This window comes from Paenibacillus sp. JT22N15 (assembly GCF_059383755.1).
The window spans coordinates 1-57671 of record NZ_JBXENV010000005.1; the positions used below are offsets into that span (position 1 = coordinate 1).

A 57671-nucleotide genomic window follows, 5' to 3' on the forward strand; every position below is an offset into this window, starting at 1 on the left:
GGGCGACACCTTCCGTTCGTATAAGTTACCCTTATTATACCATAGTAACGCGGTGCCGTGTTAAACTAATTACTTATAAAGATGGCTGTCGAGACTTTCTCGACAGCCTGACCATCCTCATATGGATGGTGTTTGTGGTGGTAGGGGCAAATTGTGGATGTACAAAACCACAATTATTATATCCGGCATTCAGACCAATCGTCGATTTTGGTGATAATGCCTATTCTTCTGATTCATGGAGTAGAATGAGCAAGGGAGTTGCCCCTTAGCTAAGCTATCTAATGCTCAATCATTGTCAAAAGCTCTGCCAAAGGCGTACGAGGCTTCGGCGCAGGCTGCGCTTCCGAGTTAAAATAGCCCAGATGCAGCGTACCGACGATTTTCTCCGCCGCTGTTACTCCGACTGCCGCCTGAAAATCGGCATGCTCATTGTAAGGACTTGTTTTCCATACACATCCGATCTCCTTTTCCCAAGCGAGCAGTTGAATGTTTTGAATGAGCGCGGATGTGGCTGCGAAAGCTTCTTCCCATGCCTTCTGAGGCAAGTCTGCCTTCATCACGACAATGAGATGAACAGGCGTCTGGCTGCAATAGGCCTCGCGTATTTGCTCTCCATACTTTACAACGAACTCCGGCGGCCTTGTATGAAGGACAGCCTCTGCAAATCCGCGTCTTCCCTCACCGATAAAAAGAATGAACCGCCAAGGCTCTTTCTTCGAATGGAACGGTGCCCATACAGCGTCCTCCAGAAGCGTATATATTACTTCCTTTGGAATCGGCACACCATTAAAATCCTGAATCGTCCTTCGTTCTCGAATGATATTTGCAATATTATTCATTACTTTCATACCCCAATCGCCATTAGGAATTCAACGAAAAAGCAGTCGTAATTTCGTCGATTATTTTGTTAAGCCCAATCGGACCGTAGCCTGCAAACCACAAGTTTGCATCTCCGATATAGACGCGATTATTTTTAACAGCGTTTAAGTTCGACCAGATGGAGGTGCTCATAATGGTATCCAGCGCTACCTTGTTGACATCGCCAGGACGAAGAATGATGAACATGCGATCCGGATTCAGCTCAGGGAGCACCTCTGCCGAAATCGGGACATTCCATGAATCTTTAAAATCGACAGCTTCTACCGATGCTGGTGTTAAGCCTAGTGCACCGAACATGACGAAGTTATCGCTAGGCTGAATCAGCTGTAATTGCTTGTCCTGTACCCTCATAAAAGCAACCGTTTCATTCGGGGCTGCGGCAGCCAGCTTGTCATGTGCATCAGCGACTTTCTTGTCATACTCCGCTTGAATGCGCTCTGCTTCAGCTTCCATGCCAAACACAGCAGCGGTTTCATGGAATCTTTCCCAGTCTCCTTCATTCTCATTGTCAAAAAGAATGGTTGGCGCGATTTTGGACAGCTGGTCATAATTGGAATCGCTGAGTGTTTTCGACGCGAGGATAAGATCTGGCGCTGCTTCAAGCAGTGCTTCGTAATTTGGCGCTTCGCCTGAGCCAATCTCAATCGTATTCTTCATTTGGTCAGCCATGTAGTCAGGAAAACCAAGATCGTTATAAGTAACCATAGCATGGGGCTCGATGCCAAGCGCAAGCAGATGGTCGGCGAAAACATACAGCATGCCGGCTATCTTTTTCGGATGAGCAGGTACGACAACATCGCCTTTAACCGTAGAAATAGTCCGGGTTTCTGTATCAGATTCCATTGGCGAAGCTGATGGGGACTCTGCGCTTGAAGACTCCGTGCCTGACGACTCCGCCGACGCAGAAGGCGATCCGCTTGCTGTATTTCCAGTGCTGCTGCTTTGGCCGCAGGCGGCTAACAATCCGATAAGAAGCAGGAGCGAGAGAAGAAGAGTCCCCCGCTTCATCATTTGAGAGAACACACTTATTTTAAACAAAACTTGCCACACGCCTTCCTTTATGATTTTGATAATCATTATCGTTATTTATTATAGGCAGACGTATGTTTGAAAGCCATGGACGATCCTGCTCTGTGCATGGACGTTTGGCTCATGAATAATTCGGTTGCGCGGCGCAGAAACAAGTCATGGGATAGAGAGGTGTAGCAGGAATAGCTGCGGGAAGCTCCGAGATCATAAATATGTCCGCTGCGCGCCGCTTTAAGTTCACGCCAAGCTGCATTTGATTCGATCGAATGCTTGAATGCCTCCCGTTTCCGATGCTCCTCTCCGGTGAACAAAATCAAATGATCGATATGATAGACGGCTAGCTCCTCAATCGTAAGCATTTGGGAATGGGAGACATTCGCGAGTTCTCTCGGCATTGCAAACCCTAGATCGCGATACAGAACCGTACCCAGATTTCGGCTTCCAAACAGCTGGAATCGACCATTTTCAAATTGGGCAACGGCAACGGTCTGATCTTCGATTTGGTGTTGGATAGCGTTACGCGAGCGTTCAGCCGATGTTTCATACTGCTCCAGCCATAGATCAGCCGCCTCGGTCCGATTTACTGCCCGTCCAATCATGCGCAGATGGTCGCGCCACTCCCCATGGAAGGGCACCGTACAGGTAGGGGCAATATGCCGAAAGAGATCGGCCTTGTCTGGCTCCTCATAATCTGTACGCTCAAATCCAATGATCAGTTCGGGTCTGGCCTGCAAGAGCCTGTCCAGATCAGGCTGATCATTGCCGACCTCCAGAGTGTCTCGCAGCTCGGCAAGGGGCTCTTGCGAAGGGTTGACCATTGCGGCATAAGGCTGCATGCCGAGTGCCAGCAAATGGCTCGTGTAAGGGATGGCTACAGAAGCGACCCGCGCCGAATTTCGATATTTATTAATGAAAACCGTTGGCGAAGCACCCGTGGCAGCTTTAAATTTGCGGCTGAAATAAAACTCGTCCTGGTAACCGACCCTATGTGCCGTCTCGCGGATTGTATGTTCAGAACCGATCAGCAGATTGCTCGCTTGTGAAAGGCGGACTTCATTTAAATATTCCATAGGCCCACGTCCAAATTCCCTTTTGAAAAGCCTGGAGTAATGCGCCACGCTCATACCTGCTTTTGCCGCCAATACTTCACGGGTGAGGCTGTGGTGAAAAGCAGCATCGATATGAGCTTTAGATCGCTGCATCAGCTCACGGACATGGTTATGCAGCAGCTCAGGCTCCGCCTCGGCATGCCTAAGCACTAGCAAGAGCAGCTCTTGAAAGCGAATGTTGGCTTCCATGCGCTCCCATCTGTTGCCTGCTCTCCATGCTGTGCTTATTTCCTTAGCCAACTGCGGTACTTCTGGTATTGATACAGCTTGTTGGAGGCTCGGTTCTGTCATCTGGCGGTGAAGTGTGCTATCAGAGCCTTCTATATAGACATCAAACGAAATTCGTTCATATTCAAATGGCGCCAGGCCCCGACCTCTTAACGTCCAGCTCATTTTCGGTGAAAGCAGAAGGGCATGTGAAGGGGGCAAAATAAACGGCTGCCCGTTCCAATCCCCTTCCCCTATGCCTTTCGTAGTAATGAGAAGGGTGCAGTGGTCTGAATGGTGAAGTACTAGTTCATTCGGGACAGAGCTAACGCTGTGAGCATCAATGAGCCTATATATTCTGTCGATTTCCTTCATTTGGGGTAGTTTGCTCCTTCCGCTGCGAGTACGATATATAGCCATAATTACTCCTATCTTACACCTATTTGCAAAGGGAGTTCCATGGATTGTTGTTTGTAATCATGCAAAAAGCCGACCTGCTATGGTCGGCTTCTTAGTCGAAAAAACCAATCCTATTTCAGCCTCAAACCGGCTGACCACTCTTAACCTTCGCGAAAAAAGCACTAATCGCATAATAAGCGGCGCCGCGGACGGCGGACTGATCCTGCAATTCGGCGAACAAAATTTGCAGCTTTTCCCGGTGATAGCTGAGGGTGCGGCGGGCAATAGAGGCATGGATGGCTTCCTCCAGCCAAGCTTGTGCGCGGCTCATGCGGTTGCCGATGATGACGACGTTCGGATTAAACACATTCACAATGTTGGAAATGCCTACGCCCAAATATTCGCCAATGGCATAAAATAACGCCTGCACCTCGCTGTTTCCTGCTTCTGCGGCAGCAATCAGCTCCTCAAGTGTCTCAAACCCGAGCGGCTCAGCCTGCTCCAACAGCGCATTCTCCGAAGCATAAAGCTCCCAACATCCCTGATTGCCGCAGCGGCACGGCTTGCCGCCATACTCAATCGACAAATGTCCCAGCTCGCCGGAAAAACCAGAAGCCCCTTTATACAGCTCCTTGTTTAAAATAATGCCCGTCCCGATGCCGATGCCGACACTGACGTAAATTTGGTTGGCGATGCCGCGCCCCGCGCCGTATTTCTGCTCTCCCTGCGCGCCGGCATTCGCTTCATTGTCGATGGTCACAGGCAGCTGAAAGCGCGCTTCCAGCATCTGCTGCAGCTCAACCTGCTGCCATTCGAGGTTAGGCGCGAACAAAATTGCGCCTTTGTCATCGACGATGCCCGGCGCGCCAACTCCGATGCCGATCAGGCCGTAATGGCTGCTCGGAGCTTGCGACGCCAGCTCCTCAATAAAGGCGATGAGCTGGTTCAGGGCAAAATCCTGCTCGCGTTTTTTGAAGCTAAGCTGCCGTTCGCTAATGACAGTCCCTTGCAGATCGGTTAACACGCCCCGCATATAGTTGACGCCAAGGTCAATGCCGATGGCATGTCCGGCTTGTCCATTAAACAGCAGCATGACGGGCTTGCGTCCGCCGCTGGACTCGCCGGGGCCATTTTCAAAAACGAGATGATTGTCAATCAGATCCTGCACAAGGCTGGAAACGGTCGCTTTATTAAGTCCGGTCCGTTCGGATATTTGAGCGCGAGAGAGGGGGGCATGCTTAATAACAGCCTCCAGCACAATCGCGGTATTCATTTTTTTGATAAGCGCCAAGTCGCCGGTCGTCTTCAGTTTCAACAGATTGCCTCCGTCCATCTAAAAATCCATGTAGTGTATTGTATCACAGGCGTAAACGATATGACCGTCCAGCAGGCGAAAAAGCTCGTGTCCTATTGAAATGCAAGCGGAATCATTAGTAAGGGTTAATAGGACTATTTTAGCACAAAAAAACTTAGTTTAGTCAATAGACAAACTAAGTTTGATCATGTTATGCTGTTGGGGAGCGTTTACATCATCAGATTTGAAACTAAGCATTTATCCCATACCATAATCAGGAGGTTTTATAAAAATGAGCTATTTTTCTAACATTGGCAAAATTCAATTTGAGGGCAAAGGTTCGGACAATCCGTTTGCATTCAAACACTATAACCCGGAGCAAGTCATTCTTGGAAAAACAATGGAAGAGCACCTGCGCTTCGCGGTTGCTTACTGGCATACTTTTAACGCTAACGGCACAGATCCTTTCGGTTCGGCAACGATGTTCCGCGAGTGGGATAAGCTTGACGGTCTTGACCGTGCGAAAGCACGCGTAGAAGCTAACTTTGAATTCATGGATAAGCTGAACATTCCGTTCTACTGCTTCCATGATGTAGACATCGCTCCAGAAGGCGCTACGCTGCAAGAAACGAACAAAAACCTTGATGTTATCGTAGGCCTGTTGAAAGAAAATATGAAAACTTCCGGCAAAAAATTGCTTTGGAACACCGTTAACATGTTCTCGCACCCGCGTTTCGTTCATGGCGCAGGCACAACTTGCAACGCTGACGTTTATGCCTATGCTGGCGCACAGCTGAAAAAAGGCCTTGAAGTCGGTAAAGAGCTTGGCGCTGAAAACTATGTTTTCTGGGGCGGCCGCGAAGGCTACGAAACGTTGCTGAACACAGATATGGGCTTCGAGCTGGATAACCTGGCACGCCTGTACGAAATGGCGCTTGCTTATGCGAAAGAAATCGGCTTCGACGCGCAATTCCTGATCGAGCCTAAACCGAAAGAGCCAACGAAGCACCAATATGACTTTGATGCAGCAACAACGATCTCGTTCCTGCGCAAATACAACCTGCACAACGATTTCAAGCTGAACCTTGAAGCGAACCATGCGACACTTGCAGGCCACACGTTCGAGCACGAAATCCGTACAGCAGCTATCAACGGCATGCTCGGCTCCCTTGATGCGAACCAAGGCGATTTGCTGCTGGGCTGGGATACAGATGAATTCCCGACTGATCTTTATTCCACTACACTGACCATGTTTGAAGTGCTGAAAGCTGGCGGCATCGGCCGTGGCGGCGTTAACTTTGATGCGAAGGTTCGTCGTGCATCTTTCGAAGCGGACGATCTGTTCCTCGGTCACATTGCGGGTATGGACAGCTTTGCATGGGGTCTGAAAGCAGCTGCGAAGCTAACAGAAGAGAAAATTCTGGATGGCATCGTAGACAACCGTTACCGTACGTTCAAAGAAGGCATCGGCGCTGACATCGTTTCCGGCAAAGCGACTTTGGCTTCGCTTGAGCAATACGCGCTGCAAAACAACCCGATCCGTCTGGAGTCCGGTCGTCAAGAGCGCATTAGACTGCAACTGAGCGAAGTTATTTTCAGCGTTTAAGTCGGGAGGACTTCGGCTATGAGCTATGTCATTGGAATAGATTTAGGAACGAGCGCCGTCAAGGCGCTCCTCATTAATAAAGAAGGCACGGTTGCGGGCGAGGCTTCCCGCAGCTACCCGCTTTATCATGAGCATACGGGCTGGAGCGAGCAGAAGCCTGATGATTGGGTCGATGCAACGCTTGAAGCGCTTGGCGATCTGGCTGCTGCGATTGGACCAGAAGCAAGCGCGCAAATTGAGGGCATCAGCTTCTCCGGTCAAATGCATGGTCTTGTGCTGCTGAACGGTGCAGGCAATCCGGTGCGCAATGCCATTCTCTGGAATGACACGCGCACAACGGCGCAATGCCGTGAAATCGAGCGTACGCTTGGCGACAAGCTGCTCGGCATTACGCGCAATCCTGCGCTGGAAGGCTTTACACTGCCGAAAATCCTCTGGGTGCGCGAGCATGAGCCTGCTGCTTTTGAACAGGCGGAGCTGTTCCTGCTGCCTAAGGATTATGTGCGCTATCGCCTGACAGGCGAGCAGCACATGGATTATTCCGATGCAGCGGGCACGTTGCTGCTGGATGTAGCAGCGAAGCGCTGGAGTGAAGAGGTGCTGGCCGCATTTGAGCTGCCGGCAAGCTTCTGTCCGCCGCTCGCCGAGTCACATGGCCAGACGGGTACGCTGCTTGCTGAATTGGCACAGCGCACAGGACTGCCAGCTACAGTAAAAGTGTTCGCAGGCGGAGCCGACAATGCTTGCGGCGCAATCGGCGCAGGTATTTTGAGCGAAGGCTTGACGTTATGCAGCATCGGCACGTCCGGCGTTATTTTGTCCTATGAAAATGACAAAAATAAGGATTTTGCCGGCAAGGTGCATTTCTTCAATCACGGCAAGGAAGATGCTTTCTACGCGATGGGGGTGACGCTGGCGGCAGGCTACAGCCTGAGCTGGTTCAAGAAGACGTTTGCGCCGAGCGAATCCTTTGATGAGCTGCTTGCAGGCATCGGGGAAGTGAAGCCGGGAGCAGGCGGTCTATTGTTTACGCCTTATCTCGTAGGCGAGCGTACACCGCATCCGGATTCCCTTATTCGCGCCAGCTTTATCGGCGTTGATGGCTCGCATGAGCGGGTTCATTTTGCCCGTGCAGTGATGGAGGGCATTACGTTCTCACTGCACGAATCAGTCGATATGTTCCGTGCGGCTGGTAAAACGGTCAATACGATTGTATCGATTGGCGGAGGCGCGCAAAATCCGGTTTGGCTGCAAATGCAGGCGGACATTTTTGATGCGAAGGTAGTAGCGCTCGAAAACGAGCAGGGGCCTGGCCTCGGCGCAGCTATGCTTGCTGCTTATGGCAGCGGCTGGTTTGAGAGCCTGGAGGCTTGTGCAGCAAAATTCGTGAAGCATGCCGAGCAATATTTGCCGCAGCCTGAAGCTGTAGAAGCGTATAAAGGGCTGTTCCGCATCTATCAGCAGGTTTACACGCAAACTCGCAGTTTGAACGAAGCGTTAGCCGCTTACCGCAGCTAGCGAGGTTACCCGCAAGAACACATATGGCTGCCGCTTCTTCTGTCGTTCAGGAGAAGCGGCTTTTTTTGTGGAATGAACATAGTGAAGAAGTGAGAAGTGTCAGAAGAAAATAAAGTTCTAGACAGAGAAATTAAGGTATTAGACTGATGAAGCTTCATTAAGCTAACAGGCAGTTTAACTCAATAAAAAAACAAGAAAGCAGACGGTCCTTGTTATGGCTTTTCTTATTTAAACAAATGGCGTAAAAGCGCTAGCTGGCATATTTTATGAGTTATGGTCTAGCAACAATAAACCACAACTGCATTGAAATAGTCACACCGTGGTTCTAGTAAATTCGCTAATATAATGCCATGATTATGGTGAAGGGTTACAGTTGCCGATAGTTATTTATTCATATCAAAACCAAATTATGATTTATGTCGAGCGACACCCTATAAAGTGTGAGATGAGTGGAGATGAAATTTATGATTAGAGTTGCAAAATTGGAGGATAGGAAAGATATAGCCAAACTATTGGCACAGTTAGGCTACCCGGATACCGAATTTTTTATTAAAAAGAACATGGAAAGACTTCTAACTGACCCCAACGAAGAATTAATGGTTTATGAAGATGAAGGACACGTTATTGCCTGTATTTCCCTTCATTATATCCCACAATTAGGTATTAGAGGAGATATTGCATCAATTAGTTATCTTGTTGTAGACTCCTCAATTAGAAGTAAAGGAATTGGAAAGGAATTAGAGGAATTTGCCTCTGCCTCTGCCAGAAAAAGGGGATGTGACAGTATCCAAGTTCATTGTCATTCCAGAAGAATAGACGCTCATAAATTTTATGAGAGACAAGGTTTTAAGGAGGCTCCTAAGTACTTTTCAAAAATGTTAGACAAATGACGGACTAAATTCTCACTAGCCTTTATTCAATCGACAGCAAAGTTTTAATAGGGAGGTAATGATTTATTCAGCAAATTAATATTTAATTAACGGGTAACGTCTGTTTAATGGCAACAGCGGCAGTCTAAGACTTTATTTCTCAAGTCTAGGCCGCCGCTGCTTATTTTAATAGGCCAGTCTAATCCTTTATATTCTCTGAACAATAAGCTTACACCACCTGCTCACCTGCCCAATCACTGTTTGAAGCTGCTCCATATCGCTTCCGGCTTTACCCCCAGCTCTCCGGCGATCAGCTCGGCTGTGAGCCGCTGGGGCTTTTTTATTTTGCCATTGCGGATTTTAGAAATGGTCGTCAAGGAAATGAGCGTGGAGCGGGCAAGCGATGTAGCGGAAATATTTTTGTTCAGCATCAGCATTCTCAGCTTGTAGGAAGGGTCCTCCTCCGGCGCCTGCTGGTTAAGCTCGGTGAGCATGATCAAGTAGCTGTTAAACGCCCTGTTGCCCGAATAAAATGGCTTAATCAATGCTTTTGCCGTGTTTTTGTCTTCTCCGATATGCATATGCAGCTCCAAATGCTCGATTTTGCCGATGCTTCTGGCCCGTTCCATGATGCGGCGCAGCGGCGCGCGGTGCTCCTCGGCAACCAGATCAAAGATGCTGCGATTCAAGAAACTAGCTGAGCCTTGGGCAAGCGGAGCGAAATAACGCTTCAGCGAAAAAATGCGGAATTGTTCAGAGATGCCGATAGCCATCATAATTTTATGATCGACAGCGAATTCATCGCCCCAGCGCTCGGCAGAAACATCCTTGCAGACGAGCATGTAATACGTTTGCTCCTCCATTTGAAATTTGCGGCAGCTCAGCCGAACGGTCGCCGTCATCGTAGAGCGCGTCGTCAGCTCGCAATCGAACGTCAGTTGATCATCTTCAATAAGCCTTGCCATCAGCTGCCCGAAGGGCTGCGAATCCTTTACAAAATCCTCCGGGTTGACCTCTAGAAGCTCATGCTTTCGATAGCCGGACAGCCCGGTAAAGGCTTTGTTAATATCGCGAATATACCAGCGGTTAAAATCATATTCCACAATCATCATCGGGTCGGCTAGCTGGTAAAAGATCGTATGCATGCTAATAATGCCTCCTTCAATCAGTGGTATATCTCAAGGTTATGTTTGATTACATTAAGAGTTATTAAACGTGACATATCTCGTATTTTAAATTATGCAGAAAAAAACTCGAAATGACAACACCCTTTAGTCATACTTCGTTAACAAATTGGGGCAGACTACAAATAGAGTCAACGCCCGAAAGGAGAAATAACCGATGAATTCGGCATTATTGTTTGATTTCGCAGATATTACGAGCGCTGGAATGGCCTTTGATACGCTGGAGCAGCTTGGCTATGATCCGGTTCTGCATGAAGGAGGCAGGCTGCATATTCATATGGAGGGCAATGATCTCATCTCTGCTCTCGAAATTATGCAGGTGCATGGCGGGCGGCTTATTCAGGAAGCTGCCATTGATGCGAACGCTTACACAGATACCGCTTATTCGCTTGACGGCATCACCATCCCCGCGCATATTGTGAATGAGGATTGGAACGAGGAGCTGTAGCCAGCATTTTCGGCAAAAGAAAAAGCGCGGTCTCCTAGCTGTCTGAGACAGCCAGTGCCGCGCTTTTTCCTGCGTTATAGCCTGTTGAGAAGGCCGCAGTAATGTTATAGCCACCTGTGTAGCCATGAATATCGAGAACTTCGCCGCAAAAATAAAGGCCAGCGCTTTGCTTGGAGCCCATCGTCTTCGGATCGATTTCCTTCAGATGGACTCCGCCGCCGGTGACGAAAGCTTCCTCAATGGACAGCGTGCCGTTCACTTTTACGGGGAAAGCTTTGATTTGCTTGGCGAGCGCAAGAAACGGCCCCTTGGGAAGATTGTCATACGTAATATCGCCGCTGATGCCATTTTGCTGAAGCAGAAAATCCAGCAGCCGCTCCTGCAAATAGCCCCGAAGCACATTTTTAATCGCTTTTTTCGACTCCAGCTTCGCCATTTGCATCATTTCCTGATAAACCTCAGCCTCGGAGCGTCCCGGCAGCAGGTCGATTGTGAGGAGCACAGTTGCAGCCTCCCTTGCGCCGCTTCCTGAATGCTCTATCGATTCTAAAGCGCCTGCGTCACCTATACTGCCATTTGCTGCGCTGGAACCTTCAACGGTGCCAGAAGCGTTCTTCTCTTTGCTAGCCGCCTGTTTGAGCGCTTTGACGACGAACTGGCTGCATCTAAGGGCGGTTGGGCCAGATAAGCCGAAGTGGGTGAAGATCATATCGCCTTCATGGGTAATCAATTTTTTTCCTTTCGCATTCCATACCGTAAGCTCTACCTCGCGCAGTGAAATGCCTTGCAGTGTTTTGCTGCGTATCCAAGGCTCGGAGGATGTGAGAGGCACTTCTGTCGGATACAGCTCCGTAATCGTGTGCCCGCCGCTGATCGCCCAAGGGTAGCCGTCTCCAGTTGAGCCGGTATGGGGGACGGATTTGCCTCCCGTAGCGATGATGACGGCTTTCGCTGCGAGCTTTTCACCATTTTGCAGCAGCAGCCCTTTTACCGCACCGTCCTTATATAGAACTTCTCGTACTGGCGTATTCGTCCGAATGTCGACCCCTTGCTCGCGGACTTTGCGAATGAGCGCATCGACGACCGTTTTGGCCTTGTCCGATACCGGGAACATCCGGCCGCGGTCCTCCTCCTTCAAGGCGATGCCCATCCCTTCGAAAAAGGCGATAATATCGCGATTGCCGAACGCATTTAGCGCACTGAATAAAAACTTCCCGTTTCCGGGTATATGTTGGATGAGCTGATCCATCTCTTTTGCGTTCGTTACATTACAGCGTCCGCCTCCGGAAATGCCGAGCTTGCGCCCCAGCTTGTCTCCTTTGTCAACGAGAAGAACAGAGGCTCCGTGCGCGCTTGCAGCTACTGCTGCCATTAAGCCGGAAGGGCCTCCGCCAACAATTATAATATCGTACATGATTCACTCAGCCTTTCTTTCTACAATCTTGTTCATTGTACCATTCTTTCGACAAAATATTGAGTTATAATAGAACATAATTCATCAGCTGGAGGTGCCTTGGATGATTCGTAAGGAATGGACGTTTCAAGGTTGTGGGGATACCGAACTATACGTAAGGGAGTGGAAGCCTGAGAAGGAGCGTCCAAAAGGCGTTTTATGTCTAATACATGGCATGGGCGAGCATGGTGAACGTTATAGCTCCTACGCGGCGAAGCTCGTTGCGGCTCAATATGTTGTAATTGCTCTCGATCAGCAAGGTCACGGCCGTTCATCCGGCCCCAGAGGGCATCTGCCTTCTGTAGATGATGCGGCAGCCCATGCCGCCATGCTGGTGGAGCAGGCCGCGCAGCGCCATCCAGAGCTGCCAATCTTTCTTTATGGGCACAGCATGGGCGGCAATATCGCGATGAATTGCGCGCTGCGGCTCCAGCCTGCAGTGAAGGCGCTCGTGCTGTCCAGTCCATGGCTAAGGCTGGCCTTTACACCACCCCGTGCCCAGCTTTGGCTGGGGAAGCGGCTGGCTGCCTTTTGGCCAGGGCTGCCGCAATCGACGGGATTGGGAAGTGGGAAGCTGTATCGGCGAGGCTATGAGGAGGCCGTCCATATTGAAGGAGATCCGCTGTGCCATTCCCGTATTACGGTTAAAACCTTCCTGAGTCTCCATGATTCAGGCGAATGGGCGATAGCCAATTGCGGCCAGCTGCATGTGCCGCTGCTGCTCATTCACGGCGCAGCTGACAAAATCACCTCTCATCATGCGAGCGAGCAGGTGGCGCAGCGGCTTGGCGAGGCATGCACCTTTGTTTCTTGGCCTGACGGCTATCATGAACTGCATAATGATCTTGAAGCACAACGTTTTATTGAAGTGGTGACGAACTGGCTGGATATGCATACAGATGAAAATAAGGATCACGCAATTTAATCTAGTAAGCGATTAGGGGGGGAGACCTGTCGTTCGTGTTGAAAGAATTGCTGTTACAATTCGTTATTTCACTTATTCCTGTATTTTCCTTTCAGCTCTGGCATTATAAGCAGCGCAAGGAAAACCATATTCGAGTGTTTATAACGGCTGCAAGCGCTATCGCAATGGTTGCGTGCATGTCGGTTTCGATGGATTTTAATGGATATGAGCTGAATTTCCGCTTCGTTCCGTTTATTTTGGGCTCTTTATACGGAGGGGTGTATGGCGCGCTCGTTCTTGATCTGCTTTATATTTTCCTTAGAGTGCCAGCGCTTGACACCGATGCGGAGAAAATGGTTTTTGTCTTTTTTATGTTTGTTCATGTGCCTATTATATTGCTCTATGCCAAGCGATTCAGCAAAAAGCCTCTGCATCGAAAGCGGCTCATAGGCGTGAAATCGATAACGCCGATCTCCGTCTACATATCATTTATGTTTGTCATGTTTATGATGAATGAGGACTTTTACTGGTCGACTGAGCTGGTGGCGGTATTTATTTTACTTATGATTGGTTCGATCATTGCCATTTGGTTATCTATTTTTATTGTGGAAAAATTTGTTGAAAATTCGCGGCTGCAGCTGGAGCTCAAAAATGTTTCGTCCAGCTATCGGCTCGAAGTAGAAAAACAGCAGCAGTTCATAGATGAAATGCTGCTGGCGATTTTGTTCACAGATGAGCACGGCGTCATCACGCATTTGAATGCGAAGGGCAAGGAGCTGTTCCAGCGGCAGTTTGAGGCAAGCGGAGATTTATTTTCCGAAAATGTACGTATGGACACCTTTTTTGCTGCAAAAGAGGACGGTGCTTATATAAAACTGCTTGAGGATGCGCTCGCTGGAGCCAAGAGCAGTACAGGACCGCACACCTATGATGGCAAAACGCTGCTTAAGACAGCATTCGCCATCCGTAGGCAGGAGGATCAATCCATTGCGGGAGCCGCCCTTATTGTCCAAGATGTAACGGAGCTTACGCTGCTGCGCGATGAGCTGGGAAGAATGGAGCGCCTTAGTCTAATTGGTCAAATGGCTGCAAGCATTACGCATGAGATCCGCAATCCGATGGCGGTAATAAGGGGCTTTATGCAGCTGATGCGGGAGCGCAGCCGGCTGAATGAGCAGCAGTATTATCAGATCGTTATGGAGGAGCTGGATCGGGCGAATACGATTATTAGCGACTTTTTGTCATTGGCGCAAAATCGTTCGGTCCCGATGCAGAAACATTCCTTACAAACGATTATTCAGGAAATATTGCCACTTCTTGAGGCAGACGCGAATCTTAGAGGTCAGGTTGTGCAGACGGAGCTTGCCGAGGATTTGCCCTCCTTTCTTATGTCAGACAAGGAAATGAAGCAGCTGCTTATTAATCTTGTGCGCAACGGCATGGAAGCAATGGGGGAGAAGGGCGTTCTGCACATATTTACTTGCTATATCCCTCTGGAAAATAAAGTGGTGCTTCGCATTCGTGATAATGGTGTAGGTATTCCAGCAGATCAGATGAGTGAGCTTTTTAAGCCATTTTATACGACGAAGTCCAAAGGAACGGGACTCGGGCTGCCGCTTTGCCTCAGCATTGCCGAAAGGCATAATGGCAAGCTGGAGGTGGAGTCTGAGGAAGGCGAGGGGACGACTTTTATTTTAACCTTTATGCTAGGGGAAACGGATGCCTTGTCTGCGCGCTATTAACATAATGGAAACTAAACCTGCACATACTACCTTTGCCTGTCAGTCATCATAAGACGGATGAAGGAGGAGAACATATGGAGCGCAATCAAGCGAAGTCTGAACAATCCCTGCAGCAGGAGCAGCAAAATGCTGAAAATGCCAAGAAGCGCAAAGGGACGTCCGAAACAGAAGCTGGTTTCGACAAGAAGCTGGACGGCCCGAATCGTCCGTCTATTTAATGAGGCGAGCGATGAGCGCTGCCTGCTTGCAGCTTGCAGGAGGAGTGCGGAAACATAGAGCAGCAGTTGCGACATGGACGGCTGTTGCTTTATTTTCCTGCCCGGCGTTATAATAGTAACTAAATTTAGGTTATCAAAAAGGAGTGTATTTCAGTGTCCATGTCATTTGAGAGATACATGTTGGATATGGTTCAACCGATGCGTGATGATTTGACGCGTCTTGGCATTCAAGAGCTTCGCACACCGGAGGATGTGGAACAAAATCTTCCCGATGCAAAAGGAACGGCGCTTGTAGTCGTAAACTCCGTATGCGGCTGTGCAGCTGGCCAGTGCCGCCCGGGTGTAGCGGAAGCGCTGCAGCATGATATTACACCAGATCATTTGTTTACTGTATTTGCTGGACAGGATAAAGAAGCAACGGCTAAAGCGCGCGAGTTTTTCGCACCGTACCCGCCATCTTCCCCATCCATCGCGCTAATGAAGGACGGAGAGCTTGTTCATTTCATTGAGCGTCACCAAATCGAGAACCGTTCCGCGTCGGATATTGCAGCCGATCTGGCTGATGCGTTCGATCGGTTCTGCCGCTAAGGGCAGGAGGAACTATGAGCTTACAAGCAGATATTATTAAAAGGCTTGGCGTTAAGCCGGTCATTGATGTAGATCAGGAAATCCGCACCCGCGTTGATTTTCTCAAAAAATATGTATTGGACTCCCATACGACGGGTCTGTTGATCGCCATCAGTGGCGGCATCGACAGCGCTGTCGCAGCGGGCCTCTGCAAAAAAGCGACCGATGAGCTGACAGCTGAAACCGGCCGTGACTATATGACGCTTGGCGTGTACCAGCCGTACAGCGAGCAGTCGGATATTTCCGACAGCTACGCGGTATCGGAGGCATTCGGTATTACGAAGACTGTGGAAACGAACATTGGCGAAGCAGTAGACGAAATCGCCATTGAAACGGAGCATGGTTTGAAAGGTATCGGCATCCATCGTCATCTTAGCCGCGGCGGCAAAGGCAATGTGAAGGCGAGAACGCGCATGGTTGTCCAATATGCGCTCGCCTTTGACCTCAATTTGCTCGTTGTTGGTACGGATCATGCATCTGAAGCGATTACAGGCTTTTATACAAAATGGGGCGACGGAGCGGTTGATATTACGCCGCTCAGCTCGCTGAACAAACGCCAGGTACGCCAGCTTGCTTCGCATCTTGGCGTGCCGAAGAGCATTTTGGATAAAGCGCCATCCGCTGGTTTATGGGATGGGCAGACCGATGAGGATGAGCTTGGCATTACCTACAATGACAACAGCGATTATTTGGAAGGCAAGGAAATTGGCGCAGAGGCGAAGGAAAAGCTGGAGAAGCAATACCTGAAAACCGAGCACAAGCGCTCGCCTATTCCTGGCATATAGTTAAAAACGTATTTTTAGAAGCTTGTCCGCTGCAAAAGCGGGCAAGCTTCTGTTATTATGGAGCAAATACGTCATATGGGGGAATAGGGCATGGGATATGCGTTAGTGACCGGAGCGGATCGCGGTCTGGGCCTCGGCTTTGTCAGGCAGCTGCTGTTGAAGGGATTTACCGTATTTGCCGGGCGTTATGCCTCGGATTGGCAAGGCTTGTCTGAGCTAAAGCAGCAGTACGGCGAGCGGCTTCATATGATTGAATTAAACGTTGCGGAGGATGCTTCCGTTAAGGAAGCATCGCGGCTTGTAGCTATACATACCGATAAGCTGGATATCGTTATCAACAATGCGGCCATACTTGGCGATATTGAGGCCAGCGTGGTGGATGAGCTCGATTGAAGCGGGCAGCATCGAAGACAGCACGCGTACGAGCTGGTTTGGCTACTGTATGTCGAAGGCAGCATTAAATATGCAATCCAAACTCGTTTACAACCGTATTAAAGAGGGCGGAGGCCATGTGCTCGTGCTTCATCCCGGCCGGGTTCAAACCTATATGCAGGGCAAGCTTGATGCAGAAGGTGATTTTACGCCGGATCGTTCGGCGATTGCGCTTATTGAAATTATGGAGCGCCAGCTTGTCGAAGTGAAGTCAGGGGCAAGACCGGAGCTTATGCTTTTGAATCCAGATGGCTCGCAGCGGCCTTGGTAGCACTTGCAGGCGGGATAGCGATAGGACACAGGAGTCAGGCAGAGCACAGAGCGAGTAATCATTGAAGGCAGGCGAAGCAATGATAGTAGGAATTGGCCATGATATAACGGATATGAACAGAATGCAGGGGATACTTGCCGGCAGCTCGGCGAGGAGATTTTTGCAGCGAATTTTGACAGAGCAGGAGCTTAAACTCGGAGAGGGTTATGAAGGGAAGCGAAAAGTTCAATTTGCGTCGGGCCGTTTTGCGGCGAAGGAGGCGGTAGTCAAAGCGTTTGGCTGTGGCATTGGCGGCATTATTGGCTTTGGCGATATTAATATTTTACGTTCGGAAGCCGGGAAGCCGGAGTGTGTATTGTCCGAAGGGGCGTGGCAAAGGCTGGGTTTATCTGCTGCCGCAATACGCGTTCATATTACGATTACGCATGACCGGGAGCTGGCATCTGCCGTAGCCATTGTCGAACGGCTTGCCTAAACGAGCTGCTTATTGTAGCAAAATAGTTGGTTATACAAAATTATGCTACGAATTGTAATGTTGATGTCAACTTTGTCATTATCAGGGGGCTTGCTGCCGATAAAGATAAGGAGACTGAATTCAAGCATCTTAGCTGCCGCTATCATTCGGCACGTTATATTATACAGCATGTGTTGGCAGCAGGCTTGCTCGCCGCCTATTCCGATGGCGGCGGACAAGCCTGCTCGTCTATTTCTTGCCAGCAAGCCAAGCGGCTAGTCCAGCGATTTCCTCACTTGTGAGACGATCCTTGAAGGGAGGCATGGAGCCTTTGCCATTTTGGAGCTGCTTCACAATGTCTGCCTCGCTCATCCGGGCTCCAACCTGCTGCAGATTGGTCTCAGTACCCATGCGGCCCTGCAGGTCTGTGCCGTGGCAGCTGATGCAATTGGATTTATAGACAGAGGCGGTGCCGTCAGGCGCATCCATATGCGGCGTTGCTTTCGTTCCTGGCTGTGAAGTGCCTCCGCAGGCAGCAAGCAAAACGGTAGTCAGGACTGCAAGCAGCAGCATTTTGCCCCAGACTGATAGAGAAATGCGTAACATAAGGGTTCCTCCCAAGTTATCAATTTTAGGAAATCATAGACTCAGTATAGCGGATTGCTTGCTGCAACTTCCATAGGATTTTGCCAAGGGGGGCGCTATAATAGAAAAGGCTAACAAGAAAATACGACAAGAGATCGGTAGGCATGGAAGGAATATGGAAATAACTGGCGAACATATGCTCAACCAACAGTTTAAGCAGCTAAAGGCTGATGTGATGGTGGCATCCTATTCGAAAAGCCCAGCAGGCTGGATAATGAGGCGCGCTGAGCCTGACTATTTCTGCTTATGCTACGTCGATAAAGGTGAAGGTTGGCTGGAAATGAACGAGACCCAATATAAGGTCAGCGCCGGGCGGCTGTATTTGCTGCGTCCAGGCTGGGCACGAAGGTATGGCTCGCTGGGCGATAATCATTTTATCCATTATTGGTGCCATTTCCGCGCGGAGATGGCTGCCGAATCCTATATCCATTTGGCTCATTTGCCGTTAGAGGTTGAAGTAAAGGATGCGCAGATCGTGAAGCAGCTGTTTACGAAGATGCTCGCGGCGCAGGAAGAGAGCGACCTCACGGGAGAATTGCGGACGAAGGCTGTGCTTTTCGAGCTGATTGCGCTTTTCATGGAGGACAGCCGGACGCAAAACACAACTTTGCTGCAGCTGTCCGAGCATGAGCACTGGAATGATGTGCTTGTCTATGATGAAGTGCTTAATTTTATTGAAGAAAATTTGAAATATCAAATTCCAATTGGTGTGCTGGCCAGACTGGCAGACCTGTCGGCTGAAGGATTTCATGCTGCGTTTAAAAATAAAGTCGGCTGCTCGCTCGTTCAATACATCACGCAGCGGAGAATAGCGACCGCCAAGAAGCTGCTGCGCACGACGAATTTGCCGATTGCCGCAATTGCGGCGGAGGTCGGCATGCTCAATCATTATTTGTCACGGCTGTTCAAGCAGCAGACGGGCATTACGCCTTCGGAATACCGCCGAATTATATGCAGCAGCGCTTGGCAGGAGGCGGGGCAAACAGATCGAGAGGAGTACAGAAATACATGACAGCGGAAGCAAAACAACATTTCAGCAGAGAACTGCTGCATTGGTACCGGAGAGGCAATCGCGATTTGCCATGGCGTAAAAGCCGCGATCCTTACCGGATATGGGTATCGGAAATTATGCTTCAACAAACGAGAGTCGATACCGTTATTCCTTATTATGAACGATTTATGGACAAATTCCCCTCGGTTCAGGCGCTTGCCGAAGCTCCCGAGCCTGAGGTGCTTAAGTGCTGGGAGGGGCTTGGCTATTACTCGCGGGCGCGGAATTTGCAAGCGGGAGCGCGCCAAGTGATGGAGCTGCATCAAGGGCAGGTGCCGGATGATAAAACAGCCGTCGCCGCATTGAAAGGCGTTGGGCCTTATACGAGCGGGGCGATTATGAGCATCGCCTTTAATCGGCCTGAGCCAGCTGTAGATGGCAACGTCATGCGCGTGCTTTCCCGTTATTTTGCGCTGGAGGATGATATTGCGAAGCCAGCCACGCGGGTGAAAATCGAAAAGCTCGCCGCCGAGCTCATTCCTGAAGGCGCAGCAGGCGATTTCAATCAAGCACTAATGGAGCTGGGAGCGCTCGTCTGTACGCCAAAGTCGCCTAGCTGCCTGCCATGTCCGGTTATGGAGCATTGCGAGGCAAGAATCGAAGGCCGCGAGACGGTGCTTCCTATTAAATCGAAGGCGAAGCCGCCGCGGCCGGAAGCGCGCATTGGCGTCATAATCGAAGGCTCAGGTGAGCATAAAGGCAAGGTGCTTGTCCGGCAGCGTCCGGCAACCGGGCTGCTTGCCCAAATGTGGGAGCTGCCGCATTTGCTCGTGCCGAAGGAGCTGGAACCGCTGCTGCGTTTCGGGGAAGAGCAGCTGACAGAGCAAGCACCGCTTGGCGGTCTGCTGACCGAGGCCGTCGCAGGCGATACGGGCTTGCTCATTCGTCCTCAGCGCCAGCTGATGGATGCCGATCATATTTTCAGCCATATCCATTGGAAAATGAGAGTTTATAAGGCGGATCTAGGTACGATGAATGCAGGGCCTACGGTGCCAATGGCGCAAATGGCTGCTGAAGCTGCGGCTGTCTATACAGCTGCTGGAAAGCAGCTTGCAGAGCAGGTTGAGCAAGCAGGGCAGGCAGAGCGAACAGAGCAGGCGGAACAGCAGGGAGAGCCCCGCGAGCCGTATCGATGGATTGGACCGGAGCATATGGATGAGCTGGCCTTTCCGAATTTATTTTTGAAAATTTTACGAGATTATTGGAATCAGGATTTGTAAAGCCGAAGGGGGAGCTTTGGAATGAGCGAAACGTTGAAGCAGCTGCTTGAGCACAAAATCGTTGCAATTCTTAGAGGAATTGAGGATCGCCATGCTGATGCGGCAGGACAAGCATTAATAGACGGCGGAATCCGCCTAATGGAAATTACGCTGAATACGCAAGGCGCTACAACGATGATCCATCGCTGGCGAAACAAGTTTGACGGTCAGGCTATTGTCGGCGCAGGTACGGTGCTGGACCTTAAGATGGCGCAGGAGGCATTAGCGGCAGGGGCACAGTTTATTATTTCGCCGAATCTCGACGAGGAGGTTATTGCTTACGGCGCGGAGCATGGCGTATCTGTGTGGCCTGGCGTCATGACCCCTACCGAAATCGTCAAAGCTTGGAAGGCTGGAGCGGAAGCGGTCAAGCTGTTCCCGATGGGAACGCTGGGCACAAAATATTTGGCTGAAATTCGCGGCCCGCTGGACCATATTCCGATTATGGCGACAGGCGGAGCGGATTTGCATAACCTCGGCGAATATTTCGGCGCTGGCGCAAATGCCGTCGGTCTGGGCAGCAAGCTCGTTAACCTTGAATGGGTACGCGAAGGCAAGCTTGAACTTGTTACGGAGCGGGCGCGGCAGTTCGTTGATGCGGTGAGCAAGCTGTAATTCGGGCTCATCCATCGTTACCCCAAACTAGCAATTGTATATTATGAGTTTTCTATCATCCAATGGGGGTAATGAATAAACAAAAGGGCCTGCGGCAACAAGGCCGCAGGCTGCAAGAGAGAATATATAATAAAGGGGGGTCATAAAGCTAGTATAATTGGATAAGATGAATATAACCTGAGCGATATATTACAGTTTTATTACAAGAAGGAAATCGGTTACAAAAAAGGTGGGTGAGTATGATGCGTTTTTCCATTTGGAAACCGGCAGTTATTGCGGTGGCGGTGTTAGGCACGCTTTATTTTACAATGAAGCCGGAGTGGCTGCCTGTATTTGCAGCATCGGAGCAGCAGGGCCAAGGCAGCGGAACGATCAGTCAATTGGAGCAGGAATTGGCCGCACATTTTAAAAATAGAGAAGAGCATTTTACGCTTCAATATAACGGGGATAGCAGCAAGCTGTCGGCGGAGCTTAAATCTATTATTGACCGCGCGATGGCGAAGGATGATTATACGGCGTATATTTTGGAGTCGTATGTGTATACGACGCGCAGTCTCGGTACTCGTTCAACGATCAAGATGGAGGCGAGCTACCGGGAATCGAAGGAGCAGACGGCCGAGGTTGACCGCGTAGTCGCGCAGCAGCTTAGGAAGCTTATAACCTCAGGCATGAATGACCATTTGAAGGTGAAGGCTATTCATGACTGGATTGCGGGCAAGCTGAGATATGACCAGTCGCTGAGCAATTATACCGCTTATGAAGCGATTACGACTGGAAGCGCGGTATGCCAGGGCTATGCGCTGCTTGCCTACAAAATGCTGAGTGAAGCGGGCATTACGACGAAAATTGCCGAGGGTACAGTTGATACGGGCGATCATGCGTGGAATATGGTGAAGCTGGATGGGCATTGGTACCATCTCGATGTGACATGGGATGATCCGGTAGCGACCGATCCCGCAGCGCCAGCCGATACGATCCAGTACAGCTATTATTTAAAAACGGACAAGGAAATGCGTCATGACCATCAATGGAAAAAAAGCTATCCAGCCGCGACTACTTCGTATTCCGCAGAGCTAGACAAGCTTGAGAAGAAAGGCGGCTCCGCCGCAGCTTCTTACAAAAAGCTTGGGCAGCAGCTTGGCTTTCAGTGGCTGAAGCCGGAAAACATCGTCGCTGATCGCGCGGCGCTGACAGAAAAAATCCGCGCTGGCGTAAAACGCGGAGCGACCAGCCTGGAGTTTCGCTATTTGAAAGGCGATACGTTTTCTGCTGATCTCAAAAGCGCCGTAGCTGCGCTGCAAGTGCCGATTGGCTATTCAGCGCGCTATGAGCCCTATTTGCATGATGGCTCGCAGCTGGTGAAATTGCAGCTGACCTATTGAATATTGTACGAGCCGCACAGTTAAGCATAAGCTTTACAGCGAAAAAATGATCCCAATAGCAAAGCGATTCAAATAGCAAAAAACCTCCTGTCTCCCTTCAACTTACTGAAGGTGAGCCAGGAGGTCTTTTGTTTATAGCGGCAAAAGAAAAGGTAATCTTTAAGTAAGAGCGCAAAGCATATGCAGCTCGAGCTTTATTTGCTCTGCTGGCGGGCGGCCGTCATTTGCTGCCAGACGGAGCCTGCCGCTTCCTCGCCACGCTCGATGCGCTCCAAGGCGATTTGCGCTTGCAGCTGAATCTCGAACTCGCTGTCCTGTGCTGCAATGCGCAGGGCAGGAATAGCCGATTCGTCGCCAACTTCATACAGGAAACGGGCGGCCCGCCAGCGCACAAGCTTGTTCGTGTCGCTGAGCGATTCGATCATCGGCGCAGTAGCGGCAGGATCGCCCCAATCGGAAAGGGTATCCCCAGCTGTTCTGCGAACCGATACCGATTTGTCGCGAAGCGCCTGGAATAAATAAGGCATCGCCTCATCTGTGCGAAGGTCGCCCAAATAGACAACGGCGAGCCGTCTGATCGACACCGTGTCGTCGGTCAGCGCCTTGGCAAGCAGCGGCAGCAGCGCAGGCTCGGGCGTCAGGCGGTCAAGCGCGGCATAACGAATGCGCCAGTCCGGCGATTCCAGCCGCTCGGCAATTTCGCCCGCGGTTAGCGGAGCCGGCCGTGCCGGAGCGGGTGCGGCATCGCCGTCCGCTGCGCCTTGCGCCTTGGCGGCGGCGATTAGCTCTACTAGCCGCTCCGCCGTATAGGCGGCTTCCAGCTCGCGGACGACATCGGCGGCGATTTCTTCAAGCTCGCCATAGCGGATGCCGAACTCCTCCAGCTTGCGTTCGCGGATCATCGAGGAGCCGGCCGCCTCGCTGACGGCGTTCGTGAACTGCTCGGGCAGCGCGGAGCGGGCTTCGCGCTCGCCATTTTTCACTCGTACCTGCATCGGAATGCCCCGATACATCTGTACGAGCACATGCGCCTCGCCGTAGCTGTTCTCGGTCAAGGCTGCTTGCCCAGCTCCGCTGTCGTCGCCGTGCAGCAGCGTTCTTGCTTCGGCGAGAATGAACGCCCAATCCGCACTCGATACGCGGTCCAGGGCAATAAAATCAGCGGTGCGGAAAATGCTGCGCACCCCTTCTATAGCAAGGAGGCTTTTCAGTGGCTCCGGTGCGCTTTCTGCTTCTTTTTTCGAAAAAGTTTGTCTTACGCCGCGCGGCAGCGATTCATCCATATTCAGTTTCATGGAGTTCGGGCTGGGCGTCGGTTCAATGGATAAAAGCTTCACATTTATCATCCTCCGTTCATACAATTCAAAGGTTATGGGTTTAGTTTACATGAATTTGCAGGAGGATGCGAATACAAGGTGCATTAGAAGTGTCAGGAAAGTTGCTTCGATCACTCTTAGTTGGTATCTTAAAGCTATACTCTATTTTCGTAACGCGTAGGAGGAAGCCAGGATGAAACCCAGAAGATTTGAGAATCAGCAGCAGGTTGAACAGCATAACTCCTTTAAACAGTTTCAAAGATGGCGCTCAGAACGATCAAACAAGATGAAAATCAAAGATTATTCATATACCGTGCCGAATGTAGAGCCGGATCTGCAATATTTGCACCACAATCGCAAGCATCCTTCCGTCACATGGGTCGGACATTCGACTTTTCTAATCCAGATGGCGGGGCTCAACATTGTGACGGACCCGGTCTGGTCAGGGAATATGGCTTTTGAAAAAAGGCTTGCGCCCCCGGGCATTCCCATCAGCGATGTACCCCCGGTTGACGTCGTGCTCATTTCGCATTCGCACTATGACCATTTGAACATTAACTCGCTCCGCAAGCTGGGAGGCGTGAAGCAAATTCTCGTCCCTGCGGGACTTGCAGGCAAGCTTAAGCTCAAGGGCTTTCGCCGCATTAAGGAGCTGCATTGGTGGGAATCGGTCCATATTCATGGCGTAAAATTCACGTTCGTGCCGTCTCAGCACTGGACGAGGCGCAATCCGTGGGATACGAACAGCTCGCATTGGGGCGGCTGGGTGATGGAGCCATATGCAACGCTGCCAAGCGGAAGCGGCGACCACTCGCACGCGCAAGTGCATCTGCACGGCATGGGCGGAAGTAGCAGTGTGGCGGAGCGTGAGCAGCCAGCAGCAGCAGCAGCAGCATCGGAAGCAGTCAAAGCAGCAGATCGCCTGGGCCATTCCCACGGGCCGGGACATGCTGCCCGTCCTGTAACGGGAATTGCGCCCACCGTCTATTTTGCAGGTGACAGCGGATATTTTCCCGGCTTTAAGGACATTGGGCGCAAATTCCATATCGATGTTGCGCTCATGCCGATAGGCGCCTATGAACCGGAATGGTTCATGGGGCCGCAGCATGTGACGCCGGAGGAATCGCTGCAGGCGTTCGAGGATGTGAAGGCGAAGTATTTTGTGCCGATGCATTATGGTGCCTTCAAGCTGGCTGATGATACGCCGCGCGAAGCGCTGGACCGCCTAGAAGCTTGCCGGGAAAGCCGCTGTATTGAGGAAGAGCGGATAGTCGTGCTGCCTCATGGGGAATCTTGGCGGCTTGCAGGACAATAAATGCCAAACGCGGACAAGAGAATGCCAAAACTGTGAAATGACTTCCTGCCCGTTTCAAGCGTATACTTAGTAAGCAGGCAAATAGACAATGAACGACAATAATAAATAACAGCGCATCGTTATTAGGAGGAGCACGTAATGAGTCAACCGATTCGTATTGGGATTATTGGGGCCGGGGCTATCGGCAAAGTGCATATGGAAACGTTTCAGAAGGTTGGGGCCGAAGCCGCAATTGTAACGGCAGTAACGGATGTATATTTGCCGCTTGCTGAGCAGCGCGCAGCGGAATTTGGCATCGCGACGATTCACGAAAGCCCGCAGGCGCTCTTGGAAGATCCGGAGCTCGATGCAGTCATTATCGGCGTTCCGAACCAATTTCACGCGCCTTTAGCCATTGAGGCATTGAAGCAGGGCAAGCATGTGCTGCTTGAGAAGCCGATGGCAATTGATTCCGAGGCGGCCCGCACCATTTATGAAGCGTCGCAGGCTGCTGGCAAAGTACTTATGATGGCGCATCAAATGCGCTGGCTCGGCATTAACCGTGCCATTAAAGCGCGTGTGGAAAATGGCGATCTCGGCTCCATCTACAATGTAAAAACCGGTTGGTTCCGCAAAAAAGGCATTCCAGGCTGGGGTTCATGGTTTACCCGCAAGGATCAGGCAGGTGGCGGCCCGCTTATCGATATTGGCGTGCATATGCTTGATTTGTCGCTATATTTGATGGGAAACCCGCGTCCGGTATCGGTATATGGCTCGACGTATGCCGAGTTTGGCCCGAAGCGCCGCGGCATCGGCACTTGGGGTACGCCGAATTGGGACGGCTATTATGATGTTGAGGATTTGGCGACAGCGCTGATCAAGTTTGAAAATGGCGCGACCTTGTCGCTGGACGTAAGCTGGGCTGCACATTCGGCTTCGCTAAGCGAGGAGCCATTTATCCATCTGATGGGTACGGAAGGCGGAGCGGCGCTTGTTGGTACGAACGGCTGCTTCGTTACCCATGAGGATGATAAAGTAGTGGAATCAGAAATCGCGCCATTTGATGGAGAAGAGGACCGCGTGCTGCTGAGCAGGCATTTCATCGACTGCATTAACGAAGGCAAGCAGCCGATTGCTTCGGCGCTAAGTGGATATACGAACAGTCGGATATTGGATGCGATCTACGAATCCTCCCGTACCGGCAATGAAGTGAAGCTGCACTGGGACTAAGCTTGGAGCAGGGTTAGCAGCGCAGAAGGCCTTATGCGGCCTTGCAGGCGCAGGGCACATAAGGAGCACGGTCCCGAAGGTCGCCGTTTGAAACGGCAGCTTCACCGGGGCCTGTTCGCGCGCAAAAATGCAGCGAATTGACAATTCGAGGTTCGTTTGCGGGCATACTGTGCTATAATAATGCAAGATAATGAGAATGAATGTGAAGGACGGGATTGGAACCATGATTAGTACTACTGGCATAACGCTTCGATTTGGGAAGCGGGCGCTTTTTGAAGATGTTAGCATTAAGTTTACGCCGGGCAACTGCTACGGCCTTATTGGCGCGAACGGCGCAGGTAAATCGACGTTTTTGAAAATATTGTCCGGAGAAGTAGAGCAATCAAGCGGTGAGGTTCATATTACACCGGGCGAGCGTCTTGCTGTACTCAGACAGAACCATTTTGAATATGACGAGTTTGCTGTTATTGAAACGGTTATGATGGGCCACAAGAAGCTTTATGATGTAATGAAAGAGAAAGATGCGCTGTATGCGAAAGCTGATTTTACCGATGAAGACGGCATGCGCGCAGGCGAGCTGGAAGCTGAATTCGCCGACATGAACGGCTGGGAAGCCGAGTCGCAAGCGGCAGAAATGCTGAACGGCCTTGGCATCACGCCAGATCTGCATGACAAGTCGATGTCGGAGCTGAGCGGTAACGAGAAGGTACGTGTATTGCTCGCGCAAGCATTGTTCGGCGAACCGAACATTTTGCTGCTCGATGAGCCTACCAACCACTTGGACATTGAGTCGATCCGCTGGTTAGAAGATTTCCTTGCAAAATATGAAGGAACTGTCGTCGTGGTCAGCCATGACCGTCACTTCCTAAACACGGTATGTACGCATATCGCCGATATCGATTTTGGTAAAATCCAGATGTATGTCGGCAACTACGACTTCTGGTATGAGTCCAGCCAGCTGGCGCTTTCCTTGATGCGCGGCGAGAACAAGAAGAAGGAAGACAAAATTAAAGAGCTGCAAGCGTTCATTCAGCGTTTCAGCGCGAACAAATCGAAATCCAAGCAGGCAACTTCCCGTAAGAAGCTGCTTGATAAAATTTCCCTCGATGACATTCGTCCTTCGAACCGGAAATATCCGTTTATCAACTTCAAGGGCGAACGCGAAGCAGGCAAATCGCTGCTGCTCGTAGAAGGCTTGACGAAGTCTGTAGAAGGCGTGAAGGTGCTGGATAACCTGACGATTGCCGTTAATAAAGGCGATAAAATCGCTTTTGTTGGCCCGAACGAACAGCCGAAGACGCTATTGTTCCAAGTTTTGATGGGCGAGGTTGAAGCGGATGCTGGTACTTACCAGTGGGGCGTTACAACAACGCAAGGCTATTTCCCGAAAGACAACTCGTCGTACTTCGACGGTGTTGATCTGAACTTGGTCGAGTGGCTGCGCCAGTATTCCAAAGATCCGGATGAGACCTTCATTCGCGGCTTCCTTGGACGCATGCTGTTCTCTGGCGACGATGCGATTAAGAAAGCAAGCGTATTGTCCGGTGGAGAAAAGGTCCGCTGTATGCTATCCAAAATCATGCTCAGCGGCTCCAACGTATTCCTGATGGATGAGCCGACGAATCACTTGGATCTCGAATCCATTACAGCGCTCAATAACGGCTTGATCGATACGGATTGCACGGTTCTGTTCACTTCGCATGACCATCAGTTCGTTCAAACGATTGCCAACCGCATTATGGAAATTACGCCTAACGGACTGATTGATCGCATGATGACGTATGATGAGTACCTTGAAAGCGAAGAGGTTAAAGCGCTTCGGGAAAAAATGTACGCAGAATAATAGAGCTGGATTCAGCTTGCAATAGAGAAAGGCTGCCCCTCGTCTGTATGGACGATAGGGCAGCCTTTTTTGTGTTTGATGCAGCGGGTTTATAGCAATTGTAGTAGCACTAGCAATAGCAATAGTAAACTCTTAAAGAACGTATAAAGCTTGGTATTAGGTAGGCTATTCTTTAAGCTGGTTCCATTCCATCAGCTGATGCTGCAAATGGACAATTAGCTTGTCGACGTCCTGTAGAAAAGTGTCTCTGGCTTCCGTTTCCATGCTTTCAAGCGCTTTTGCCAGTGGCGGCGCGCCCGCAGCCTCCAGCGTCATCATTAATTGCTGAAGCTGGGCCAGCACAGGAGGCATGCCATCGACATCCCCATCGACATCCGCTTCTGCTTCGGCAGTAGCTCCTGTCACTACGGCTGTAACAGGAGCAGGAGCAGTTGCTGCAGACCCATTAGCAGCAGGTGGCTGCGCGGCCGAAACCGAAACAGCTGCGATATCTGCAGAAGCCGCATCAGCAGCAAGCAAAGCTGTTTGATTAGGCAGATTGTCCAATACGCCGACCTGCTGCTGTTCTTGCCCTTGTACAAGCTGCTGCATAGGCTGCTGCCCAGATTGCTGCTCCGCTTGCGAGGGGGCAGCTTTCTTTTTCGGCTCTGCTGGCTGGGCAGGCTTAGCCCGTTCAGCTTTGTTGTTCTGGCGTATGGACCACGTTTCGAGCAGCGCGGGGCCGTTCTTGAACAGCAGCTTCTCCTTCGTGCTAGCGGAAATGTCTGGATCTTTGAATAGCTTGGCGATTTTCTTGACATCGCTGACTGGCATTTCGTCACGCGCAAAAATAAGCGCGAGCGGGTCGCGCAGCTCCATCGGCAAATCTTTAAGCGGAAGCAGCTGATCTTCCGTCAGCATATCCTTGCGGATTGCTGTGCCGCTGACGATCCGCTTCTTGACCGCGCTGCTGAATTTGAGCAGCTCGCATTTATTTTTTATATACGATTCCGGCTTGCTGAGCTTGCTCGCCAGAAATTTCACCGAGCTGCTGAATTTCTCATTGTTCAGCAGCTTGTGAAACGCCTCCGCCTCTTCAATCGGCGAGAAGCCCTCACGCGTCAAATTTTCGGCGATTTGCTCCAAATAAATATCCATTTCATTGGTCATCGTCGAGACGATGCAAGGAATCGTCGGCTTCCCGAGCGCGATGCAAGCTTTATATCTGCGGTTGCCATATATAATTTTGTAGCGTCCGTTATCCGTTTTTCTGACTTTAATCGGCGACAGCAAGCCAAGCTCCGAGATGCTGGTTATGAGCTCCTGCAGCGACTGCTCGTCGAATTGGTAACGGGGCTGGTCCGTATCTTCATCAATCAGATTAATATCCATTTGTATAATGTCCATATCTACTCTCCTATCTATAAACCAGGCTTCCATGCCAGCGTGGCAGGGCTAATGGGCCAACCTTCATTATATAACAAGGAGGGCCTTCGGGGAAATGAAGGCCCTAGAAATGACGGGATATTATGCTTCTATTTCACTGCGAAACGGGCGCCGCATACAAAGGAAGGAAACGTTTATTTATGCTTGTTCCGTTTTAAAACGGCTAATGAGTGCGTTTAGCTCCTCAGAGAGCTGACGCAGCGATTCCGCTGATGAGCTGATCTCATTCATAGAGGCCAGCTGCAGCCCTGAAGCATCAGCAACCTGTTCAAAACGGGAGGCCGACCCGCGGGAGATGCTCTCCATATCCTCGATGGAGGCCGCAACCTCCTGCGATCCGGCGGATAGCTGTTCGGATGCGGCAGATACTTCGTGCAGGCGCTCATTAATCGTGCCAATGCCGGAATGGATGGAGGAGAACGATGCTCCGGCTTCCTGTACAACGCTTAGTCCTGCGACTACTTCCGTATTGCTCGTTTCCATCTGCCTGGACAGCTCGGAGGTATGGCGGACAATTTCAGCGATGAGCGTCGCCACATGCTCGGAGGATTCCTGTGATTGTGTGGCAAGCTTTCTCACCTCGGAGGCAACGACGGCGAAGCCGCGCCCTTCCTCGCCTGCACGGGCAGCCTCGATTCCAGCATTAAGGGCAAGCAAATTGGTCTGTGCGGCAATGCCTTTCATAATCGAAATAATCTCGACAATTTTACCGGAATGCTGCTCAAGCTGTGCAGACGTTTCGGTCATTTTGGAAGTGGCGGCATGAATGGTGTCCATCCGCTCAATGACAGCGGAAATCGCTTCTTCGCCATTTTTAGCGCTGCTTGTCGTCGCTTCCGAAACGGATGAGACGATGGCAGCGGAATGGGCAATATGCTGCATGCTTGAAGTTATCGCTTCCATCGCATGCGTGACTTCTCCGGCGCGTACAACCTGTGCGGCAGCGCCTTCCGACGTTTGCTGAATGCTGTCTGTAATCGTAACGCCTGCTTCCTTCGTCGCAAGGGAATGGGAAGAAACGGCTTCGGCAGCTGTAAGCAGCCGGTCTGAGCTGCTGCGAATGCCGCTAATGACCATCCGCGTATCTTCTACAAACGTCTTGAAAGCAGCGGCCAGCTGTCCAACCTCATCCTTGCGGTTCAGGTCAATGGCGACCGTTAAGTCGCCGCTGCCGACACGGGCAATCAGCTTTTTAAGCTGGACGAGCGGCCCTGTCAAATAACGGGCGAGCAAATAAACGAGCAGCAGACTGAGCACAAAAATCGCCAGTGCCATCCATATCATCGTGTTGCGGTTTTGTTCCATTAGCTCGAACACCTTAGTCGCATCAAGATCAGCGCCGACGAGGCCAAGCAGCTTGCCATCGGCAGACATAATCGGCACATAAGCAGATAAAGTAGACCCATAATCATCTTGAGTCAGCTCGCCAATGCTCGGCTTCATTTCTTGAAAGGTTGTAATCATGCCAGCATAGGGAGTCTCTTCAACCGAACCGAAGGGGGAAAAATCATCCTCTGCTACGTCCTGAGGGGCGCCATCAACGACGTAGAAGTAGACCGGCTGTCCGTCCTCTTCGCGCATGCCGAGCGTGTATAAATATTTTAAGCCGTTCGCTTCACGCATATCGTTAAGCTGGGCACGAAGCTCATTGTAATAATCAGTTTGCTCCATGCCTTCGCTGAGCTTATCATATTGCTGCGTATCAACAAGGCTGGCTGCCCGCTCCGCTACGGATTGCGCTTGCATTCCCATCGAGTTTTCTACTAAATGAGCGGAAGCACGATAGAGCGTAACACCAAGCACCGAGCCAATAATAAGCAAAATAATCGAGAAAAACAAAAAAATACGCATAAACAAGCTATTCATCAATGAAAGCAGCCTCCCTGGCATCTTTTGCAGCAATAGTTCGTAAGTTTTACTACCTATATGTATCGGCAAAAATAGAAGGCGTTATTAGGGCGGGCAGAGGGCCAATCACAAACAAACAGAAATATGCTATAATCGCACCATAAGAATCATTCATAGAAAGTGGAGCATACCTTATGTTTGCGATAGAGAGAATCAAAAAAATTAAACAAATTTTATTAAAAGACAAGCGTGTTGACGTTGTGGAGCTGAGCGAACGCTTCTCGGTAACCGAGGTAACGATTCGCCGGGATCTCGACAAGCTGGAGCAGCAAGGTTTTTTGGTGAAAATATATGGCGGTGCCGTGCTGAATGAGGAAGAGCAGCCGGGCATGCCGACACTGGCAGTAGAGGACAAGCTGCAGGGCGAGAAGCGGCTTATTGGGCAAATTGCCTCGCGGCATATTGAGAACGGCGAAGCGATTTTTATCGGGACGGGTACAACTTGTTTGGAAATTGCCAGGCAATTGAAGGAGAAGAAAGTGACGGTCGTCACGAATGATCTGCTAGTCGCATTAGCGCTTAAAGATACGCAAGGTGTGAAGGTTATGCTGACAGGCGGCGATTTAATTGCAGGCACCTCTACGCTCATAGGCGGTTTTGCGCTGCAGACGCTGAGCGGCATTTATGTGACGAAGGCGTTTATTGGCGTGAAGGGGGCTCATTTTCAGGCGGGTTATACGGTAGACAGCTATGAGGAAGCGATGATGATTCAGAGCGTGCAGCGCATGGCGAGTGAAATCATTATAGCAGCGGATTATACGAAATTTGATATACCGGGCTTTGCGAAGCTGGGAGAGCTGACGATGGCGGGCAAAGTAATCACAAACAAACAGCTGCCGGCCGAATATAAAAAATATTATTTTGAACATGCAATCAAGCTGTATACGACGTTTGAGCTGGAGTAGTCCTGCGGGGGAGAGAACGAAGTTGAGCAAATTATTGACGCTGCGAAATATTAGAAAGCGCTTTAATGAAATGAGTGTGCTGGATGGCATCCATTTGACGATTGAAAGCGGCCAGGTTCATGCGATTATCGGGGAAAATGGGGCGGGCAAATCGACGCTGATGAAAATATTAGCCGGACTTTTTCCGCCAGACTCTGGAGAGATTGCAATTGGTGGGGAGCTTGTCAGCATTGGCAGCCCGAATGAGGCGCAGGAGCTGGGCATTGCAGCGATTCATCAGGAGCTGCGGCTGTTTCAGGATTTGAGCATTGCGGAAAATATTTATATGCGTCGCGAGCCCTTGAAGCCGCTATTATGGCCGAAGCTGATCGACTGGGACCGGCTGCATGAGCAGACCGCAAGCTACTTACAGCAATTTGGTATGGCTGTCGATTCCCGGGCGCGCGTGAATTCGCTGTCCATTGGCGATCAACGTTTCGTTGAGCTGATCAGGGCGCTGTCCCAGCAGGCCCGGATCATTATTATGGATGAGCCGACGGCCGCACTGAACAATCAGGAATGCGAGCGGCTGTTCGAGGCTATTCGCCATGTGAAAAAGCTGGGCGTGGCCATTATCTACATTTCCCACCGCATGGAGGATCTCCAGCATATTGCCGATCAGGCTACGCTGCTGCGTGATGGTGCCGTGATCCGGACCTGGCGCATGGACGATGCGGCAAGCATGCCGGAAATAATGGAAGCGATGGCGGGTAAGGAGCTGCATAACCGCTACCCGAAGCTGAAGGTACAGCTCGGCGGCGAGCTGCTGAGAACGGAAGGGCTTTGCGTGGCGGGAAGGCTGAACCATGTCAATTTGAGCTTGCGCAGGGGCGAGATTTTGGCGATTGCCGGGCTTGGCGGCGCGGGGAGGCGAACGCTCGCGAAGGTGCTTTTTGGCATAGAGGGTCCTTATGAAGGTGCGATTCATTTGAATGGGCGTATCTTTAAGGAGATGACGCCGCATAAGGCGAAGGCAAATGGCATTTGCTATGTGACGGGCCTCCATTCAGAGGAAGGGCTGCTCTTAAATGCGCCGATTGCTGAAAATATTACGCTGACGAATCTCCCGCGCGTGTCGCGAGCCGGATTTATTCGCAGCGGACAGGAAGCTGCTTATGCGAGAGATTTGATGGATCGCCTGGAAATTACCGGCGAAGAGACGGAGCTGCCGATGCACCTCAGCGGCGGCAAACAGAAGAAGGTCATTTTAGCTAAGTGGCTGTTCAGCAATGCCCGTATTTTCATTATTGAAGAGCCAACGGCAGGCATCGACGTCGTCTCCAAAATCGACATTTACAACATTATGAACGAGCTGGTGCTGTCCGGCAAATCGATCATTATGCTGTCCTCCGATATCCCGGAAATGCTCGGCATGTCCGATAGAATTGCCGTCATGCACGGCGGGTCCATCCGCCATACGATGTTAAGAGAGGAAGCGACGCTTGAGCGTATTCTGTATTATGCTTCCGGTGGAGAGGCAGCGCGAGAGGGGTAACCGATATTTTATAGCGTGGCTATAACAATAGAACGACTTGTATAACTGTCTTCATGGATAGTTAACAAGTCGTTCTATTTTTTTGTTATATAACCTTGAAAAGGAAAATAGAAAGGAGAAAAATGTCGTTAAATCAAAATTTGTTCACGCGATTCGACATCTTAAATCTATATTCGACAAAATCCCTCAATGAAAAGGAATGGGAATGTCTGTATAGTAAAGTTGAAATCTAATAAATGACAAAAAGGATGGATGACATGCAGGATGCAGCAAGAGAAAGCAGGAGGCGAAGTCGATTGTTAAAAGGTTTTACGTATTTTTCTAAATATAGGAAAGTAGATGATTTTCATCCTTTCTCTATATTTCTTGGAATGAAACGCGCTGCACCGCCAGAGGACAGCAGCAGCCGTTTCACCTTGTGGGGCAAAATTAGTTTGTTTACATTGATTATGTTTGGTTTGCTTAGTTCAGCCGCTTTTGCGGCTACGTACACGTACGATGAGCTTAATCGCCTGGTAGCTGTAGATTATGACAATGGCGATCGTGTGGAATATGTTTATGACAAAAATGGAAATATGCTTTCTTCCAAATATACGAAAGCGGACGTAGTTCCCCCAGTAGCTCCTCCGGTTAGTGGAACAGGCGTAGTCCACCATTTTGAAGATGGCACCACCCAGGGCTGGACCTCGCAAGGCGACGGTGTTCAACTCGTTAATTCTCAGGAGATCGCGAGAAGCGGGAAGCACAGTCTGAAAGTCACCAACCGCACAGCGGCGTGGCAGGGCCCGATTCTTGATGCAACCCAATGGATAGAGAAAGGAAAAAGCTACCGCATTAAAGCAGCTGTACGTCTTGCTCAAGGGGAAGCATCGACACAAATCATGATGACGATTAGGCGGACATTGGCTGATGGAAGCAGCTTTTATGACCATTTGAATACCCAAACGGTTACCGCTGATGGCTGGGCTGTATTAGAGGGCGTTTATATGACTAGCCAAGAGGCGTCTAATCTGTCTCTCTACTTGGAAAGTGCAAGCGATACAGCTGCCTTCTATTTGGATGATGTGAGCATTGATGTTTATGTTGCTCCTGCCCCTTCTACTGAAACGCTATTGCATGATTTTGAAGATGGGACGACGCAAGGCTGGAGCGCGCAGGGTGATGGTGTTGTGGCAGCCAATTCCCAGGAGGCAGCAAGTGCCGGAAGCCGCAGCCTCAAAATTTCGGGAAGAACAGCTTCCTGGCAAGGCCCTATTCTGAATTTGACCTCCTTTATGAAGAAAGGAGCCACTTACGATATTAGCGGCAAAATTAAGCTTTCGGAAGGAACGCCCTCCTCTGATATTTTATTAACGATGAATCGCAAAGCCGCGGATGGTACGGATTATTATGAAAATATTAGTGCGAGCCATGTGACGGCAGATGGCTGGGCTTTCTTCAAAGGGGTTTATACCTTTACCGGGGAGGTAACCCATTTAACCGTTTATATGGAAAGCGCGAACGCCACGGCCAGCTTCTATTTGGATGAGTTTCAGGTGAAGAAGCATGAAGCTGCTCCTCCTGTTATCAGTCATGATTTTGAAGATGGCAGCTTGCAAGGCTGGAATGCGCTCGGAGAAGGAGTCGTATTAAGCAATTCGGATGAGGCAGCCAGCAGTGGACAACGCAGTCTTAAGGTAACCAATCGCACGGCAGAGTGGCAAGGGCCGCTATTGAATTTGACGAACGCCTTGCAAGCGGACCAGTCCTACACGGTGAGAGCGGCTTTCCGTTTGCTAGACGATTCTGCACCAGCCAATCTGCTGATGACGATTCACAGAAAGACAGCAGAAGGTGCCGATTACTACGATAACGTCAGTGTAAATGTCGTAAAGGCTGGGGAATGGGCGATTCTTGAAGGGCCCTACAGCTATAGCGGAGATGCATCGGAGCTTTCTCTGTATGTCGAAAGCTCTGATGCAACCGTTGGATTTTATGTAGATGACTTCACAATCAGCCGGAGGCAACCATAATGATTCGCAAAACGATACAGTGGCTGACCTTAGCCTGCCTTGCTTTAGCTTTTACGATGGGTTTCCTCGTGAAGCCAAATGTCACTTATGCAGCTCCGCTTAACTATACCGTTCCAGGTTATTCTTCAGCGGTTGTAACCTCTAGTTTTGCTGCATCCACTACAGCGGTAACCGCTGAAGGCACGTCTTATGATTATGCCCGTTATGCGGCCAATGGGTCAGTTGTCAACTTTGGCCAAGGCACAGGCAAAAAGTCGCTTAGCATCGTAGGCGGGCAGCGGCTCGTTATTACGAATACGTCAGCAAGCGGAGTTGTGCTGAAGACGGTAACAAGAGAGCTCGGTGCAAGTTATACTTCTACACCTGCCTTGAAAAAATATTTGCTGTTTCCAGGGCAGAGCATGAAGGCAACCAATCTGATTACCACATCGGAAAGCATTGACGTAGGCGGCAAAAACAGCCATGCCGATTACAATGCCAATGATATTCCCAACACCTATGACCGCACTCATGCTGGTGGAACGATGCCGATTCCAGCAAGGGAAGGTATAGCTATTACAAATACGGGAACCGTCAGCTATGAGGTGCTGGCGCCTTATGAGGTGTTCTCGTTCGCGAGCCGTACTAATCCAGCGGTGTTTGTGAAGACGCTGCAGCAGGGCCAGCATTTAGAAGCGTTAAATGTGACTCCTTATACGTTCACGATGTATTTCAGCCATAAAAATTATGACTATGCGATTTACGATGCCGCAGGCGTTCTCGACTCCTATGGTCATACAGGCTACACATCAGATATGTTGACTGCTGGGCGGAAAATGATTGTGAGCAATTATTCGGACGTACCGCTCGTAATCGAGGGTCCTTATGATGCGATTCCAACTAAAGCACGTGCTTACCCTGCGCTTTATACGCAGACGCTGACCAGTGGTCAAAGTGTTCTAGTCAAAAACATATCATCCGAAAGCTATGTCCTGAATTTAAAAGGGGCATATGATTTTGCGCAATACAGCGCAAACGGCAGTGTTGCCGATTATGGGCGGAAAATAACGACAACGGCAGGGACGAAGACAATTCCTGCTGGCGGCAGCATCGTCATTACCAAAACAGATGGCGGTACAGCCGAAGTCGTCGGGCCTCCAGACGGATTCAGCTTCACTGGCCGCACAGACCCAGCCCTTTTTATTGGCTCAATAGCAGTAGGACAAAGCTATGAAGCGACGAATCGCTTGTCAGGCAATGGATCGTTTACGATGAATGGCCTGTACGATTACGCGATTTACGACAGCTTAGGGAATATTAATAATTACTATGCAAATCGTTCTTTAGGCAGCTTCAGCATCAGTGCGGGAGAACGCGCGGCTTTTACGAATGTCGGCAGCGGGGCAGCTGAGATTATTGCTCCTTATGATGCGTTTAGGTTCGTATCGCGCTTGAGCCCCGTAAGCTTTAATAAGACACTGGTGGCAGGGGAAACCGTTCAGGCTGATAATATCTCGCTTAAATCATTTACGGTCAGCTTGAATAATCAGCATCATTATGTCACCTATGATACGGGAAATGAAGTGAGCGAATTCGGCAACCCGCAGACGGCTGACAGCCATATTGTAGATGACACGGAGCGAATCATCATCTCCAACAGCGGTACGGCGCCAATTGTTTTATCGGGCCCTTATGATGCTTTTCGCTTAACGGACCGATCAGCTCCTGCGCTTTACAAGGGCTTTTTGGCCAATGGACAGAGCATGCGCCTGACCAATATAAGCCCGACGCTGTTCCATTTAAATATGTCAGGAACGTACGATCAGGCCAGTTATAAAACGACAGGAGAGCCGCGCTCGTCAAAGCGCAAGGAAACCTCCCTCGGACAAATCCTTTATAACTCGGAACGGATAACGTTGACTGGCAGCGGGAGCTCCGTGCTGCAAATTCTTGCGCCTAATGATGTGACGCTTGTGCAATCGAGCACGAATCCAGCCTTGGCTGTGAAGGAGCTTGCAGTTGGGCAAAGCGCCCAGGCGAAAAATACGTCCACTTATAATGATCGAGTGGATCTGACAGGCAAGCACGATGTTATGGATTATGATGCCGCCGGCAATCCAGACAGCTATGCACGCGGGCGCACGATCGCTTACCGCGATGTGGATGCAGGTAAACATGTCTCCGTTATGAATACCGGTACAACGGCGATGGAGGTTTATGGCCCTTATGAGCTGTTTGCGATTACGAGCCGTGCTAATCCGGTTACGTTCAGCAGGGTATTGACGGCGAATGAGAGCATGGAGCTGCGAAATCAGACGGGCAAGCTGTTCCCGGTTTATTCGACAGGACTTTATGATCTTGCGCAATATGATTCTGCTAATGATGTAACCGATGTTGAGCGTGAGCATGGTACGACGGTCAAAAATGTGTCTGGGCTCAATCGTTTGGCAGTTACGAATGCACAGGCTTCTTCTATGGCTATTGAAGGGCCATATGATGTATTCGCATTGACAGGCCGGGCGAATCCTGCTCTTTTTGAACGAACCCTTGCACCTCGCCAAAGCATGGAGGCTGTTTTTAAAGGAGTAGATGATGCCTCTGTCTATATGACGGGCAAATATGATTATTCGCTTTTTGATCAAAATGGTTTAAAAACCTATGCAAGGCAGCAAAACATCATTAAAAATAGATTGGTAAATACGGGGCAGCGAATTGCGGTGATGAACACGGATGTTCAGTCCATCGTCGTTTACGGTGCTTATGATGTTTTTGACAACAATGCCCGTACGAATCCCGTAACGTTTCAGCGTACGCTCGCTCCAGGCGAAAGCTTTGAAGCGACAAACAAGGAACTGACTCCTTATGAGGTCTATCCGAGCGGACTATATGATTTCGTTGAGTTTGCTGCGGATCAGGATGTCAGGGAACTCGGACGGGATCAAACGGCGGCGCTTGAGATTATTTCGTCAGGAAACCGCATCGCGCTAACGAATGCGAATTCCCAAGCCATTACGGTTGAAGGCGCTTATGACGCTTTCCAATTGACGAATCGTACGAACCCTGCTTTATTCGAGCGTACGCTTCAGCCGGGCAGCAGCTTTGAGGCTGCTTACACCGGTACAAAGGATGCCAATGTGAAAATGACAGGCGTCTATGATTTGGCGCTGTACGATGCAGCAGGCGAGATTAAAAGCTACTATCGCGAGCGGAGCGCTTCTATTGGACAGGCTGTCGCTGTAGGCGAAAAAGCAGCCATTATGAACAGCGGCACCAGCAATATGGTTGCTTATGGGGCATATGATTTGTTCCAAATTAGCAATCGGGCGAATCCCGTTTCTTTTGTCCGTACGCTCTCCGGAGATGGGACGCTGGAAATTAAGCAAAAAACGAATAAAAGAATGAGCCTGTATTTAGATGGCACATATGATCATGCAGAATACGCAGCAGATGGCTCCGTTAACAGCTATGGGGCTGGGGCAACGCAGAAGGAGCAGATTATTGCGGTTGATGCGAAGTTTGTGCTGACCCCATCTGTTACGCATACGGTCACCGTTAGCGGTGCTTATGATGCTTTCGACATTACCCCGAGAATGATTCGGGCCGTGACGATTAAGTCGCTTGATCCAGGAGCTTCTTATTCGCTGCGCAATATTTCACCTGATTCTTTCAATCTGCGGATCATTGGAAAATATGACTATCAGATTTATGATTTATGGGGAAATATGCAGCGTTTCGGCAACGGCAGCTTATTGAACCCGCGTGTTATCGATTCAACAGAGCGGATGCTGATTACCAACGCGGATGTCGCTCCTATAACGGTTATGGCTCCAACCGACGCGATCAACGTAACCGACGGCGGCAATGCTAATGAGTTTGTGAAAGCTTTGGCAATAGGCGAAACGCTGGCAGTGAAAAATCAATCGGGCGGCGCGTCTACGATCAACCTTAGCGGCAAATATGATTACGCTTTGTATGATAGCGCAGGAGCACCTGTACGCTATTTGAGAGAGGCAACTAATACAGCTATAAGCGTACCGGCAGGTCATAAGCTAGTCATCACGAGCCGCATTGGTACTGGAACCGTTGTTACAGGTGGCGCTCTTGCTTTCCTTGTAACGGAGCAGGAAGAGCCAGCCCTGCGAATTGTTCCGGTTTCGTTCAAAAATACGGTCGAGCTGACAAATATCAGCCCGAAGGTTTGGTCCTTTACCAGCAGCGGTACAATGGACTGGGCTTCGTATAATAGCACGGGAACAGTGCTTGGTTACGCTTCTCGTGATACAGCAGCAACGCATGAGCTTGTTCTAGCTGAAAAGATGGTTGTAACGAGCCCTCTTAGTCAATCGTTAAGTATTTGGGGGCCTTATGAGTCTTTCAGCTATGTAGATCGTACTGATCCGGCACTTGAGCAGGAAACGCTGAAAGCTGATCAAACGGTTCAGGCTAAAAATCTGACCTCGTCAACTCAAACGCTAAAAGCCGGCGGCTCCTTTACGTATCGTAGCGGTTCGGGCAGTGAGCAGCCGGGACAAAGTCCGCTAAATGTAAACGCGGGAGCAACGCTGCTGCTTACGAATACAAGCGGTGCGGAATATCTCGTATTTGCACCATTTGGCGCCATTGATCTGAGCTTCCCTGGAGCAGATGGCACACCAATATCGGGCATCGGTGCAGCGGACAAAGTGAAGACGCTGGACCCGTCGGATTATGATCCACAGACGTTCCATGCGGACCCGATCGATACGGCAACGGGAGCGCAAATTATTAATCGCACCTTGCTTACGGCACATGGCGCGGTTCCGATTCCTTTTCAGGCTCAATATCATTCGTTGTTAACGGGTACTGGTGATCTGGGAGTCGGCTGGAGCCATAATTTTGAGATGAAGCTGGAGGCTGGTGCGAACAATGCAACGGTTTACTGGAATGCCTTCCGCTCAAATGTATTTAATAAAGCAGCGGACGGTAGCTATTCGTCAGCTGATAAAGCAACAAGATTGGATCATTTGACGAAAAATTCGGATGGTACTTATGTGCTTGAACGCAATGACGGTACATTCTATCGTTTCACAGCTGCAGGGCGCTTGACTGAAATCGAGGAGAAAAGCGGGCTGAAGCTGGCATTTGGTTATGCAGCGAATGGTGCTTTATCGACCATCAGCGATCCATTGACAGGAGCGGCTTTGACACTCAGTTATGATGCAGCTGGCCGAGTGGCTGAGGTTGCTGATCCGGCAGCGCGTTCCGTCCAATTCTCTTATGATGCAGCCGATCGCTTGAGCGAAATAACCGATGCAGCAGGAAATGCGACGACGTACAGCTACGACAGCAGCAATCGGATTGTCAGCGCATCGAGTGAGGGCGTCCAGCTGTTCGAGAATACGTATGATCATGAAGGACGCGTCATCAAGCAGCAGGATGCTGTTGCTGGACATGCTCCTACTACGTTCAGCTATGAAGAGAAGGACAAGCAGTTAGTTACGACGATTACCAATCGTAATGGCGATGTGCAGAAGTTAACACATGATGCGCAGTACCAACTGATTCAAACGGAAGACAGCTTAGGGAATAAAATGTCCTTTACGTATGATGTGCAGGGCAATCGCCTAACCGCGACTAATCCGCTAAATCAGACGATCAGCTATGCCTATGATGACAGGCGAAATCTGATTCGTTCAACCGATTATACGGGTGCGCAGGTCAATATGACCTATGACAATGAGGACAATCTGCTCAGCGCAACAGGCCCTGATGGCAATACGATTACGTATACGTATGACAATATGAACCGTTTGATATCTGTAACGGATACAGATGGACAAGTGACTACCTATGCGTATGATGCAGCTGGCATGTTATTGTCGGCTACTGATCCAAAAGGTGCGCAAACCTCTTATACGTATAATGGAGGCCGACTGGTTAGCATGAACAATGCGGCGGGCGAGGTTACGACGTATGGTTATGACGCTGCCGGAAGAATGGCAAGCGTAACCGATGCGGCAGGAAATACAAGCCAGCTTGTGTACAATGCAGATGATCAGCTGTTAAGCGATACGAATGCGCTGGGACATGCGTACTCGTATGCTTATGACAAGCAAGGCTTCCTTGCGTCAGAGGTTGATGCGCGTGGCAACACGACACATTACACCTATGATAACAACGGCAATCTGACACAGGTTGTAAATGCACGGAATCAAGCTTCGCAGCTCATTTATGATGCGGAGGGCCGTTTGATTGAAGCTGTTAATCCGCTTGGCGACAGTGTGAAGATTGTCTACGATGCTGTCGGCAATGTGCTGACTCAGACGAATGCAGAAGGGGAAAGCGTTCGTTATGTGTATGATTCCCTCTATCGTCTTGTAGAAGCCTATAATGCGGACAATACCAAAGTCTACGAGGTTGTCTATGATGCGAAGGGTAATCCGGTCACGATTAAAGATGCGCTGAATCATTCGCAAACTTATGTGTACGATGAACTCAATCGTCTCGTTGAAACGATTGATCCGATGAATCGTTCTACTACATTTGCATATGACGATCTGAGTCGTTTGACGACCGTAAGCGATGCGCTTAAAGGCGAAGCAAGCCGCAGCTACGATTCATTAAGCCAAGTCATCGGTTACTCCGATCCGAATCAGAATGCGGCAACGTATACGTATGATTTGGCAGGAAGATTAATTGGCGAAACGAATGCAGCTGGCGAAACATCGACTTACACGTATAATGCTTTAGGCTTGCCGGATGTGGAGACGAATGGTCGCGGACTGACGACGTCCTATAACTATGACGCAGCGTCAAGACTTAGCAAGTTCGTTGATCAAGCTGGTGAAGTCAGCTATACGTATGATGCGAACGGCAATATAACCGCGGTAACGGATGGGCAAGGCAAAGCCTTAACGCGTGTATTTGATGAGCTGGACCGCGTCGTGCAATATACCGATGAATTCGGCAATGTCATCAAATACAGCTATGACGCAGCAGGCAATATGACGCTGCTCACCTATCCAGATAACAAAACCGTTACCTACACGTATGACCGTGCGGGGCGTATGACGAGCGTAACCGATTGGAATGGCCGTGTAACAGCTTACAGCTATGATGCCAATGGCCGTCTTGCATCAACGCTTCGACCTAATGGCACAACGGAAACCAGAACGTATGATGCGAAGGGGCAATTGCTGACGATCAACGACATTGGCTTGGATAGCAGCATAATTCTTTCGTATACGTATGGCTATGATGCGGTTGGCAATGTCATCAGCGAAAATGGCGGTCCAACCGTCACCGACAGTGTATACTTGAACGGATTAAGTGTAGGCGAGAACGTATACGGCAATGTGTCGGGCAGTGTATACGTACCAGGAGATGCTGCTGGCTTGCAGCCAGATTCAGCAGAGATGCAGCTTCCGCCTGGCATGAGCAACACGGAAATGACCTACACAGCGGACAATCGTCTGGCGACCTATAACGGTAATCCAGTCGTGTATGATCAGGATGGCAACATGATCACCGGTCCGCTTGCTGGCGGTGGCAGCATGCAAAGCTACAGCTACGATTCGCGCAACCGACTAATGGAAGCAGGCGGCATCAGCTATGGCTACAATAGCGAAAACGTACGCACCTCCGTCACTGTAAACGGGGTAACGACTCGTTATGTCGTAAATCCGCAGGCGGTATTATCGCAAGTGCTGATGGAGACAGATGGACAAGGTAATCCGACGGCGTATTATGTGTACGGTCTCGGATTGATTGGCCGCGAGGCAGCGGATGGCAGTTATGCCACGTATCATTATGACCGTCGTGGAAGCACAGTCGCTCTGACGGATGACAACGGCGTGATCACCGATACGTATGAATACGGACCGTATGGTGAACAAATCCGTCATATGGGAACGACAGAGCAGCCGTTCCAGTATAATGGACGGGATGGCGTTGCTACAGACGCAAACGGCTTGTACCATATGCGTGCGCGTTATTATAATCCAGAAATCAAACGTTTTATCAACCGGGATGTACTGACAGGCTCGATTAGCGATTCACAAACGCTGAACCGTTACGCGTATGTGAATGGCAACCCAATATCCTATGTCGATCCATTTGGCTTAAGCCGTGATGGTGACTCCGCATGGCTGCAAGGCGGAAGCTTCCTTGCTGATCTCGTGCCATGGGTAGGCACGGTAAAAGGCTTCCAGCAGGCATTTACAGGTAATAACTATATTACTGGTGAACATCTCTCGGCGGGAGACCGTTGGGGAGAGGGAATTGGGGCAACACTGAGCATTATTCCGATTCCGGGTCTGAAGCATGCTGGTAAATATGGTACCAAGGGTGTCATTTGGGCGGGTTCGAAGCTGAAGAATATTTTTGGTGAAGATACGGTTAAAACGACGAAAAAACTTGTCTACGAATGTAACTGCTTTACAGCAGGAACCAAGGTTCTCACCGACGAAGGGGAGAAACCGATCGAGGAAATCGAGGTAGGGGATAAGGTTCTCTCAAAGGATGACGAGACCGGAGAAGTGGCCTATAAAGAGGTTGTAGGGCTGTTCCAGAAACAGGCTGACGAAATCTATTATGTCCACATCGGGGATGAAATCATCGAGGTCACAGGCGAGCATCCATTCTGGCTTGATGGCAAGGGTTGGACGTTTGTTAAAGACCTGAAAGTCGGTGACTTGCTTGTTTCGAGTGACGGCACTAAACTGGCAATAGACAAGATTGAAAAAGAGTCGCGCGAAGCAACGGTTTATAACTTTGAGGTTGAGGACTTTAATTCTTATTTTGTGTCTAACCTTGGGATTTGGGTTCATAATTGTGAGATAAATGGGAAGGGTTCTGGTTTGGAAGGATGGGGGTACAAATCCCAACCTGGAGAAAGGACTTTTGAAGGATATGTGAATTATAATGTGCCTATTGATAAAGAAACGAAATTATTCACGAATTCATCGGGATTTAACAACGTTGGAACTCCTGGAGGACAATTCAAGAGATATGGAAGCGATTCGCATGCGGGTTTAGCACCACATGTTCATCAGCCTCAAAGAAATGTTGACAGATCTGGCAACGTTCGAGGTTCTGTAGGAAGCAAAACGAAAAATGATGGAGTAACCTCTCCTACACGTAATGATGTAAGTCAATTATATGATTATCTTAATAACGGAAAATATAGAAATTAATTATTGAGAGGTGTTTATATGTCGTATGCAGTTTTTGATTGCTCTCAGTTTCTGACTTTTAGCAGTGACGAGTCAATGTTTATGAACGATGTAGTTCAATTCGAAAGGTTAGCGATGAAGGTCTTAAAAAAAGAGGAAATATCTGGGGAGAAGCTAGCTTATTTGAATCCTTTTCTTCTAGATAAAGTGATCGAGCTATTTAATCAAGAATTTGTAGGTATATTTGAAGATTGGAAGGAAGAGGAGAATCCGCCAATTGAACTTATTAATCTAAAAAAAGGAATCATTGAATTTAGTAGCAAGTTGGATATTGAATTTTTGAAGTTAATGATTATATCATGCGCCTCAGAAAACATTGAGGAGGATGCAATAGCTTGCAAGACTATTCATATTGACCAGTTTTATGAAGGGCTATTTGTGCTTTCTAAATGGAATTTCAAAGAAGTAGCCGATAATTTAATTCTTACAATTAATCTATAATTTTCAATTCCTTAACCTTGACAGGCTTCTTGCCTTTCAAGGTTTCTTTTTTTGAACAGGACTTCCTTGCGATCTCGTGACCGGGTCTAAAGCTGCGGGTAAATATGGCACGAAGGGCGTCATTTGGGCTAGATCGAAGCTGAAGAAAGTAGCTACCGAAAGTGCAGTAGCAACATCTTTGAAAAGTAAGTTTGGTCTAAAGCTAAACTTGCATTTATTTAGTTTTGAGGGAAAAACTTAAGATACTGTTGAGTTGTTCCGAGCAGTTGGTCCAGATGAATTTTATGACATAATGAATAATCGGCTCTTTAGACCAGGACCATACAGTTTTGATGGTAAGCAATTCGGATATAATTTTGATGAAGTGTTGAAACTGACGGATTTCTTAAAGGATTCTTCAGCAATTATTAAAGTAAAGCTACTAAAGAGTGTAATTGATGAATTAGACCACACACCTGTTGAAAAAATGATATTAAAAGGCGGATCTGTAACGGTACATCCAGATAAATATGATATATTTAATCAATCTATTCTTGAGATAATACACGAATATTAGGAGAAATTTAAAATGTTAAAGCTCGTCGCTGAAGTCAATTTTCTACCAGAAAATGAAGGTGGAATGACAAAGGATATATTTTCTGGATTAATGGTATCATTTAATGTGAATGGCGAATTGATTATGTGTAAAATTAGCTTAGGAGAAGAGGATGATAAAAGGGTAATTTCGAAAGGAGAAAAGCATATTGTACACATTGAATTGCCTTATGGGGAAGTGTTTAAAGATTTAATTGTACCAAATTATGTATTTAATTTAAACGGTGGCGGTAGAATAATTGGTAAGGGAATTGTACTTGATATATAGATAACATTATCTGACCTGCTTATCTCCGGATAGGCAGGTATATTTGTGTTCTTAATGAGGCTTCTCATTGTAAGAATAACTAATCATTTAATCAGATTGTGGCTGAACATCATTCCAATCGATTCCGGGCCTGAAGCATGCTGGTAAATATGGCACTAAAGGTGTCATTTGGGCTGGATCGAAGCTGAAATCACGTTTTTTTGCTGGGGGGACGGGGTATGTTCAGACAGGTGGGAGAGAACTTTCAGTTGATGCATATCTAAAGCGACTTGATGCTGCTGATGCAATGTATGATTCCTTTAGAAAATCGAATGTGGATATACAGAGTATTTCCCAAAATACAGGTATATCTGAGAATAGAATTCGAAGAATAAAAGATCATTTGTTTATTAAAGAGCCTATTAAAGAACATGGTGTTGGACGCTTTGAAGCAGATTATGAAATCGCACAAGCATGGGATAGACTTCAAAAAGGATCATTTAAACCACAAGATATTGACTTATTGAATCATGAACTCTTTGAATCTAAATTTGAAGGTATTTTTAAAACAGACTATAGGACTGCACATGATAGAACGGTTGATTCTGGTCGTCCATGGTATCCACATGAGGAGGATTAAATTTGGCTTCATATGTATTGCTACTAAAAGTACAGGAAGATGACGAAACAGTTGTCTACAGATTTGGACCAAATGAAGATGTTATGGGTAAAATTGAATTTCATAAGTTAACTAAGAAGTTTTCCGAGATAGAGTCTATACCTGATCCTAATATTCCTAGCAAATTTTATTTTGATAGAGCAGCTCAAAGATTGGTGATTTGCTTGGTTAGAGAGGGGGGAGAGTTTCCAGAAAGAACTACATTTGAATCATGATTATTTTGGTTTTCATGTGATTGATTCTACAAGTTGTTAGGGCTACCCACTAATGAATGAATCGAGCGGAGCAAAAAGAAAGAATATAATCTTTATACCCGAGTTATTTGAATCTGAACCTAAAGAGATTATTCAAATATGTGAAGGCTAAAGTTTGTAAACCTTGATTGACCTTTTGCCTTTCAGGGTTTCTTTTTTTGAATGACTTCCTTGCCGATCTGGTACCACTGAGGTGAATGGCGAAAGGTTTCCAGCAGGAAACAAGTAGAGGAGAGAACTATCGAGGAAATCGAGGTAGGGGATAAGGTTCTCTCAAAGGATGACGAAACCGGAGAAGTGGCCTATAAAGAGGTCGTAGGGCTGTTCCAGAAACAGGCTGACGAAATTTATTACGTCCACATCGGGGATGAAATCATCGAGGTTACAGGCGAGCATCCATTTTGGCTCGATGGTAAGGGATGGACGTTTGTTAAAGACCTGAAAGTTGGCGACTTGCTTGTTTCGAGTGACGGTTCTAAACTGGCAATAGACAAGATTGAAAAAGAGTCGCGCGAAGCAACGGTTTATAACTTTGAGGTTGAGGACTTTAATTCTTATTTTGTGTCGAATCTAGGGATTTGGGTTCATAATTGTGCGATTAATGGTAATCCTGTTCCTACAAAATCTGGTGGAGGAAGTAATCCTAGTGATTTTGTTAATCCTCACTCTGAAAAACATTTATTCGATTCAACGAGACCATCGACTAAGAATCGTTCACAATATGGTCAGGACGTTGACGTAGGAAAATTAAGACAAGAGACAATAACTAATCCTGATAAAGCCTACTCAAATTGGCCAAATCCAAATAATCCAAGCAACCAAAGAATAACCAAGTATTATAAAGAGTTTGACGGTAATATTAGTACACCTGATACACCAACAGGGAGTCATAGGGTGTTTGAAAATTTGGATGATCCAACCAGAAGTTCACATTTTCCTTATGTTTCAAGAAAATAAATTAGGAGGTGAAAATTTGAATGAATTGTTGTATCACGCCTACTTAGCCGAAGGTCATGAACATTATGTCTCCAAAGAGGTAATTATGTCGGGTGGTATAAATTCTATGACAAAATCAAACAATCGATATAGCAATGGTGGTAGGATAAAACTTGAAGTGACAGAACAATTCAGACCTATAAATACACCTGATTGGGTCAATTTCAGAAAGGCAATCGGGGTAGATATTGTTAATCGCTTTACAAAATCATTTTGCTTTCCAGTGTTTTCAAATAAAATCTTGGTTTTTGATGGGGACATTTCTCTTTCTATCTACGACCAAGCATTTTATGAGGATTTGAAGGATACCGATGAGGAAGCACTAAATTTTGATACAGGTGAAAGTATTGAACATTGGGTAGAATTGTACTGGGCAAGTTTGATGACACTCCAAGATTATAAAGTTAAAAAGCCTTTTTCCAAGCCGGAAGTATTGATATTTGAATCTGTACCTAAAGAGATTATTCAAATATGTGAAGGCTAAATTTTGTAAATCTTGATTGGCCTTTTGCCTTTCAGGGTTTCTTTTTTATGACTCTGTTACCACTGAGGTGAATGGGGAAAGGCTTCTAGCAGGAAACAAGTAGAGGAGAAACCTATCGAGGAAATCGAGGTAGGGGATAAGGTTCTCTCAAAAGATGACAAGACCGAGGAAGTGGCCTATAAAGAGGTTGTAGGGCTGTTCCAGAAACAGGCTGACGAAATCTATTACGTCCACATCGGGGATGAAATCATCGAGGTTACAGGCGAGCATCCATTCTGGCTTGATGGCAAGGGATGGACGATTGTTAAAGACCTGAAAGTCGGCGACTTGCTAGTTTCGAGTGACGGTACTAAACTGGCAATAGACAAGATCGAAAAAGAGTCGCGCGAAGCAACGGTTTATAACTTTGAGGTTGAGGACTTTCATTCTTATTTTGTGTCGAATCTGGGGATTTGGGTTCATAATTGTGAGATCCCAGGGATGGGTAATGCAGGTGCACCCAAAGCTGGTGGGGGCAAAAGTAAAAACAATATGAAGTATGATCCTGATGCAACAGGAGAACATTCAACCTATAAGAGTGACCCTCAAACAGGAGAAATAACGAATTGGCAAAGATGGTATAAATCCGACCCAAGAAACCCAAATCCGTTTACTCCAGGGGAGAGATACGATGGCAAGGGAGCAGGGCACTTTAATAAACAAACTGGTCAAATGGTGGAAACACCCCATGTTAATGATCCTAAGACACCGGGGGGGGGGTAAGAAAGCCATACCCTTGGGAAATTCCAGGTAAGCTTTGAGGAGTGTGAATGAGTGGATATTTTGAGATGGTTACAAGAGTGGTATTCCTCACAATGTGACGGAGAATGGGAGCATGAAAGCGGTATTAGAATAACGTCCATTGATAATCCTGGGTGGCATGTTGCCATAAATTTGATTGGTACTACGTTGGAAGATAAGCAAGTTGATTTGATTCAAATTGAACGAACCGAAGAAGATTGGATCTACTGCAAGATAGAGGCTGGCTGCTTTTCTGGTGCTGGAGGCCCGGGCAATCTTGAAGATGTATTGAGGGTTTTCTATCTATGGGCAACTAACGATTAAATTTTACACAACCTTGATTGGTTCTATGCCTTTCAAGGTTTCTTTTTTTGTGGGGGCTACCCAGTGCCGAAGTGGCCTATAAAGAGGTCGTAGGGCTGTTCCAGAAACAGGCTGACGAAATCTATTATGTCCACATCGGGGATGAAATCATCGAGGTCACAGGCGAGCATCCATTCTGGCTTGATGGCAAAGGATGGACGTTTGTTAAAGACCTGAAAGTCGGCGACTTGCTTGTTTCGAGTGACGGCACTAAACTGGCAATAGACAAGATCGAAAAAGAGTCGCGCGAAGCAACGGTTTATAACTTTGAGGTTGAGGACTTTAATTCATATTTTGTATCGAATCTGGGGATTTGGGTTCATAATTGTGAGATTCCAAGGATGGGTGGAGCTGATGACTTTGCTAATGAGCCTTTTTTACCTGATGAGTATTATAAAAATAATTATGCTCCAACGCAAGGGGCTCCGGGGACTAGAATTGATTTTAGCCGCTTAGGTTCTAGTGGACAGATTGAGAATTCTAGAGTCATTTATGACCAAGCAGGGAAACAAAAGTATAGAATTGATTATAGTGATCATGGTAACTCTGCTCACCACACAAATCCACATATGCACGAGTACATCTATCAAGATGCAGGGAGAAATGCTAAGGAACTTAAATATTTTGTAGAAAAATCAACAGAGAGATTAAGATTGGGAAAAATTAATAAATCAACAAATAAAATAGAATTTATTGACTAACAAGGAGGGATGCTATTTGCAATATATTAATAATTACAGTATAGTTACTGAAAAGTTGAATGCTCTTGGTTCTTGGATGTATGAGGAAATAATTGCGGTTAACTATGATATTGACATTGATTATGAAGATAATCATATTACGACACTTGATTTGTTTTTCTTTCTATCGGTTATAGAAACGAAACAACGTTTCAGATTGAAAGTTAGGTATCATAATGTTTCCGAACTTTCATTAAGAAAAGTCACAAATATATATTTAACAGACAGTTTGATAATACATGATAAAAAAGAACAAGGTTGGGATAGTAATCAAAGATATCATGTTCATGATGACAGCGGATATGGAGAAAACGATGGATATAACTTCATCAATTTTCACTGTAGTTCCATTGAAGCTATTTCATTGGAAGAATTCTAATTTGACTAATCTCTCGGAGGTCTTTTTGGATGGGGCTACCCAGTGCCGAATGAACGCATCATTCAACCAATAACACAGCTAACACATCTAACCCATGTAATACCCGCATAAAGATTTCTTGAAATTGTTGTGAGCACATCAATACTTTACTTTTTTAACCTTAATAACGCTATACCCTATACCGATACATCAAACAGGTCGAACATGGTGAGATACTATCATGATTGACCTGTTTTTTGTTAACTTCGTTTTCTAATAGGATATTCAAAATGCTACACAATTGTAGAATAAGCCGCCCCGATAGGGAGGATGAAAAGGCAAAGCATCTTTTGAGATAGATAGCCTGACCATTAATATTGTTAGGACTTATCTGCAAATTGTCCACAACGAATGGGCTACTTGCCGCGATAGTTATTGTGAACGAACAATTTGGTGACGACCAGTTGACATAAATAGGTGACGTATGCGTACGAAAATCAGGGCCGTCTCCTATCCGTAATTGATACGGAGGGACAAAAAACCGTCTATGCGTATGATGCAGTTGGAATGCTATTGCTCTTTAACCATCCGTTCTATGTAGAAGGTAAAGGGTGGACGTTTGTCAAAGACTTAAAAGTTGGAGACTTGCTTGTTCAGAGCGATGGCAATACACTCAAGATAGATCGCATTGTATTGGAACATAGGCAGGCTACTGTTTTCAATATGACGGTGGATGAGTTCCATACCTATTTTGTTAGTGATTTTGGGATATGGGTGCATAATACTGGTGGCGGAACTTGCGAATTTGTTAAAACTGCTAGCTACACACTTATAGATGGAATGAAAATGAAAACGAATGATGTGTTATCAGCAGCTGAAGAGTTTTTAGAAAAAGGTTATAAAGATTTGGGGAATGGACGTCTTATGTCCGAAGATGGTATACGTGTTGTTAGAATGGGGGATACAGATATTCTAGGCAAACATGGTGGAGGGCCGCATATGAACTTTGAAACCCTTGCTCTTAATCCTAGTAAGCCACGGAAAATGATGGTTGTTCAAAATCTGCATATTTATCTGGAGGAATAATGTGAATATTGAAATTAACATACCAAATTATCGGAAAGAAGAAGGTATAAAGTTTGTTTGGGACGACAACTTTACAATCGAGTCTTCAATTGAAGGTAGCATTATTACCATTAAAGCGAATGAAGCAGGTCTACGATCCTTAGCTAGGCAGTTACTAACCCTTGCACAACCAGAAGTTCCGTCAGGAAATCATATGCATTACGATGATCTTAATTCTCTGGAAGACGGTTCTTGTGAGTTAATAATTGAAAAAATTTAATGATGAAAGGGCTCGATTGTTAACTTGTACTCATAGATTGGATTTTAGAAAAAGTATCTAGGCTAAGGTGTCCTTATAGTGGGAATTAAAAAAGATGTAGATTTATCCGATGGTCATGCCCTTATTTATTAGTCACTGAAAAATAGCAAGGACTAAGGCTGTTTCCGGAAATCAAGCGGATGTAGCTTTTTTCCAATTGTTCAATGGCTAGTGATGGGTGCGGCAAACATGCAAGGCGGAAGCTGCCTAGCTGATCTCGTGCCATGGGTAAGCACGGTGAAAGGCTTCCAGCAGGCATTTACGGGTAACAATTATATTACTGGCGAACATCTCTCGGCGGGAGATCGTTGGGGCGAAGGAATCGGAGCAACATTGAGCATTATTCCGATTCCGGGTCTGAAGCATGCGGGTAAGTATGGTACCAAGGGTGTCATTTTGGCGGGTTCGAAGCTGAAGAATATTTTTGGTGAAGCGGATGAACTAGTTACAGTATATCGGGGACAGATAACTATTTAGAGAATTTAATATATGATGAAACAGGACATTTATTAAGTGACGCCACCCGAATAGCATATAGTGAAACTGGTAGTTTAGATAATGCATACACAGCTTCCAAAGCTATACATGATGAATGGCTCAAAATATGGTACAACAATATGAATGATTATATTCAAGCTCATGGTGCATTCGGCACAGATTTGCCAAAAGCCTTTAAAATGGATAGGACATTGATGTCTGTCACTACTGATGAGAAGATTGCCAAGTATTTTGCAAATGATGGAAAAGTATACGAGGCTAAATCCCGAAATCCCAGTTACTACCTCAAACAATACCGGGGTCTACAGAAAATGAGTTCTTAATTAAATTTGGTATAGGAGGTTTTACTCCAAAGTGAACCTAAATAATGAGTTAATTGCTCAGCAACAGATTGATAATCAACTAATATATATTTTAGATAAAAAAGCTTTTAAACTTCTGGTAAACAATCCTGTTATTGAGGGGCAGAGGATTGGTGCATTAGACATGGTTTTTAACATGATGAATTTCGTGCAAAAATATACTTTGTTTTCTCTTGCATTCTATCCATTAGGGGATCAGAACAGGTGGATGTTTTGTTTATTATTCAACATGAATAACAAACTACAAAGAGTGCAAATTGAGAATGTGCAATGCCAAGAGTGTAATTGGTTCGGAGTTATTGCAAACCCGACAATTCCAGAGCTGTATTATGGTTGTCCGGATAGATGGGAGGCATTGGATGAGGCTCATAAAACACCAAGAGTTAATTGCCCTAACTGTAGCAGCTCATTACCAAGACATTCAATATGGGCAAGTAGCTGATGATGAATTTTTTGGAGCGTTTACAAGGACATAGAAGTTTGTATTCTTATTCGTTTGGAACTATGTATCTTTGGGAGCAAATATTACTGGATGGGATGGTAACTATATCATGCAAATAAAATTACCAAATGCTACTCAACTGCCAAAGGATTTTAAATATCCAGATGCTTTTTTAAAGACAGTTAGACTTAATTTAGTGGAGTTTGATATATGGAATGTAATGAATGAGGATCAAGTTCTTCAAAGATTGAAGGGATTGCAAGAGAGATATCCAAATAGATTATTAATCCCCTTCGCCCGGAGGATTGATAATGATGATATTGCTTGTTTTGAAGTGGGAAAAAATGAAGAAGTACAGATTGTTCATGATTTTTCATCCCCTGGTTACGAACAGCGCAAGTCATATATTACATTTTGGGATTGGTTTAAAGATGCAATAGATGAAATGATTGATTTCGAATAACAAAGCCGAATGATCTATAAACGATATTAACTGAAGAAAATGATTATAGAATTAACGGATTTTATAACGGTTGGAGTGGATTCTTAATGGTCACTTGGACAACAGATTATGATGAAGCTGATATTGAAAATGTTAAAATGGTTGAGGAGAGATTAGCCATACATTTTCCTCAAGACTATCTGAATTATGCAATCAAATATCAAGGTGGCAGTCCATCTCCTTCAAATATTATGGTGGATGGAAAAGGTAGTATGCAATTTATTTGCTTATTGACGTTCTTGGCATTTGATGAATTCGATATTCTTGAGAAATATAATTCAGTGAAAAAACATATTCGATCTGGCTTAGTACCATTCGGGCTTGGGGCGGATGAGCATCTTTTTTGCTTCGATTATCGGGCAGGCAGTATACCTTCGGTATCTTTATGTAAGTCTAATTCAGATAGTGGAATAGAAGAAGTGCATGTTTGTAATTCATTTAGTGAGTTGATCTGCAAATTCTATTAGTTCTCTGCCCTAAGGAGGCAGTCTCCTCAGTATCTTTGAGAGACAGAAGAGCAAGGGAGTGGATGGCTCGCTTGAATTTGCATTAAATCATGACTAAAGGATATCTAGACTATTTCCAGGCCCATTGTATCTAGAAGGTGGGAAGAAATAAGTCAAAGCGTATGGAGGCTATATGTTTAATAAATTTTCTTTAATAGATGCTGAGAGTGACTTAATTATTGGAAACTCTTCTGAACTTATTGGCCTGACTGGAAACTGTATTGAGAAAATGGATAGTGAGGCTTTTCATAAAATAATTCTGAAAAATTTTCGATATAATGATGAGTTTAAGGAATATTGCAAGAAAAAAACATATATAAATAATTTATATCTCACTATACTAAATAATGAGGGGATCCCAATAGGATCTTACTATTTAATTTTAAAAGAGCCTCAATATTATTTCAGGTCCGAGTTTAGTGAGTGTAGGATTGAGCTTGAATTAATTGGGGAATTGTTACAAGTGGCAGCGGAAGAAGATTTAGCGATTTGGGAGATGCGAAGATCATCACTTACAGAAAAAAACGTATGGACAACGTTATCAAAAGAACAGCGAATAGGATGGATAGAAGTTGCCCGATTACATTACAAAACAAGCCATAATTCTCAAGATCAACAAAATGGAAAGTACTATATTGATACAGCCAATGTAACAAATTCTTCTGATTTCTTCTGTGCACTTGGTGAGGCTATTAACGGCCCAGGTGGTTACTATGGTTATGATATTAAAAGTCTTGAGGATTGTCTTTGTGGAGGTTTCGGTGCAGCGCCACCATTTGTTATTTATCTGCTTAATGTTAATAGTAAGTGGAAGAAAGATATCAGTTTTGTTCAACAATTAAAGGAAGTATTTTCTGTAAGAAATGTAGCATTAGTCTGTAATTAATTTCGTCTGATATAGTTAAAAAACAGACTGCGGCATATTCCAAAAATTTAACTATATATGAATTGCAATCGAAGAAAGGAGCTAACATGAATTTTTCAATAACAGAGCTTATTGTTGTACCCATCCAAAATGAATTATTTATAAAGGCAAACTCGATCATTCACAATTTTTCCAGACTGTTTGACGGTCAGGGCGCGACCACACGGGGTTTATTATGAGAGCTGAACATCATGGCATCATTAATCGTTATTTTAATGTCTTATCCTCACCACAACGTTACGATGAAAAAATGGATGAAATACGGCTCGATTCAGTGATTGGAGAAGGAAAAATAAACCGTCTCATTACCCATTCTGGCATTGAATGCATTGAATCAAATTTAAATTTTAATAAACGGCGTATTGTAAGTTTTCAATCCAACGCGGCGATGGTAGAGCTTAGTTTTTGTTTTCAAGGAAATGCAGAGGTATGTGTCTCGGATTCAGCCTATGAATTAGAACCGAACTGCTGCACACTGCAATTTATGAAAGATTTTCAGGTATCGTTCGATTATGGAAGTCAGTCGAAGTTGCAGACAATGGCCATCGGTATCCCTCTGTTCTTGTTCGATAGCTATATGCAGGAAGTGGGAGGGAGAACGAAAACAAGTTTTGCAGACATTTTAGGAACCCGTAGTTTCCGAATGTTTCGAACAAGTATAGGTCCGGAAACGTTGCAGATTCTCAACCAGTTGCGTAATTTCCCTAGTAGCTCATCCATGCGCAGAATGTATGTCGAGAGTAAGGCCTTGGAATTGTTCTCTTTATATTTTGAATCTTTATTATTTGAACGAGACCAAAAATATAGACCGAGCCGACTCTCTAGAAGTGATCGCGATAAAATCAAGAAAGCGGAAGAGCTTCTACTATCACATATGGCTGATCCCCCTTCGTTGATCGAGCTTTCGCGGATGTGCGGGGTAAATGATTTTAAGCTGAAAATCGGATTTAAAGAGCAATTTGGTAAAAGTGTATTTTCCTATTTGCGGGATAAACGGATGGAAAAAGCTTGGAGCTTGCTGCGTTTTGAAAATATGAGTGTTAGCCAGACCGCGCAAATTGTGGGCTACAGCAACTTCAGCCATTTTGCTGAAGTGTTTCGTAAATCTTTTGACTGCTCTCCGTCGGACGTAAGGAGGGAACGGCATAAGCAACACATCGTGATAAAGCCCTGAAAAAATCCGTTAAACCGTTATTTTCTCCGTCGGCTGGTAGCTTGTCTGCGGTTGTCGATATATGCTTAATCGGTGATTGAAAATGATTATCATTCGAGAGGGGCATATTTGTGTTAAGGAAATCCTTTTTTGTGCAACTAACTTCAATTGTCATGATCTTGCTAATGGCTGGGTGCAGTAGTTCGGGCTCAGCAACAGGCAATCAGCAGGCTGCAGATACTCAGCAACAGCAACCAACAGCCTCCGCTTCTGCTTCACCGTCCGTGTCACAACAGGGTGAGGGCTCTGCAACACGCATTGTTACTGACGCAAGGGGGGAGCAGATAACGATTCCCGCTAATCCGCAACGAATTGTGGATATTGCAGGAGCAACAGAGGAACTGCTGGTTTTAGGTTTCCAGCCGATTGCTAGCGGAAATACAGATATGGCTGATCCCTCGCTCTTTACCCCTATTGTGCAGGCGAAGCTGGATAGCAAAACTTTAAACACAGGGTGGTACAATACGGAGACCAATCCAGAAATCATTATGGAGGCGGCTCCTGATCTTATTTTGGCAGGTCCCCCTCAGGCACCGATCTATGATAAACTCTCCCAAATTGCTCCTACAGTATTAGTGCCCTATAATTTCAGCTCTTTCCGGGAACGATTTGCGTTCGTGGCGGATGTGCTTGATAAAAAGGATGAAATGTATGCATGGCTGAAAGAGTACGATGCTCGGGCTGCACAACTGCATGACGAGATTAATAAGGCTATTCCTGATGAGACTTTTGCCATCATTGAAGCAACAGCAAAGGAAGTGCGAATCTATTCCACAACTGGAGTTGCTGATATTATTTACTCCGACTTGAAGCTGCCCAAAGCACCGGGTATTCCGGATCCGGACAAATGGGGAGGCAAAGTTAC

Annotated in this window: 53 protein-coding genes and 2 pseudogenes (1 of these 55 running past the window's edge); 45 read left to right on the forward strand and 10 right to left on the reverse strand. The window is 47.4% G+C overall.

Annotation, left to right across the window (positions count from 1 at the left end; genetic code table 11):
- On the forward strand, positions 1-269 hold a 269-nt coding region (locus AC50X8_RS10680), incomplete at its 5' end, for a hypothetical protein (RefSeq protein WP_494879699.1).
- A 9-nt stretch (positions 270-278) separates the two neighbouring features.
- Here the strand turns inward: AC50X8_RS10680 and AC50X8_RS10685 are convergent.
- The 4 genes from AC50X8_RS10685 to AC50X8_RS10700 form a co-directional block, all read right to left on the reverse strand.
- Complete coding sequence (locus AC50X8_RS10685; RefSeq protein WP_494879700.1) at positions 279-839, reverse strand: nitroreductase family protein; 561 nt, start codon at positions 837-839, stop codon at positions 279-281.
- A 22-nt stretch (positions 840-861) separates the two neighbouring features.
- Positions 862-1956 (reverse strand): ABC transporter substrate-binding protein, encoded by a 1095-nt coding sequence (locus AC50X8_RS10690; protein WP_494879701.1) that lies wholly within the window; start codon positions 1954-1956, stop codon positions 862-864.
- Between the two features lie 5 nt (positions 1957-1961).
- Positions 1962-3599: a helix-turn-helix domain-containing protein gene (locus AC50X8_RS10695; RefSeq protein WP_494879702.1), complete on the reverse strand. Its 1638-nt coding sequence runs from the start codon at positions 3597-3599 to the stop codon at positions 1962-1964.
- 166 nt (positions 3600-3765) lie between these two features.
- The gene (locus tag AC50X8_RS10700) at positions 3766-4956 is read right to left on the reverse strand and encodes an ROK family protein (RefSeq protein ID WP_494879703.1); all 1191 of its coding nucleotides are present in this window, start codon (positions 4954-4956) and stop codon (positions 3766-3768) included.
- A gap of 253 nt (positions 4957-5209) precedes the next feature.
- Here AC50X8_RS10700 and xylA point away from each other — a divergent pair, with 253 nt between their 5' ends.
- The 3 genes from xylA to AC50X8_RS10715 all read left to right on the forward strand — a co-directional run bounded on the left by xylA (position 5210) and on the right by AC50X8_RS10715 (position 8931).
- A complete protein-coding gene (gene xylA / locus AC50X8_RS10705) occupies positions 5210-6523 on the forward strand; it encodes a xylose isomerase (protein WP_056042724.1) in 1314 nt (437 codons plus the stop codon).
- Positions 6524-6541: 18 nt separating this feature from the next.
- Entirely contained in the window at positions 6542-8041 is a 1500-nt protein-coding gene (gene xylB / locus AC50X8_RS10710; protein ID WP_494879704.1) for a xylulokinase, read from the forward strand.
- Between the two features lie 464 nt (positions 8042-8505).
- Entirely contained in the window at positions 8506-8931 is a 426-nt protein-coding gene (locus AC50X8_RS10715) for a GNAT family N-acetyltransferase (protein WP_056042720.1), read from the forward strand.
- A 233-nt stretch (positions 8932-9164) separates the two neighbouring features.
- Here AC50X8_RS10715 and AC50X8_RS10720 read toward each other — a convergent pair whose 3' ends face one another.
- Positions 9165-10055, reverse strand: a complete 891-nt coding sequence (locus AC50X8_RS10720; protein WP_056042718.1) for a helix-turn-helix domain-containing protein — start codon at positions 10053-10055, stop codon at positions 9165-9167.
- Between the two features lie 196 nt (positions 10056-10251).
- Here AC50X8_RS10720 and AC50X8_RS10725 point away from each other — a divergent pair, with 196 nt between their 5' ends.
- On the forward strand, positions 10252-10542 hold the full coding sequence (locus tag AC50X8_RS10725) for a hypothetical protein (RefSeq protein ID WP_056042716.1): 291 nt from the start codon (positions 10252-10254) through the stop codon (positions 10540-10542).
- 34 nt (positions 10543-10576) lie between these two features.
- Here the strand turns inward: AC50X8_RS10725 and AC50X8_RS10730 are convergent, their stop codons facing one another.
- On the reverse strand, positions 10577-11959 hold the full coding sequence (locus AC50X8_RS10730; protein ID WP_056042715.1) for a BaiN/RdsA family NAD(P)/FAD-dependent oxidoreductase: 1383 nt from the start codon (positions 11957-11959) through the stop codon (positions 10577-10579).
- 100 nt (positions 11960-12059) lie between these two features.
- On the opposite strand from AC50X8_RS10730, the gene AC50X8_RS10735 reads away from it, so the two are divergent.
- From AC50X8_RS10735 to acpS, 8 genes are all read left to right on the forward strand, one after another.
- Complete coding sequence (locus tag AC50X8_RS10735) at positions 12060-12920, forward strand: alpha/beta hydrolase (RefSeq protein ID WP_494879705.1); 861 nt, start codon at positions 12060-12062, stop codon at positions 12918-12920.
- 35 nt (positions 12921-12955) lie between these two features.
- Positions 12956-14641 carry a two-component system sensor histidine kinase NtrB gene (locus tag AC50X8_RS10740; RefSeq protein ID WP_494879706.1) on the forward strand — a complete coding sequence of 562 codons (1686 nt, stop codon included), beginning with the start codon at positions 12956-12958 and terminating at the stop codon, positions 14639-14641.
- A gap of 74 nt (positions 14642-14715) precedes the next feature.
- Positions 14716-14859: a hypothetical protein gene (locus AC50X8_RS10745; RefSeq protein ID WP_200931690.1), complete on the forward strand. Its 144-nt coding sequence runs from the start codon at positions 14716-14718 to the stop codon at positions 14857-14859.
- Positions 14860-15012: 153 nt separating this feature from the next.
- The gene (locus tag AC50X8_RS10750) at positions 15013-15447 is read left to right on the forward strand and encodes a BrxA/BrxB family bacilliredoxin (RefSeq protein WP_056042709.1); all 435 of its coding nucleotides are present in this window, start codon (positions 15013-15015) and stop codon (positions 15445-15447) included.
- 14 nt (positions 15448-15461) lie between these two features.
- The gene (gene nadE / locus AC50X8_RS10755; RefSeq protein ID WP_056042708.1) at positions 15462-16271 is read left to right on the forward strand and encodes an NAD(+) synthase; all 810 of its coding nucleotides are present in this window, start codon (positions 15462-15464) and stop codon (positions 16269-16271) included.
- Between the two features lie 90 nt (positions 16272-16361).
- On the forward strand, positions 16362-16664 hold the full coding sequence (locus tag AC50X8_RS10760) for an SDR family NAD(P)-dependent oxidoreductase (protein WP_494879707.1): 303 nt from the start codon (positions 16362-16364) through the stop codon (positions 16662-16664).
- Positions 16651-16974: a Rossmann-fold NAD(P)-binding domain-containing protein gene (locus AC50X8_RS10765; RefSeq protein ID WP_494879708.1), complete on the forward strand. Its 324-nt coding sequence runs from the start codon at positions 16651-16653 to the stop codon at positions 16972-16974. Before AC50X8_RS10760 ends, AC50X8_RS10765 begins: the two co-directional genes overlap by 14 nt.
- Positions 16975-17053: 79 nt before the next feature.
- Positions 17054-17449 carry a holo-ACP synthase gene (acpS, locus tag AC50X8_RS10770; protein WP_494879709.1) on the forward strand — a complete coding sequence of 132 codons (396 nt, stop codon included), beginning with the start codon at positions 17054-17056 and terminating at the stop codon, positions 17447-17449.
- 228 nt (positions 17450-17677) lie between these two features.
- Here the strand turns inward: acpS and AC50X8_RS10775 are convergent, their stop codons facing one another.
- Positions 17678-18034 carry a c-type cytochrome gene (locus tag AC50X8_RS10775; protein WP_056042699.1) on the reverse strand — a complete coding sequence of 119 codons (357 nt, stop codon included), beginning with the start codon at positions 18032-18034 and terminating at the stop codon, positions 17678-17680.
- 175 nt (positions 18035-18209) lie between these two features.
- Between AC50X8_RS10775 and AC50X8_RS10780 the strand changes: the two genes are divergently transcribed.
- From AC50X8_RS10780 to AC50X8_RS10795, 4 genes are all read left to right on the forward strand, one after another.
- Positions 18210-19085, forward strand: coding sequence for an AraC family transcriptional regulator (locus AC50X8_RS10780; RefSeq protein ID WP_494879710.1), 876 nt, complete (start codon positions 18210-18212; stop codon positions 19083-19085).
- Positions 19082-20344 carry an A/G-specific adenine glycosylase gene (mutY, locus tag AC50X8_RS10785; protein ID WP_494879711.1) on the forward strand — a complete coding sequence of 421 codons (1263 nt, stop codon included), beginning with the start codon at positions 19082-19084 and terminating at the stop codon, positions 20342-20344. The genes AC50X8_RS10780 and mutY overlap by 4 nt, the downstream gene beginning before the upstream one ends.
- Positions 20345-20365: 21 nt before the next feature.
- Entirely contained in the window at positions 20366-20998 is a 633-nt protein-coding gene (locus AC50X8_RS10790; RefSeq protein ID WP_056042692.1) for a bifunctional 4-hydroxy-2-oxoglutarate aldolase/2-dehydro-3-deoxy-phosphogluconate aldolase, read from the forward strand.
- Between the two features lie 242 nt (positions 20999-21240).
- On the forward strand, positions 21241-22380 hold the full coding sequence (locus AC50X8_RS10795; protein ID WP_494879712.1) for a transglutaminase domain-containing protein: 1140 nt from the start codon (positions 21241-21243) through the stop codon (positions 22378-22380).
- A gap of 194 nt (positions 22381-22574) precedes the next feature.
- Here the strand turns inward: AC50X8_RS10795 and AC50X8_RS10800 are convergent, their stop codons facing one another.
- The gene (locus AC50X8_RS10800; RefSeq protein WP_494879713.1) at positions 22575-23717 is read right to left on the reverse strand and encodes a virulence factor; all 1143 of its coding nucleotides are present in this window, start codon (positions 23715-23717) and stop codon (positions 22575-22577) included.
- Between the two features lie 172 nt (positions 23718-23889).
- Between AC50X8_RS10800 and AC50X8_RS10805 the strand changes: the two genes are divergently transcribed.
- From AC50X8_RS10805 to AC50X8_RS10815, 3 genes are all read left to right on the forward strand, one after another.
- Positions 23890-25011: an MBL fold metallo-hydrolase gene (locus AC50X8_RS10805; protein WP_494879714.1), complete on the forward strand. Its 1122-nt coding sequence runs from the start codon at positions 23890-23892 to the stop codon at positions 25009-25011.
- A 138-nt stretch (positions 25012-25149) separates the two neighbouring features.
- Complete coding sequence (locus tag AC50X8_RS10810; RefSeq protein ID WP_056042682.1) at positions 25150-26220, forward strand: Gfo/Idh/MocA family protein; 1071 nt, start codon at positions 25150-25152, stop codon at positions 26218-26220.
- A gap of 223 nt (positions 26221-26443) precedes the next feature.
- Positions 26444-28063: an ABC-F family ATP-binding cassette domain-containing protein gene (locus tag AC50X8_RS10815; RefSeq protein ID WP_056042681.1), complete on the forward strand. Its 1620-nt coding sequence runs from the start codon at positions 26444-26446 to the stop codon at positions 28061-28063.
- A 165-nt stretch (positions 28064-28228) separates the two neighbouring features.
- On the opposite strand, the gene AC50X8_RS10820 is transcribed toward AC50X8_RS10815, so the two are convergent.
- Entirely contained in the window at positions 28229-29449 is a 1221-nt protein-coding gene (locus tag AC50X8_RS10820) for a ParB/RepB/Spo0J family partition protein (protein ID WP_494879715.1), read from the reverse strand.
- Positions 29450-29626: 177 nt separating this feature from the next.
- Positions 29627-31354: a methyl-accepting chemotaxis protein gene (locus tag AC50X8_RS10825; protein WP_494879995.1), complete on the reverse strand. Its 1728-nt coding sequence runs from the start codon at positions 31352-31354 to the stop codon at positions 29627-29629.
- Positions 31355-31530: 176 nt separating this feature from the next.
- Between AC50X8_RS10825 and AC50X8_RS10830 the strand changes: the two genes are divergently transcribed.
- The 25 genes and pseudogenes from AC50X8_RS10830 to AC50X8_RS10950 all read left to right on the forward strand — a co-directional run.
- Positions 31531-32301: a DeoR/GlpR family DNA-binding transcription regulator gene (locus AC50X8_RS10830; protein WP_494879716.1), complete on the forward strand. Its 771-nt coding sequence runs from the start codon at positions 31531-31533 to the stop codon at positions 32299-32301.
- Between the two features lie 22 nt (positions 32302-32323).
- Positions 32324-33835 (forward strand): sugar ABC transporter ATP-binding protein, encoded by a 1512-nt coding sequence (locus AC50X8_RS10835; protein WP_494879719.1) that lies wholly within the window; start codon positions 32324-32326, stop codon positions 33833-33835.
- Positions 33836-34131: 296 nt separating this feature from the next.
- Positions 34132-35847 carry a carbohydrate binding domain-containing protein gene (locus AC50X8_RS10840; protein WP_494879721.1) on the forward strand — a complete coding sequence of 572 codons (1716 nt, stop codon included), beginning with the start codon at positions 34132-34134 and terminating at the stop codon, positions 35845-35847.
- Positions 35847-44999, forward strand: coding sequence for a polymorphic toxin-type HINT domain-containing protein (locus AC50X8_RS10845; RefSeq protein WP_494879723.1), 9153 nt, complete (start codon positions 35847-35849; stop codon positions 44997-44999). Before AC50X8_RS10840 ends, AC50X8_RS10845 begins: the two co-directional genes overlap by 1 nt.
- A gap of 81 nt (positions 45000-45080) precedes the next feature.
- Positions 45081-45479 (forward strand): hypothetical protein, encoded by a 399-nt coding sequence (locus AC50X8_RS10850; RefSeq protein ID WP_155973079.1) that lies wholly within the window; start codon positions 45081-45083, stop codon positions 45477-45479.
- 292 nt (positions 45480-45771) lie between these two features.
- Positions 45772-46035 carry a hypothetical protein gene (locus AC50X8_RS10855; RefSeq protein ID WP_494879725.1) on the forward strand — a complete coding sequence of 88 codons (264 nt, stop codon included), beginning with the start codon at positions 45772-45774 and terminating at the stop codon, positions 46033-46035.
- A 12-nt stretch (positions 46036-46047) separates the two neighbouring features.
- Positions 46048-46341, forward strand: a complete 294-nt coding sequence (locus AC50X8_RS10860; protein WP_056034250.1) for a hypothetical protein — start codon at positions 46048-46050, stop codon at positions 46339-46341.
- A 313-nt stretch (positions 46342-46654) separates the two neighbouring features.
- Positions 46655-46960 (forward strand): hypothetical protein, encoded by a 306-nt coding sequence (locus tag AC50X8_RS10865; RefSeq protein ID WP_494879727.1) that lies wholly within the window; start codon positions 46655-46657, stop codon positions 46958-46960.
- A gap of 2 nt (positions 46961-46962) precedes the next feature.
- Positions 46963-47214: a hypothetical protein gene (locus AC50X8_RS10870; protein WP_056034238.1), complete on the forward strand. Its 252-nt coding sequence runs from the start codon at positions 46963-46965 to the stop codon at positions 47212-47214.
- 288 nt (positions 47215-47502) lie between these two features.
- Complete coding sequence (locus AC50X8_RS10875) at positions 47503-48210, forward strand: polymorphic toxin-type HINT domain-containing protein (protein ID WP_494859724.1); 708 nt, start codon at positions 47503-47505, stop codon at positions 48208-48210.
- Between the two features lie 16 nt (positions 48211-48226).
- Entirely contained in the window at positions 48227-48733 is a 507-nt protein-coding gene (locus AC50X8_RS10880) for a hypothetical protein (RefSeq protein WP_056034321.1), read from the forward strand.
- Positions 48734-48838: 105 nt separating this feature from the next.
- Positions 48839-49533, forward strand: a pseudogene (locus AC50X8_RS10885) (polymorphic toxin-type HINT domain-containing protein); the annotation flags it as partial.
- Positions 49534-49546: 13 nt separating this feature from the next.
- Positions 49547-49837: an immunity 53 family protein gene (locus AC50X8_RS10890; RefSeq protein WP_494879729.1), complete on the forward strand. Its 291-nt coding sequence runs from the start codon at positions 49547-49549 to the stop codon at positions 49835-49837.
- Between the two features lie 62 nt (positions 49838-49899).
- Positions 49900-50577, forward strand: a pseudogene (locus AC50X8_RS10895) (polymorphic toxin-type HINT domain-containing protein); the annotation flags it as partial.
- A gap of 16 nt (positions 50578-50593) precedes the next feature.
- Positions 50594-50995: a hypothetical protein gene (locus tag AC50X8_RS10900; RefSeq protein WP_494879731.1), complete on the forward strand. Its 402-nt coding sequence runs from the start codon at positions 50594-50596 to the stop codon at positions 50993-50995.
- Between the two features lie 456 nt (positions 50996-51451).
- Positions 51452-52060, forward strand: a complete 609-nt coding sequence (locus tag AC50X8_RS10905; protein WP_056034223.1) for a polymorphic toxin-type HINT domain-containing protein — start codon at positions 51452-51454, stop codon at positions 52058-52060.
- Between the two features lies 1 nt (position 52061).
- Positions 52062-52319 (forward strand): Imm32 family immunity protein, encoded by a 258-nt coding sequence (locus tag AC50X8_RS10910; protein WP_056034219.1) that lies wholly within the window; start codon positions 52062-52064, stop codon positions 52317-52319.
- A gap of 213 nt (positions 52320-52532) precedes the next feature.
- Positions 52533-52835 (forward strand): pre-toxin TG domain-containing protein, encoded by a 303-nt coding sequence (locus tag AC50X8_RS10915; RefSeq protein ID WP_056034217.1) that lies wholly within the window; start codon positions 52533-52535, stop codon positions 52833-52835.
- Between the two features lie 140 nt (positions 52836-52975).
- Positions 52976-53179: a hypothetical protein gene (locus AC50X8_RS10920; protein WP_494879734.1), complete on the forward strand. Its 204-nt coding sequence runs from the start codon at positions 52976-52978 to the stop codon at positions 53177-53179.
- 31 nt (positions 53180-53210) lie between these two features.
- Positions 53211-53660, forward strand: coding sequence for a hypothetical protein (locus AC50X8_RS10925; protein WP_494879736.1), 450 nt, complete (start codon positions 53211-53213; stop codon positions 53658-53660).
- A gap of 109 nt (positions 53661-53769) precedes the next feature.
- A complete protein-coding gene (locus tag AC50X8_RS10930) occupies positions 53770-54123 on the forward strand; it encodes a hypothetical protein (RefSeq protein WP_494879996.1) in 354 nt (117 codons plus the stop codon).
- A gap of 86 nt (positions 54124-54209) precedes the next feature.
- Positions 54210-54629 (forward strand): SMI1/KNR4 family protein, encoded by a 420-nt coding sequence (locus tag AC50X8_RS10935; RefSeq protein WP_494879738.1) that lies wholly within the window; start codon positions 54210-54212, stop codon positions 54627-54629.
- A 172-nt stretch (positions 54630-54801) separates the two neighbouring features.
- The gene (locus AC50X8_RS10940; protein WP_494879740.1) at positions 54802-55554 is read left to right on the forward strand and encodes a barstar family protein; all 753 of its coding nucleotides are present in this window, start codon (positions 54802-54804) and stop codon (positions 55552-55554) included.
- Positions 55555-55768: 214 nt separating this feature from the next.
- Positions 55769-56767, forward strand: a complete 999-nt coding sequence (locus AC50X8_RS10945) for a helix-turn-helix domain-containing protein (RefSeq protein ID WP_056034205.1) — start codon at positions 55769-55771, stop codon at positions 56765-56767.
- Between the two features lie 110 nt (positions 56768-56877).
- Positions 56878-57671, forward strand: the 5' portion of a protein-coding gene (locus tag AC50X8_RS10950; RefSeq protein ID WP_494879748.1) for an ABC transporter substrate-binding protein. The gene runs 220 nt beyond the window's last position; 794 of the gene's 1014 nt are visible here — the first part of the coding sequence; its start codon is at positions 56878-56880; the stop codon falls past the right edge of the window.

What these genes read in the sequence shown, in the direction of transcription:
- AC50X8_RS10685 (WP_494879700.1), bottom strand. Translation starts at nt 839, where the DNA reads ATGAATAATATTGCAAATATCATTCGAGAACGAAGGACGATTCAGGAT.
- AC50X8_RS10690 (WP_494879701.1), bottom strand. Translation starts at nt 1,956, where the DNA reads ATGATTATCAAAATCATAAAGGAAGGCGTGTGGCAAGTTTTGTTTAAA.
- AC50X8_RS10695 (WP_494879702.1), bottom strand. Translation starts at nt 3,599, where the DNA reads ATGAAGGAAATCGACAGAATATATAGGCTCATTGATGCTCACAGCGTT.
- AC50X8_RS10700 (WP_494879703.1), bottom strand. Translation starts at nt 4,956, where the DNA reads ATGGACGGAGGCAATCTGTTGAAACTGAAGACGACCGGCGACTTGGCG.
- xylA (WP_056042724.1), top strand. Translation starts at nt 5,210, where the DNA reads ATGAGCTATTTTTCTAACATTGGCAAAATTCAATTTGAGGGCAAAGGT.
- xylB (WP_494879704.1), top strand. Translation starts at nt 6,542, where the DNA reads ATGAGCTATGTCATTGGAATAGATTTAGGAACGAGCGCCGTCAAGGCG.
- AC50X8_RS10715 (WP_056042720.1), top strand. Translation starts at nt 8,506, where the DNA reads ATGATTAGAGTTGCAAAATTGGAGGATAGGAAAGATATAGCCAAACTA.
- AC50X8_RS10720 (WP_056042718.1), bottom strand. Translation starts at nt 10,055, where the DNA reads ATGCATACGATCTTTTACCAGCTAGCCGACCCGATGATGATTGTGGAA.
- AC50X8_RS10725 (WP_056042716.1), top strand. Translation starts at nt 10,252, where the DNA reads ATGAATTCGGCATTATTGTTTGATTTCGCAGATATTACGAGCGCTGGA.
- AC50X8_RS10735 (WP_494879705.1), top strand. Translation starts at nt 12,060, where the DNA reads ATGATTCGTAAGGAATGGACGTTTCAAGGTTGTGGGGATACCGAACTA.
- AC50X8_RS10745 (WP_200931690.1), top strand. Translation starts at nt 14,716, where the DNA reads ATGGAGCGCAATCAAGCGAAGTCTGAACAATCCCTGCAGCAGGAGCAG.
- nadE (WP_056042708.1), top strand. Translation starts at nt 15,462, where the DNA reads ATGAGCTTACAAGCAGATATTATTAAAAGGCTTGGCGTTAAGCCGGTC.
- AC50X8_RS10760 (WP_494879707.1), top strand. Translation starts at nt 16,362, where the DNA reads ATGGGATATGCGTTAGTGACCGGAGCGGATCGCGGTCTGGGCCTCGGC.
- AC50X8_RS10765 (WP_494879708.1), top strand. Translation starts at nt 16,651, where the DNA reads ATGAGCTCGATTGAAGCGGGCAGCATCGAAGACAGCACGCGTACGAGC.
- acpS (WP_494879709.1), top strand. Translation starts at nt 17,054, where the DNA reads ATGATAGTAGGAATTGGCCATGATATAACGGATATGAACAGAATGCAG.
- AC50X8_RS10775 (WP_056042699.1), bottom strand. Translation starts at nt 18,034, where the DNA reads ATGTTACGCATTTCTCTATCAGTCTGGGGCAAAATGCTGCTGCTTGCA.
- AC50X8_RS10780 (WP_494879710.1), top strand. Translation starts at nt 18,210, where the DNA reads ATGCTCAACCAACAGTTTAAGCAGCTAAAGGCTGATGTGATGGTGGCA.
- mutY (WP_494879711.1), top strand. Translation starts at nt 19,082, where the DNA reads ATGACAGCGGAAGCAAAACAACATTTCAGCAGAGAACTGCTGCATTGG.
- AC50X8_RS10790 (WP_056042692.1), top strand. Translation starts at nt 20,366, where the DNA reads ATGAGCGAAACGTTGAAGCAGCTGCTTGAGCACAAAATCGTTGCAATT.
- AC50X8_RS10795 (WP_494879712.1), top strand. Translation starts at nt 21,241, where the DNA reads ATGCGTTTTTCCATTTGGAAACCGGCAGTTATTGCGGTGGCGGTGTTA.
- AC50X8_RS10805 (WP_494879714.1), top strand. Translation starts at nt 23,890, where the DNA reads ATGAAACCCAGAAGATTTGAGAATCAGCAGCAGGTTGAACAGCATAAC.
- AC50X8_RS10810 (WP_056042682.1), top strand. Translation starts at nt 25,150, where the DNA reads ATGAGTCAACCGATTCGTATTGGGATTATTGGGGCCGGGGCTATCGGC.
- AC50X8_RS10815 (WP_056042681.1), top strand. Translation starts at nt 26,444, where the DNA reads ATGATTAGTACTACTGGCATAACGCTTCGATTTGGGAAGCGGGCGCTT.
- AC50X8_RS10820 (WP_494879715.1), bottom strand. Translation starts at nt 29,449, where the DNA reads ATGGACATTATACAAATGGATATTAATCTGATTGATGAAGATACGGAC.
- AC50X8_RS10825 (WP_494879995.1), bottom strand. Translation starts at nt 31,354, where the DNA reads ATGAATAGCTTGTTTATGCGTATTTTTTTGTTTTTCTCGATTATTTTG.
- AC50X8_RS10830 (WP_494879716.1), top strand. Translation starts at nt 31,531, where the DNA reads ATGTTTGCGATAGAGAGAATCAAAAAAATTAAACAAATTTTATTAAAA.
- AC50X8_RS10845 (WP_494879723.1), top strand. Translation starts at nt 35,847, where the DNA reads ATGATTCGCAAAACGATACAGTGGCTGACCTTAGCCTGCCTTGCTTTA.
- AC50X8_RS10850 (WP_155973079.1), top strand. Translation starts at nt 45,081, where the DNA reads ATGAACGATGTAGTTCAATTCGAAAGGTTAGCGATGAAGGTCTTAAAA.
- AC50X8_RS10855 (WP_494879725.1), top strand. Translation starts at nt 45,772, where the DNA reads ATGAATAATCGGCTCTTTAGACCAGGACCATACAGTTTTGATGGTAAG.
- AC50X8_RS10860 (WP_056034250.1), top strand. Translation starts at nt 46,048, where the DNA reads ATGTTAAAGCTCGTCGCTGAAGTCAATTTTCTACCAGAAAATGAAGGT.
- AC50X8_RS10915 (WP_056034217.1), top strand. Translation starts at nt 52,533, where the DNA reads ATGGGTGCGGCAAACATGCAAGGCGGAAGCTGCCTAGCTGATCTCGTG.
- AC50X8_RS10920 (WP_494879734.1), top strand. Translation starts at nt 52,976, where the DNA reads ATGAATGATTATATTCAAGCTCATGGTGCATTCGGCACAGATTTGCCA.
- AC50X8_RS10930 (WP_494879996.1), top strand. Translation starts at nt 53,770, where the DNA reads ATGCAAATAAAATTACCAAATGCTACTCAACTGCCAAAGGATTTTAAA.
- AC50X8_RS10935 (WP_494879738.1), top strand. Translation starts at nt 54,210, where the DNA reads ATGGTCACTTGGACAACAGATTATGATGAAGCTGATATTGAAAATGTT.
- AC50X8_RS10940 (WP_494879740.1), top strand. Translation starts at nt 54,802, where the DNA reads ATGTTTAATAAATTTTCTTTAATAGATGCTGAGAGTGACTTAATTATT.
- AC50X8_RS10945 (WP_056034205.1), top strand. Translation starts at nt 55,769, where the DNA reads ATGAGAGCTGAACATCATGGCATCATTAATCGTTATTTTAATGTCTTA.